Genomic DNA, 57,671 nt, shown 5'->3' on the forward strand with positions numbered 1-57,671 from the left:
TGGCGCGTCGGCCGCCGCACCAACGCCTTCTCGCTGTTCGGCAACATCGAGATCGACCTCACCGAGGCGCTCTTCGGGCAGCGGCTGACCGTGATCAACGCGACCTCCATCTTCGGCAATGTCGAGGTCCGGGTCCCGGAGAACATCTCGCTGCGCGGCAGCGGCACCGGCTTCTTCGGCAACTTCGAGGTCCTCACGCTGGAGGCCGAGGACCCCGAGGCCCCGGTCGTCGTCGTGAACGGCTACTCGCTTTTCGGCAATGTCGAGGCCAAGCCCAAGCGCGGCCGCCGCATCTCCGACCTCCATGACCGCCTGCGCGAACACTTCGGCTGACGGCTCTACTCCGGAGCGTTTTCCGGCCGCGAGCGCCGGTGCGCAATTCCGTACGTCGGAACTGAGTGCCACTCAGTGAATAGGAGTGCGCACAGCGGGTAGGGACTGCTGCATCGTCTCTCGCTCGCGAAGCCGTCGTCAGGAGTAGACCGTGCTGCAACTGCCTCATCAGTCCTTGCAGGTCGCCGCCGTTCCGCCCCAGCGAATTCCCGCTCGGGAAGATCAGGCCGGACCCTGGCACGCGGAGGCGGTGTGCCGCCGGGACGAAGCCGGACTGTTCTTCGCCCCGTCCAAGGAGCCAACGGCCGCGCGGCTTTCGCGCGAGGAGGCCGCCAAGCGGGTCTGCGCCCGCTGCCCGGTGATGGTCGAGTGCCGGGAGCATGCCCTGCTCCAGCCCGAGCCGTACGGCGTGTGGGGCGGTCTCACCGCGGCCGAGCGCCGCGTGGTGCTCGCCCGGCGCAGGCGGCGCGAGGTCGAGCTCAAGAAGTCGGCGTCGGCGGCCTGACGCTCGACGAGGCGTCGGCCGCGCAGATACACGTATCACACGGGAAGGGGCGCCCCACCGCACATGGGGGCGCCCCTTCCCGTGCCTACGGCCGGTTCCTACTTCGCGCGGTCGAAGTCGACGGCGCTGTAAGCGCGCAGCTTCGACAGGCGATGGACCGAGTCGATCTTGCGGATTGTGCCGGACTTGGAGCGCATCACCAGCGACGAGGTGGTGGCGGTCTCGGCGCGGTAGTGGACACCGCGCAGCAGCTCGCCGTCCGTGATGCCGGTGGCGACGAAGAATACGTTGTCGCCACTTACCAGGTCGTTCGTGTGGAGCACCCGGTCCAGGTCGTGCCCGGCGTCGAGCGCGCGCTGCCGCTCGGCGTCGTCCTTGGGCCAGAGCTTGCCCTGGATCGTGCCGCCGAGACACTTTATGGCGCAGGCGGAGATGATGCCCTCCGGCGTACCTCCGATGCCCATCAGCATGTCGACGCCGGTGCCTTCGCGCACGGCCATGACCGAGCCCGCGACATCGCCGTCCGTGATGAACTTGATGCGCGCGCCGGTCTCGCGGATCTCCTTGACGATGCCCTCGTGGCGGGGGCGGTCCAGGATGACCACGGTGACGTCCTCGGGCGAGGAGTTCTTGGCCTTGGCGACCCGGCGGATGTTGACCGAGACGGGGGCGTTGATGTCGACGAAGTCGGCCGCCTCGGGGCCGGTGACCAGTTTGTCCATGTAGAAGACCGCGGACGGGTCGAACATGGTGCCGCGGTCGGCGGCGGCGAGCACGGCGATGGCGTTCGGCATGCCCTTGGCGTTGAGCGTGGTGCCGTCGATCGGGTCCACGGCGATGTCGACCTCGGGGCCGGTGCCGTCCCCGATCCGCTCGCCGTTGAACAGCATCGGGGCTTCGTCCTTCTCGCCCTCGCCGATGACGACGATGCCGTTCATCGAGACGGTGGAGACGAGGGTCCGCATGGCCTTGACGGCCGCACCGTCCGCGCCGATCTTGTCGCCGCGGCCGACCCACCGGCCCGCGGCCATGGCGGCGGCCTCGGTGACCCGGACGAGCTCCAGGGCCAGGTTGCGGTCGGGGGCCTCGGGGGAGACCTCCAGCTGGGACGGCAAATTGTGCTCGGTCATCGGAGCGCACCTTTCTGTACGGCGACGGCCGGAAAAGAGGGTGATCCGACTCTATCCGCACGCCGACAAAATGAGCAGAGGGGGCCACGTTTGAGCACGCCACCTTAATGCGAATATGGGGGGCGTGGCAGGTATGCGAGGCAGACAGACGGTGCGCGACATGTTGCTGTCGATGGCGGTCATTGGGGCCGTCGTCGCAGTGATCTATGTGTTCATTCCGCACGACGACAAGGCCGACCCGATCAAGGCGGTCGACTACCGGGTGGAGTTGGTGACGGCACGGCGGGCGGCGCCGTACCCGGTGGCGGCGCCGGAGGGTCTCGCGAAGGGGTGGAAGCCGACGTCCGTCTCGTACAAGGGAACGGACGGTCACGCCTGGCACCTCGGCTTCCTGGATCCGGACGGCGAGTACGTCGCCGTCGAGCAGTCCACGGCCCCGTCCCGCAAGTACATCCCGCAGGTCAGCCAGCAGGCGGCGAAGACGGACCGCACGCAGCAGGTCGCGGGCGCTGCCTGGGAGCGCTGGGAGGGGCCGAAGTACGACGCCCTGGTGCACCAGGACAAGGGCGTGACGACGGTCGTCACGGGTACGGCGTCGGCGCAGCGGCTCGCGGAGATGGCGGCCGCACTGCGTACGTCATGACGCATGGCGAAGGCCGCCGCACCCGGAGGGGTGCGGCGGCCTTCGTGTGATGGCGTGACGGCTCAGACGGTCGTGATGACCTCGTCGTACGCCAGGCGCGGGGAACGCGGGAACGCGGCGTCCTCGCCCGGCTTGCCGATGTTGACAACCATCAGCGGCGTGTGGTCGTCGTCCAGGAACTCCTTCTGGACGCCCGCGAAGTCGAAGCCGGACATCGGGCCCGCGGCCAGACCGGCGGCGCGGATACCGACGATGAAGTACGCGGCCTGCAGCGCGGCGTTGAGGCCGGCGGCCTGCTCGCGGGCCGGCCGCTCGGCGAAGAACATGTCCTTGGCCTGCGGGAAGTGCGGGAACAGGGCGGGAAGCTCCTCGTGGAACTCGTTGTCGGCGGCAAGGATCGCGACCAGCGGCGCGGACGCGGTCTTCGCCTGGTTGCCCTCCGCCATGTGGCCGACCAGGCGCTCGCGGGCCTCGGCGGAGCGGACGAGGACGACGCGCAGGGGGCTCTGGTTGAAGGCGGTGGGTCCGTACTTGACGAGGTCGTAGATCGCCTGGACCTGCTCATCGGTCACCGGCTCGTCGGTGAACGTGTTGGCGGTGCGGGCCTCGCGGAAGAGGAGGTCCTGGGCGGTGGGGTCAAGGGCGAGGGTCATTGCTGACATACCTTCCGGGCATGGGTGAATCCTTACGACGCGTCTAACCGCACCCCTGTAGATTAAATTTCAACTACATGCCCGGAGTGACCCGCCTCACAGCGGAAGAGCCCTCTGACCTGCTCAGTCCTCGGCAGTCCCGGCAGTCCCGGTCTCCCGATCGCCCTCGGACAGCGCCGCGTCCAGCCGGGCGCGGGCGCCCTCCAGCCAGCGGCGGCAGACCTTCGCCAGCTCCTCACCGCGCTCCCACAGGGCCAGCGACTCCTCGAGCGTCGTGCCCCCCGCCTCCAGGCGGCGTACGACCTCGATCAGCTCGTCCCGCGCCTGTTCGTAGCCGAGCGCGGCCTCGTCCGTGTTGGCAGCCATGCGATCCACCCTATGTGTGAGGTCCGACAACGACGTTCAGCTCGCCCTCAGAGACCCGCGCGCGCAGTTCGTCGCCCGCCGCGACCTCCTCCGGCGAGCGGACGACCGCCCCGTCCGCCCGCTGCAGCACCGCGTACCCCCGCTCCAGGGTCGCCGCCGGCGACAGCGAGACCACCCGGGCCCGGGTGTGCGCCAGCTCCGAGTCCGCGCGGTCGAGGTGATGGCCGAGCACCCGCCGGCTTCGGGCCACCAGTGCGTCCACCTCCGCCTCCCGCTCGTCCACCATCCGGTGCGGATGCTCCATCGACGGGCGGGCCAGCGCATGGGCAAGGCCCCGCTCCTCGCGGTCGAGCAGCCCCTGGACACTGCGCAGCGCACGGTCGCGCAACTGCCGCACCCGGTCCAGCTCCTCTCCGACGTCCGGCACGACCTTCTTCGCCGCGTCCGTCGGCGTCGACGCCCGCAGATCGGCCACCAGGTCGAGCAGCGGCGAGTCCGGCTCGTGCCCGATCGCCGACACCACGGGTGTACGGCACTCGGACACCGCGCGGACCAGCTGCTCGTCCGAGAACGGCAGCAGATCCTCCACGCTGCCGCCGCCGCGCGCCACGATGATCACGTCCACATCCGTGAGCTCGTCCAACTCCTTGACCGCCTGGACGACCTGGGTCACCGCGTGAACCCCCTGCACGGCCACATTGCGCACCTCGAAGCGGACGGCCGGCCACCGCCGCCGGGCGTTCTCCAGTACGTCGCGCTCGGCCGCCGATGCCCGCCCGCACACCAGCCCGACCCGGTGCGGCAGGAACGGCAGCGACTTCTTGCGCTCGACGGCGAACAGTCCCTCAGCGCCCAGGGTCCGCTTCAGCTGCTCCAGGCGCGCCAGCAGCTCGCCGATCCCCACCGGCCTTATCTCCACGGCCCGCAGCGACAGCTGCCCCCGCGGTGCGTACCACTCCGGCTTGGCGTACACCACCACGCGCGCGCCCTCCGCCACGATGTCCGCGACCGCGTCGAAGACCTGCCGGAAGCAGGTGACGCTCACGGAGATGTCGTACGAGGGATCGCGCAGGGTCATGAAGACCACCCCGGCGCCCGGCCGCCGCGAGAGCTGGGTGATCTGCCCCTCCACCCAGACGGCGCCGAGCCGGTCGATCCACCCTCCGATGAGCCGTGACACCTCGCCGACCGGCAGCGGGGCTTCCGCGGACGTATTGAGAGCCATACCGGCGAGCGTATCGGCCGGGTGCGACAACGCGGCCCGCGCAGGCGGCGGCCGGGACGGTGCCTGCCCTCCGCCCGTCGTGAGTCGCCGTCCGTCCGCACCCCGGAGGGCGATCTCTCGCCCCGTCCGGGCGGCCTTACGATGGGGGGCATGACTGCTACGACTCCTGCCCGACGCGTCCTGCTCGCCGCTCCCCGTGGCTACTGCGCGGGCGTGGACCGTGCCGTTATCGCCGTGGAGAAGGCCCTGGAGCAGTACGGGTCGCCGATCTATGTGCGCCACGAGATCGTCCACAACAAGTACGTGGTGCAGACCCTGGAGAAGAAGGGCGCGATCTTCGTCGACGAGACGGCGGAGGTTCCCGAGGGGTCGATCGTCATGTTCTCCGCCCACGGCGTGGCGCCGGTCGTCCACGAGGAGGCGGCGCAGCGCAAGCTGGCGACGATCGACGCGACGTGCCCGCTGGTCACCAAGGTCCACAAGGAAGCCGTCCGGTTCGCGGACGAGGACTACGACATCCTGCTGATCGGCCACGACGGCCACGAGGAAGTCATCGGCACGTCCGGCGAGGCCCCCGACCACATCACGCTCGTGGACGGCCCCGAGGACGTCGCGAATGTGTCCGTACGGGACGAGTCGAAGGTCGTCTGGCTCTCGCAGACCACGCTGTCGGTCGACGAGACGATGGAGACGGTGGACAAGCTGAAGGAGAAGTTCCCGCAGCTGATCTCGCCGCCGAGCGACGACATCTGCTACGCCACGCAGAACCGCCAGATCGCGGTGAAGCAGATGGGCGCGGACGCGGACCTGGTCATCGTGGTCGGCTCCAAGAACTCCTCGAACTCGGTGCGGCTGGTCGAGGTGGCGCTGGGCGCGGGAGCGGGCGACGCCCATCTGGTGGACTCCGCCGACGAGATCGACGAGGCGTGGCTCGACGGCGTTTCGACGGTCGGCGTCACATCGGGCGCGTCCGTGCCCGAGGTGCTGGTCGAGGGCGTACTGGAGTGGCTTTCACAGCGCGGCTTCGAGGACGTCGAGATCGTGAAGGCGGCGGAGGAGTCGATCACCTTCTCGCTGCCCAAGGAGCTCCGGCGCGACCTGCGCGCGGAGGCCGCGGACCTGTCGGGGAAGTAACTGTCAGGGGCTGCCCGTAACGTTGTGTCCATGAACGTGTTCGGAGTGGACATCGGCGGATCCGGCATCAAGGGCGCACCTGTGGACCTTGAGCCCGGCCAACTGACGCATGAGCGCTACAAAGTCCTGACCCCGCACCCTGCGACGCCCGAAGCGGTGGCGGACGGGGTGGCCGAGGTGGTCGGCAATTTCGACTGGTCGGGCCCGGTCGGCATCACCTTTCCCGGCGTCGTCACGGGCGGCGTTACGCGCACGGCGGCGAATGTGGACAAGCGCTGGGTGGGCATGGACGCAGCGAAACTGCTGGGTGACCGCCTCGGGGGCCTGCCGGTGACGGTCCTGAACGACGCGGACGCGGCGGGTGTCGCGGAGATGACGTTCGGCGCGGGCCGCGGCCGTGAGGGCACGGTGATACTGCTGACGTTCGGCACGGGCATCGGCAGCGCGGTCTTCAGCGACGGCCGCCTGGTGCCGAACACCGAGCTCGGCCACCTCGAGCTGCATGGCCACGAGGCGGAGAAGCGTGCGTCGACGAAGGTCAAGGATGACCATGACATGAGCTGGGAGCAGTGGGCGCACCGGGTGCAGAAGTATCTGGCGCACGTGGAGATGCTGTTCTCGCCGGAGCTCTTCATCATCGGCGGCGGGGTGAGCCGCAAGGCGGACAGGTTCGTGCCGCTGATCGAGGGGATCAGGGCGGAGATCATCCCGGCGGAGCTCCGGAACAACGCGGGAATTGTGGGCGCCGCGATGGCGGCGGCGGGGAAGTAGGAGGGCGGCGGCGGGCGTGGGGCGCTGAGCGCGCGGTACGTGTGTGGGGGGGGGCAGCTACGTACGGGGGACGGCGTCGCGGGACTGGAGAAGCACGCCCTCAGCCGCGGCGCGCCGGGGGGCCTGGGCGGGCGCGGCGTTGGCGGCGCGTCATCATGCGGATCTTTCGGACGCAGGTGATGAGCCCCGCGATCAGCGTGCCGCCGTACAGCCAGCCGGCGTGCACCGCGAGTGCGGTGATCACCGCCATCGTCTGGCCGCCGAAGCCACCCGTGCCGCCGGAGATCGGCACGATCCCGACCGCGAACGCGATCGGGACGCTGATCGGCGCGGTGACCAGATCCGCCCCCCGCACCCACAGCGCCGTCAGTGCGCTCACAGGCAGGAACAGCAGCCCGTACACCACCGGGGAGCCGTCGAACAGCAGCCAGTCCAGGCAGCCGAGCGCGAACATGGTCGCGGCTCCGAACAGTCCGCCGCCGAGGCCGGTCAGCCGGGGGTTGGGGAGTCTGCGCAGCGCGAGCACCACCGGCGGCACGGCGCGGGCGGGCCGGGCCGCGACCCGGTACACCGGGGTGCCTTCCGCCAGCGTGCCTTCGACGAGCGCGCTCTGCGGGGAAAGGGGGACCTGGGGGGAGAGAGGGGGCTGCGGCCGCTGCCGGCGCTGAGATTGACTTGTCCTGGGCTGCTCCACCCGAACAAAGTAGGTCGCGGGTGGGGAGGAATCCGGCATGGGACACGCCCTTTGGCTGACCTTGGCGTTGAGTTCGACTCACGGCTGCCGTCGATGCCCGGCTCGGCCCGCCCGTAAACTGGGGGATCGGCCCACCTCCGGGCCGTACGGCCATCAGCCAGACCTCACTCCAGGAAGTCGCCAACGTGTCGCTCACGATCGGAATCGTCGGCCTGCCGAATGTCGGCAAGTCGACCCTGTTCAACGCCCTGACCAAGAACGACGTGCTGGCGGCCAACTACCCGTTCGCCACCATCGAGCCGAACGTCGGCGTGGTCGGCGTCCCCGACACCCGCCTCGCCACGCTCGCCGAGATCTTCGGCTCGCAGCGGATCCTCCCGGCGACGGTCGACTTCGTCGACATCGCGGGCATCGTGCGCGGCGCGAGCGAGGGCGAGGGCCTGGGCAACAAGTTCCTGGCGAACATCCGTGAGTCCGACGCGATCTGCCAGGTCATTCGCGCCTTCAAGGACGAGAACGTCGTCCATGTCGACGGCAAGGTCTCGCCGAAGGACGACATCGAGACGATCAACACCGAGCTGATCCTCGCCGACCTGCAGTCCATCGAGAAGGCGGTCCCGCGCCTGACGAAGGAGTCCCGCCTCCAGAAGGCCAAGGTCGCGGTCCTGGCGGCGGTCGAGGAGGCGCAGAAGATCCTCGAGGCCGGCACGACGCTCTTCGCCGCGGGCATCACCGCCGGTACGGAGAAGGGCCGTCTCCTGCACGAGCTGCACCTGCTCACCACCAAGCCCTTCCTCTACGTCTTCAACGTGGACGAGGACGAACTGGTCGACGAGGACTTCAAGAACGAGCAGCGCGCCCTGGTCGCCCCGGCCGAGGCGATCTTCCTGAACGCGAAGATCGAGTCCGAGCTGATCGAGCTCGACGACGACGAGGCGCTGGAGCTCCTGCAGTCGATGGGCCAGGAGGAGCCGGGCCTGGCGACGCTGGGCCGCGTCGGCTTCGACACGCTCGGCCTGCAGACCTACCTGACGGCGGGCCCGAAGGAAACCCGCGCCTGGACCATCAAGAAGGGCGCGACGGCCCCCGAGGCGGCCGGTGTGATCCACACCGACTTCCAGAAGGGCTTCATCAAGGCCGAGGTCATCTCCTTCGCCGAGCTGGTGGAGACGGGCTCGGTCGCGGAGGCCCGCGCGAAGGGCAAGGCGCGCATGGAGGGCAAGGACTACGTTATGCAGGACGGCGACGTGGTCGAGTTCAGGTTCAACGTCTGATCCGTCCCCTGGAAGGCCCGCTGCCCCCTGGAAAGCACCGAGAGGTCAGCGGGCCTTTGCTGTGCGCGGCTCGGCCGCGTCCGCCAGTTCCGCGAGTACCTGCGCGTGGCAGAGTTCCGGGACGCACCAGCAGCCGAGCCGGCGGCCGCGCAGGGACGGGAGCTGGGCGAGGAGGTCGGGGCGGGCCAGTAGGTACGCGCGGTACTTTTCGATGACCTCTTCGCGGGTGCCGTCGCGGCCCGGGCGAAATGGGCTGGCCAGGGGAGAGGCGTCGAGGTGCCAGCCGCCGCGGTGCATGGCGCGGCCCACGTAGACGACGTCCGCGTACTCGGGATCGTCGCGATGGCCCTTGAGGTTGACGACTGTCGTCCTGTCCATGTACTGGATCCTCCGGCCTCAGGCCGCGCCCGGCAACGTGAAGACCGCGCAGGTCGTCGTGGCGTGCGCGTACAGCTTGCCGTCGATCGCGCCGACCACGCGCGCCTCGGCGGTCGCGGTCGTACGGCCCGCGTGTATGACGGTGCCTTCGCTGCGCAGCGACTGAGTGTCGGCGTATACGGGGCGGACCAGGTTCACCCCCAGCTGGATCGTGGCGTATGCGTGGCCCGGCGGGAGGGTCGTCATCACCGCGCTGCCGAGCGCGGAGTCGAGCAGCGTGGCCAGGAAGCCGCCGTGGACGGTGCCCATCGGGTTGAGCAGGTGTTCCCCGGGCTCGCCCTCGAAGACCGCCCGGCCCTTGTCGGCCTCCACGAGCCGGAAGCCGAGCGTGCCGCAGATCGGCGCCTGCGGGAAATGGCCTTCCAGGCCGAGACGGAGCAGTTCCAGACCGGATCGGCTGCCGGCGTCGGCGTAGCTCGTCGGCAACTCCCAGGTGTGGGTGCGCGAGCGGGTCGATGTGGTGTCGCCTGCGGCGGGCGGGCTCGTGGGCAGCGTCATTGAGTCGTCTCCATGGGTGGTTCCTGCTGATGTGTGGTTGCGAGGGGCACTCTCGCCCCCGGGGGCCGGCGGGCCGCACGTCGCTGCCGGGGTCTTCGCGGGCGACGAAACTGGACCCCGGGTTTTCTGGACCCCGGGTTTTCGCGGGCCGCGTCTCGCCCGCCGTGTTTCGTGGGCTGCACCTCGCTTCCGGCCCGGCGGACTGCGTCGCTCCCCGGACCCGGCGGGCTGCGCCTCGCACCCGGCCCGGCGGGCTGCGCCTCGCTCCCCTTCTTCGCGGGCCGTGCTCGTTCCCCGTTCCGCGGGCCGCAACTCGCGGCCCGCGGGACCCGTCCCCGAGCGGTCAGGGAAGCTTGGCCGCCAGGAGATCCACGGGGCGGATGTCCGGCGCCGAGCTCAACATCGTCTCCGCCGCCTCCATCAGCGCCGCGGCGATCCGGCCCTGCAGATGAGCGGACCGCCCCTCCTCGTCCTCGAACGTGTCGAAGACGCCGAAGGTGGTGGCGCTCTCGCGGAACGCGAACCAGGTGACCGTGTGCTCCTCCTCGCGGGCCAGCTGCAGTGCGTCGCGCAGCATGGCCTCCACCCTGTCGGCGTACTCGGGCTTGGCCTCGATGCGGGCCAGCAGACCGATGTTCATGGTCAGTCACTCCGTAGGTCGGCGTTCGTGTTCCCCCGTCCCCGTCGTTGGGGACATCAGCAAACCTAGAGTGGTGATCAGCACCTTCCCAGTGTCGGAAACGACGCGTCGAATATGGTTTCCGACATGGACGTGGCGGTGCTGGTCTACGACGGAGTGTTCGACTCCGGACTCTCGGCGATCCTCGACGTGCTGGACGCGGCGAACGCCATGCGCGGTGAGATTCCGCAGGCGCCGCCCGCCTGGCAGGTCACCACCGTCGGTTTCCGCCGCCGCGTCCGCACCGGCGCGGGACACGTCGTTACCACCCAGCCGGCCACCGAGGCCCGGCGAGCCGACCTGCTGCTGGTGCCGGCGCTCGCCGAGCGGCGGCCCGACGCGTTGCTCGGCCATGTCTCCGGTCCCGCGTCGGCGTCGGTACGGACGCTGGTGGCCGACACCCGTGAGCAGGGCATACCCGTGGCCTCGGCCTGTACGGGAACCTTCCTGCTCGCCGAGTCGGGTGTGCTCGACGGACGGAAGGCGACGACGAGCTGGTGGCTGGCGCCCGTCTTCCGTCAGCGCTACCCGGCCGTCACCATCGACGAGACCAGGATGGTCACCACATCGGACGGTGTGACGACGGCCGGAGCGGCCTTCGGACACGTCGATCTGGCGCTCGCCATCGTCCGTATGAGCAGTCCGGCCGTGGCCGACCTCGTCGCCCGCTACCTGGTCGTCGACGAGCGCCCTTCGCAGTCCTCGTACACCATTCCGAGCGCGCTGGCGCAGAGCGATCCGGTCGTGGCCGCCTTCGAACGCTGGGCCCGGCTGCATCTGGATGAGCCGATCAGCGTCGTCGAAGCCGCGCGCTCGCTGGGCGTCAGCGAACGCACCCTTCAGCGGACCGTACGCCGCGTGCTCGGCACGTCCCCGGTGCGATTCGTCCAGGACCTGCGGGTCGAGCAGGCCTCTCACCTGCTGCGGACCACCGACCTCTCGCTGGACTCCATCGCCCGCAAGGTCGGCTACGAGCACGCGAACACTCTGCGGGTCCTGCTGCGCGAGCGCACCGGCAATACGACGGGCGCACTGCGAGGCCGCTGACAACCCGAGCCGGCCCCGGTCGCGCTTTCCCAGACCGTTTGGATCCGCAGCCGACGAACGTTTGGATCCGCAACCGACCCCGCATGTTCCGGAACCGGCCCAGCCGCCTGTTCGTCCGGGGCGGGTATGGGAATGGGCATTGAACGTGCGCGTGGGTGGGCCGTATGTCTGGCTGTGGTGGCCGGGTTCTGCACCGGGCTCTTCGTCTGGCAGTCGGGCGCCGGGCCCGGGCTGCGCGGCGGTTTCGAAGGGGAGCGGGACTGGAGCCTGCTCTTTGTCGAGGGGCCGCTGATGGTGTTCGGGATCCCCGCCCTGGCGCTCGCGGCCTGGGCGCTGGTGGGCGGGGCGCTGCGGGCGCCGGACTGGGTGGCCGCGGTCGTGGTTGTGCTCCTGCTGGCCGGGGTGGGGTGGGGGAGCATGGAGTGGCTGGAGGTACGGACCGAGCCGTTCACCAAGCGGTACGGGTGGTGAAGGCCCCGGGAGGCGGAGGGTTGGGGACGGCTGCCGCGCAGGGCGCCGGGCGAGATGTGGTGAGAGGAGAGCCCTCTCCGGGAGGCTTGCCCGAGAGGCTCAGGCCGGTATTGATCAGGCCCGTATTGATCAGGCCCGGCCTGGTGGCGCGGGACGCGCGTGGTGAAGCCTGACGGCGAATGCAGAGGAGTGGGACATGTCGTACCCGGACCCGAAGTACGTCGAGGGCAGGGGCGAGATCACCGCGGAGTTCCGGCCGGCGGACACGCCCGCCGATCTGCGGTCGGGGACCGGGAGCCGTACGCACTATCTGGCCACCGATGCGTCCACGCGCGGGGAGTTCGGGCTCTACCGGATGGACATGGCCCCGAAGGCCGGCGGCCCAAGGACGCACTTCCACAAGTCGATCTCGGAGTCCTTCTTCATCATCGAGGGAACGGTGCGGCTCTACAACGGCGAGAGCTGGATCGACGGGACGGCGGGCGACTTCCTGTATGTGCCGCAGGGCGGGCTGCACGCCTTCCGCAATGACTCGGACGACCCGGCGTCGATGCTGCTGCTCTTCACGCCGGGAGCGCCGCGCGAGGAGTACTTCGAGAAAGTCGCGGAGGTCGCCACCGAGTGGTCGCCCGAGGAACAGGCGGAGTTCTTCATCAAGCACGACACCTACTGGACCGAGTGAGGCTACGGCCCGGGCGCCACACCTGTCTTCAGGCCCGCCCCGCAGAGCGGGACCACGGCCGCGCGGTCGGTCCAGCCGCCCGCCGCCGCCCAGCACGCGACGCCTGTGGACTCGACGAACAGTCCACGGGCCGCCAGATCCATCTGAGCGGCCCGGATCTGATCTTCCGTCACCGTAAGGAAGGTGCCGCCGGATTCGCGTACGGCCCGCAGGATCTGCCGTGCGCGCGCAGGACGCGGGATCGCGATCCCTTCGGCGAGCGTCGGCCGCGGCGGCGCGTTGTCGTCGAGCAAATCCTCGGCGCCGGCGTGGAAAGCCGCCGCGAGCGGCGAGACAGTTTCGGCCTGGACCGCGATCAGCGCGGGACGCTCCGCGATCAGGCCGTGGGCGTGGAGCTCGCCGATGCCGATGGCGGCGCCGAGGAGCAGGGTTCCGTTGCCGACGGGGACGACGATCGCCTCGGGGAGCGTGCCGCCCAGGTCCTCCCACAGTTCGTAGACGTACGTTTTCGTGCCGTGCAGGAAGTACGGGTTGTAGACATGGCTCGCATAGAAGGTGCCGGGGACGGCGGCGGCAGCGCGGGCCGCCTCAGCGGTGGCCTCGCGGTCGCCGGGGACGAGTTCCAGGTGCGCGCCGTGCGCCCGGATCTGTTCCACCTTCTTGGCGGAGGTCGCCTCGGGGACGTACACCGTGCAGTCGAGACCCGCGCGTGCGCAGTACGCGGCGATCGCCGTGCCCGCGTTGCCACTGCTGTCGGCGATCACCCGCCGCGGCGCGAGCCGCCGGGCCAGCTCCGCGAGCAGCACCGCGCCGCGGTCCTTGAAGGAGAGCGTCGGCATCAGGAAGTCGAGCTTGACGGAGACAGTTTCGGTGAGCGGTACGAGCGGGGTGCGGCCCTCGCCGAGCGAGACGGCGGGTGCGCGGAGCGGAAGCGCCTCTTCGTAACGCCACATTGAATTGACCCTGCCGGACAGGGACTTGAGGTCGACGGGAGCGGCGGCGAACTCCAGATCCCAGGGGCCGCGGCAGTCAGGACAGCACCAGGATGCCGACTCGACGGGGGTGCGGGTGGCGCAGTCCAGGCAGTAGTACGAGCTCATGGGTCGTCAGCATGGCAGTTGCGTGGCGCATGTGTTACACCACTCTCCGGACTCTTGTGTGATTCCTGTGGATCCGCCAATCTTTCGCTCGGCAGGCAGGACGAGGGCACGACGGATTCAACTGTCGGACATTGTCATGGGCCTGCCGGTTTCCCCCACAGCAGCGCACCACCTATGAGGAGGACCCCTCACATGTCAGTGATGCGTAATTCGCGTCGAAGACTTGCCGCGGCCAGCGCGATAGCCGCCACCGCGCTCTCGCTCGGCGCGGTTTCCGCCCTCACGGCCAACGCGGCCGAGACGGCTCCTGAAGGCGTTATCCAGAACGCCGGAGCACCCGGAGTCATCAAGGGCAGCTACATCGTCACCCTCGACGAGTCGGCGCCCGAAGCGGACTCCAAGGCAGGCAAGGCGCTCGCGGCCGAGTACGGTGCGAAGATCAAGACGACGTACGAAGCCGCGCTGAACGGCTACGCCGTGGAGCTCTCCGAGAAGCAGGCGAAGAAGTTCGCCGCGGACCCGGACGTCGCTTCCGTCGTGCAGAACCGTGTCTTCAAGGCGACGGCCACCCAGCCGAACCCGCCGTCCTGGGGCCTGGACCGGATCGACCAGAGGACCCTCCCGCTGAACCAGAGTTACACCTACCCGGACACCGCCGGCGAGGGTGTGACCGCGTACATCATCGACACCGGTGTACGGATCACCCACACCAACTTCGGCGGCCGGGCGTCGTACGGCTATGACGCCATCGACAACGACAACACCGCGCAGGACGGCAACGGCCACGGCACGCATGTGGCCGGCACCGTCGCCGGATCGTCCTACGGCGTGGCCAAGAAGGCCAAGATCGTCGGCGTTCGCGTGCTCAACAACCAGGGCTCGGGCACGACCGCGCAGGTCGTCGCCGGCATCGACTGGGTGACGCAGAACGCCGTCAAGCCGGCCGTCGCCAACATGAGCCTGGGCGGCGGCATCGACACCGCCCTCGACACGGCGGTGCGCAACTCCATCGCCTCCGGCATCACCTACGCGGTCGCGGCGGGCAACGACGGCGCCAACGCCTCCAACTACTCGCCCGCGCGCGTCGCGGAGGCCATCACCGTGGGCTCCACGACCAGCACCGACGCCCGCTCCAGCTTCTCCAACTTCGGCAGCGCGCTGGACATCTTCGCCCCGGGCTCGTCGATCACCTCGTCCTGGAACACCAGCGACTCGGCGACGAACACGATCTCCGGCACGTCGATGGCGACCCCGCACGTCGCGGGCGCCGCGGCCCTCTACCTCGCGGCCAACAAGACCGCGACTCCGGCCCAGGTCGCCACGGCCCTGACCACCGCCGCCACGAGCGGCGCGGTCGGCAACCCGGGCACCGGCTCGCCGAACCGCCTGCTGTTCGTCGGCAGCGGTGACACCCCGCCGCCCGGTCCGAGGTTCGAGAACACCGCGGACTTCACGATCAGCGACTTCGCCACCGCCGAGTCTCCGATCACCGTCAGCGGAGTCACCGGGAACGCTCCGGCCGCCCTGCAGGTGCCCGTCGCCATCCAGCACACGTACATCGGTGACCTCCAGGTCCAGTTGATCGCTCCGGACGGCACCGCGTACACGCTGAAGGCGTACGGCGCCGGCGGCAGCTTGGACAACATCAACACCACGTACACGGTCAACGCCTCGTCCGAGGTCGCGAACGGCACGTGGAAGCTGCGGGTCAGCGACAACGCGGCGCAGGACGTCGGCAAGATCGACTCCTGGGCGCTTCAGTTCTGAGCTGTGCTGCGGTACTGAGTTCTGAGTGAGAGGGAGGGGGCGGTCGCTACGGCGGCCGCCCCCTTCGGCGTATGATCCGCGCGCCTGTTCGTGTGATCAGGATCCGTCCCCGACGAGGAGTGCCGTAGCTGTGGACCCATCCACCCAGGGCTGGCAGCCATATCCGCAGTACGCCCCCAGGCCGTCCGTGAACGGCCTGTCCATCGCCTCCCTCGTCGTCGGGATCGTCTGCTGCGTGCCGCCGCTCGGCCTCGTTCTCGGGCTGATATCCCTCTCGCAGATCAAGAAGAGGGGTGAGCGCGGGAAGGGCATGGCGATCGCGGGCGTCGTTCTCTCCTCGATCAGTACGGCGCTGGTGCTCGTCGCGCTTGCCGGCGGCGGGTTCGGCGAGGCCTGGGACGGGTTCCGCAAGGGCATGGACGAGGCGTCCCGTTCGCGCAGCGCGCTGGATCTGCGCAAGGGCGACTGCTTCAACCTCCCCGGCAGCGGCGTCCAGGATCAGGAGACCACGGACGTCGGCGTGGTGGACTGCGAGGGCGAGCACGAGGCGGAGGTCACCGGCGGATTCAAGGTCAGCGGCTACGACTCCTATCCGGGCGAGGGCCGCCTCGACGACCTCGCCGACAGGCGGTGCCAGGAGATCAACGACGCGTACGCACTGGACCCGTGGGCGCTGCCGAAGGGGACCGAGATGTACTACTACCTGCCGACGAAGCGGAGCTGGCGGCTCGGTGACGATGCCGTGACCTGTGCCTTCGCCACGGATGGCGCAAAGATCCGCGGCTCGGTACGGCGCGACGCGACCACGCTCGGCCCGCACCAACTCGCCTATCTCAAGGCGGAGTCGGCCGTCCATGAGGCAGACCCGGCCGGGGGATTTACCGACGACCCCGAGGGGTACCGGGCCTGGGCCCACGAGACCTCCCTCGCACTCGCCGTACAGGCGAAGAACCTGCGCGAGCACCCCTGGCCGGCGGCCGCGGCGGAAGGGGCGAAGGCGCGGGCGAAGGAGTACGACCGGGCACGCGCCTACTGGGACAAGGCCGCCCTCGCGCAGGACGAGGACGCCTTCTGGGACCACGGCTACGAGGGTGAGGACGCGCTCGCGCAGAGCACCGAGATCGCGGTCCGCCGCGCGCTCGGCCTGGAAACCGCCCCGCCCGCCGACGAGTCCACGCCGTAGGAGTCCGCCGCCGAGGCCTCGTTCACGGATGTACGAGGCGTGGGCGCGCGGCACCCGCGGATCTTTGGCTCGGATCGATGGCCGTACCTGCGGTAAGTGCCTGCGTAAACGCAAGTCATCACTTCGAGTGAAACTTTGGCCCACGCTTGCGGCCAACAACCCACGGTTGCCAGTCTGTTGCTGTCTGTCAACCTGTTGGGGAGTGGCCCGTGACATTCGGTGAGCAGCCCGCCTATCTGCGCGTTGCGAGCGATCTCCGGCAGCAGATCGTCAATGGCTCGCTGCCGCCGCACACCCGACTTCCCTCGCAGGCCCGCATCCGCGAGGAGTACGGAGTCTCGGACACCGTCGCCCTGGAAGCCCGCAAGGTACTGATGGCAGAGGGCTTGGTCGAGGGCCGCTCCGGCTCTGGTACGTACGTCCGCGAGCGGCCGGTCCCGCGCCGCATCTCCCGCTCCGGTTACCGGCCGCCGGCCGGCGCCAACCCCTTTCGTCAGGAGCAGGCCGAGGACGGGGCCCGGGGCACCTGGGAGTCGAGCAGCGAGCAGGAGGGCGCGAGCCCGGAGATCGCGGCCCGGCTCGGCATCCAGCTCGGCGACCGGGTGATGCGTACGCGCTATGTGTACCGCGACGCCGGCGAGCCGATGATGCTCTCCACCTCCTGGGAGCCGATCGAAGTCACCGGGCGCACCCCCGTGATGCTGCCGGAGGAGGGCCCGCTGGGCGGCTGCGGCGTCGTCGAGCGGATGGCGGCCATCGACGTCGTCGTGGACAACGTCGCGGAGGAGGTCGGCGCCCGGCCAGGACTTGCGGAGGAGCTCTTGGCACTCGGCGGCGTACCGGGCCATGTGGTGATGGTCGTCGAGCGGACCTACTACGCGTCGGGGCGCCCGGTCGAGACGGCGGACGTCGTCGTCCCGGCGGACCGCTTCCGGATCGCATACCACCTGCCGGTGAAGTGACCGGTACGCGAACAGCGCGTCCGGCCCCCGTGATCACGAGTTAACGCCCGCTCGCGTCCCGTAACGCCCGGGCAATCGCCCGCTGCGACGCGCTGTCATGTCCGGCTCCTACCTTCCCGTCCGTACGCGCCCCGCCCCGCGCACGGACCGACGAACGGGAAGTCACCGATGACGGACACCGCCACTTCTGTCGCCACGACGCCGGCCAACACCCCGGACATCGAGCGGCAGTCGCCGCCACCCAAGCGAAGTTACGCCAAGCTCGCCGCCGACGAGAGCCGCGAGGACTACTCGCTGCGCTATGCGCCGCAGTCCTTCCGGCGCTGGTCGCCCTCGATGGTCGCCGGCACCGCGCTCGGCGGCATCGCCTATCTCGCGGACTTCGCCATCGGCGCCTCGATCGTCTTCACCTACGGCTTCACCAGCGGGCTCGCCTCGATCCTCACCGCCGCGGTGATCATCTTCCTCACCGGGATACCGATCGCCCGGGCCTGCGCAAAATACGGCCTGGACATGGACCTGGTCACTCGCGGCGCCGGCTTCGGCTACTTCGGCTCCACGCTCACCTCCCTCATCTACGCGTCGTTCACCTTCATCTTCTTCGCGCTCGAAGGCTCGATCATGGCGCAGGCCATGCACCAGGCCGTCGGACTGCCCGTCGAGATCGGCTACTTGCTCACCACGCTGGTCGTCATCCCGATCGTCTTCAAGGGCATGGGCGCGCTGGCGAAGGTGCAGGCATGGACGCAGCCGGTCTGGATCATCGGCATGGTGCTGCCCTTCGTGGTGCTGGCCTTCGAAGCCCCGGACGCCTGGGGGGCGTTCGGCTCCTTCGGCGGTACAGAGGGGGCTGGCGCGGGCTTCTCTTGGATCGGCTTCGGGCTGGGCACCGGCATTGCGCTCTCCCTCATCGCGCAGATCGGCGAACAGGCCGACTATCTGCGCTTCATGCCTGCCAAGACGGAGGAGAACAGGCGCCGCTGGAACCTTGCTGTGCTCGCCGCGGGACCGGGCTGGGTCATCATCGGCGCGGCCAAGCAGCTCGGGGGCGCGTTCCTCGCCTTCGTCGCGCTGGAGGCCGTCGGCAAGACGCACGCCCTGGAGCCGATCGCCCCGCAGATCGAGGCGCTCAAGCCGTGGCTCGGCTCGGTCGCCCTGCCCGCCGCCGCGCTGTTCGTGATCGTCTCGCAGGTCAAGATCAATGTGACCAACGCCTACAGCGGCTCGCTGTCCTGGTCGAACTTCTTCTCCCGGATCACCCACAGGCACCCGGGACGGGTCTGGTACATCTTCCTCAACCTCGCCATCGCGCTGACGCTGATGGAGATGAACATGTTCGCGGCCCTGGGCAAGCTGCTGGGCTTCTACTCGAACGTGGGCATCGCCTGGATCGCGGCGGTCGCCGCCGACCTGGTCATCAACAAGCGGATCGGGCTCAGCCCGAAGTACATCGAGTTCAAACGGGCGTATCTGTACGCCGTGAACCCGGCCGGCTTCGGTGCGATGGTGATCGCGTCGACGGTCTCGATCCTCGCCTTCTTCGGTCTCTTCGGCCGGTACGCGGAAGCCTTCTCGACCTTCATCGCGGCCGGACTGGCCCTGGTGCTCTGCCCGTTGATCGCCTGGGCGACGAAGGGCAAGTACTACCTGGCCAGGCCGAACCCGGTATGGGGATACTCCCGGGCCGACGGCTTTGAAGGAGGCCCGGACGCCGGGATCGAGGACATCGCCGCCACCCATGAGTGCGCGGTGTGCGAGACGGCGTACGAGCTTCCCGACATCGCGGACTGTCCGGTCCAGTCGGGCCCGATCTGCTCGCTGTGCTGCTCGCTCGACTCCGAGTGCGGAGACGTCTGCCGCAAGGACCCGGCGGCGGGCCCGGTGCTGATGCCGGTGCCGACGATGCCGAAGGCCGTGGCGGTGGCGGTGCCGAAGGCCGGGCCGGTGGTCGAGGCGAAGGCCGGGCCGGTGGTGGTGCTGGAAGCCGCACCGAAGGTCGAACCGGAGGCGCCGTCGCCCGGCGCCTAGGGGCCGGAACCAGCCAGAAGGGGTGCATCCAGACGGGTGCGCCCCTCTTTCTTATCTCTTTGTGAAAACCCGTATCCGCTGAGTAAAGGTCAGGCGTAGGCTCGGGCATATGCGTAGTGCGGTTTCCTGGCGATCGTTACAGACCTGCAGGCCGGCCGAGGGAGGGGCGCGATGAACGACGGTGGCGCTGTGCTGCCCTGGATCGTCGTACGGCAGGACGACAACGGCAACCGCTATCGCGTCGGCAGATACGCCACCAGGGACGAGGCGCAGCAGATCGCGGACACGCTCGACGGCCGCGGACACAAGCAGCTGTACTCGGTCGAGCGCATCGGGCAGACGACACACTAGCCGCCCGGCGCCGGGCGGGCGGCAGGCAGCCGACCCGCATCGGCCGGCCCGTGAGCCGGCGCGGATTGCGCTCCGAAGTACGCTCCGGCGCATGAACGAGCGTCGCGTAGTGGTGGTGGCCGGGGCCGTGTTCGACCGGGGGCGGCTGCTTGCCGCTCGCCGCAGCGCTCCCGAGGACCTCGCCGGCCGCTGGGAGCTGCCGGGCGGCAAGCTGGAGCCGGGGGAGAGCCCCGAGCAGGCGCTCGTGCGCGAGCTGCGCGAGGAGCTGGGCGTCGAGACGGAGCCGCTGGCGCGGATCCCCGGCGAGTGGGTGCTCAAACCCGGCTATGTACTCCAGGTGTGGACTGCCCGGCTGCTCTCCGGGGAGCCGCAGCCGCTCGAGGACCACGACGCGCTGCGCTGGCTGGCGCCGCACGAGACCGATGCCGTCGACTGGCTGGATCAGGACCGGCCCGCCGTGGCCGAGGCCGCGCGACTGCTGCGGGAAAGCGAGCGGGACGGCGCGCGCGACTGACGCATACGCCGTTCGTGCCACGGTGCGCCCATTGCCGCCCTCGCCGCGATACCTCGCCCCAAATATCGGGTATGTGCTGATTAAACGTCCTAAATGGGGCGTGGATCTCCTGCCCGTCTGGGAAGTGAGCGGTGTGATCGACACCGAAGGCGAGGTCGCCGAGTGGACCTTCCCTGCCGAGCCCGACGCCGTGCGCACCGCCCGGCATGTCGTGCGCGACACCCTGCGCGCCTGGGGGCTGAACCAGGTCATAGGTGATGTCACTGTGCTCCTGGTCAGCGAGCTGGTGACCAATTCTCTACGGTACGCATCGGGTCCGATCGGGGTCCGGCTGGTCCGCCCCGAGCCCGGCGAGAGTGCCCCCAGCCTGCTTGTCGAAGTCTCCGACCCGCTCCCGGTTCCGCCCGTCGAACGCCCCGCGAAGCCCGATGACGAGAGTGGACGCGGGCTGCAACTGGTGGCTTGTACTGCCAGTCGGTGGGGTACCCGGCGCGGCAGAACCGGCAAGACCGTGTGGTTCGAGCTGCCCCTCACTGGTTAGAAGTGTGAAGGGACAATGATCACTGTTAGGCCCGGCTCAAAATGAACGAGACCGTGCTGTGATCGTGAACGCCGTGTTGGTCAGGGCCGTAGTGCTGAATACTGCGGTCATGGCCGGTCCGGTGCGGTGAGCTGGAGGGGACGGTCGCGTGAGCGAAATACCTGAGACGGCGAGCGGTGTCATATGGCAGAGCAGCCCGCCTGGCTCGATCTATGACTACATCAAAGTCGCCTCTTTCTCGATCGGCCCGGACGGGCTGGTCGACCAGTGGAGTCGGCGTGCCGTAGATCTCTTCGGTATCACTGCAGACGAGGTCAGGGGCAAGGACCCGGTCGAGGTCTTCATGCCCGCCGAGCTGCGCCCGCGCGGCCGCCGCCAGGTGGCCGAGATCCTGGACGGCAAGGAGTGGACCGGCCTGGTCCCCTTCCGCATGCCCAGGCAGCGCGGCGCGCACGGCGTCGCCGAGGTCTATGTGATGCCGAGTGAGACGGAGAGCGGCGACAAGGCTGCGCTCTGTATCGTCGTTGATGTCCGCGCACTGCGCCGGATCGAGAGTGATCTCGCCGCTTCGGAGGCTATTTTCGGCCAATCTCCTTTCGGCTTCCTCCTGTTCGGCACGGACCTCACCGTGCAGCGCGCCAACCAGCGCTTCGCCACCGTCTTCGGGGGCGCCGCCGAGGACCACCGAGGACGCACCGTCCACGACTATCTCTCCCGCCCCGAGGCCGAGCGGATGAACGCGTCGCTGCGCCGGGTCCTGGAGACCGGCGAATCCGCCATCGACCTCCAGATCGTCGGGGCGGTGCCGGGCAGCACGGAACGCAGGCACTGGTCGATCAACCTCTACCGGGTGCACAGCGGATCCGGCCACCCCATCGGCGTGGCCGGAATCGGCACCGATGTGACCCGCCGCAACAACGCGGCCCGCGAGGCCGCCAGCGCCCGACGCAACCTCGCTCTCCTCAATGAGGCGAGCGCCCGCATCGGCAACTCCCTCGATCTGGAGACCACCGCCCGCGAACTCCTCGACGTCGCGGTCCCCGGCTTCTGCGACCTGGCATCGGTCGACCTCTATCAAGGACTCCTCACCGGTGACGAGGCTCCCCCCGGTAGCGCGGACGGCAGCGCCGAGCTGCGCCGGGTCGCCTTCGCCAGCGCCGTCTCCGACGCGCCGCTGGTCGCCACCCCCGGCTGCGGCCAGGACGAACGCACCCCCACCGCGGTCGGCGAGGTGCACCACTATCCGTTCAACTCGCCGTGCGCCAGCGCCCTGCGCACCGCCCGGGTCCAGTCGATCCCGGGCGAGGAAGGCACCCTCGTCCAGTCCACGTTCGCGGTGCCGATGGTCGCGCACGACACCGTCGTCGGCCTGGTGCAGTTCTCCCGTACGAAGGGCAGCGAGCCCTTCGGGGAACGGGACCGGGCGCTCGCCGTCGAGCTCGCCGCCCGCGCGGCCGTCTGCATCGACAACGCCCGGCTCTACCGCAGGGAACACGAGCGGGCGCTGATCCTTCAGCGCAGCCTGCTCCCGCCCGGAGACCCCGAGGCAGCCGGCCTGGACATCGCCTGTCGCTATCTCCCGGGCAACACGGCCACCGAAGTGGGCGGAGACTGGTTCGACGTCATCGAACTGCCGGGCCACCGCACCGCGCTGGTGGTGGGCGATGTGATGGGGCGGGGGCTGCGTGCCGCGGTCGCCATGGGTGAACTGCGCACGGCCGTACGGACATTGGCGCTGCTGGACCTGGAACCGGCCGAAGTGCTCTCGGCGCTCGACGAGATCGCCCGCGGCCTCGGCACCCCCAGCGGCGCCCAGCAGGCCTCGCGCGTCGCCCACAAATCCCGCGAGGCCGACCTCTCCGAGGTCTATCTCGCCACCTGTGTCTACGCCGTCTACGACCCGGTCACCCGGCGCTGCACCTTCGCCAACGCCGGCCATCTGCCGCCTGTGCTCGTCGAACCGGGCGAGGAGGCGCTGCTGCTCGACGTGCCGCCGGGGATGCCGCTCGGAGTGGGCGGCGAGCCCTTCGAGGAGGTCGAGGTCGAGCTCCCGGAAGGCGCGCTGCTCGCGCTCTACACCGACGGGCTCGTCGAATCCCGTGACCACCCCCTCGACGAGGGGCTGCGCGCCTTCCGCACGGCGCTCACCGATCCCGTACATCCCCTCGAAGACGTCTGTGACCATGTGCTGAACACTCTCGACACCCGGCACGGCGAGGACGACATCGCGCTCCTGATGGCCCGCATCCAGGGGCTGCCCGTCGATGCCGTCGGCGACTGGCGGCTGCCGCGCGAGCCGCGCTCGGTCGGCCGCGCTCGCGAACTGGCCCGCGCCCAGCTGGTCGCCTGGGACCTCGAGGCCCTCGTCGACACGGTCGAGCTGCTTGTCAGCGAGCTGGTCACCAACGCGTTGCGGTACGGCGAGGGCGAGATCCGGCTGCGCCTGCTGCGCGACCGCACCCTGGTCTGCGAGGTGTGGGACGCGGGCCTGGTCCAGCCAAGACGACGACGGGCGCGCGACACCGACGAGGGCGGCCGCGGACTGCAACTGGTCGGCCTGCTGAGCGCGGCCTGGGGCTCGCGCCGGACCCCGCGCGGCAAGACGGTCTGGTTCGAACTCCCCCTGCCCGACGGTGACTCGACGTCCGAGCCCACCGTCGAGCAACTGCTCAGCATGTTCTGACGCCCCCAGGAAGGCCGACGGCCCGGGCCGGAAGGCCCGGGCCGACCGGCGCGACCACGCCGCGCTGGGGACCGCATCTCGGCTCAGCGGCCCCCGGCGGTCCCTCCGGAGCCCCTAGTCCTCCGCGCCCCGCCGCCTGATCTTGTTGCCCAGCCACACCAGCGGGTCGTACTTCCGGTCCACCGCGCGCTCCTTCAGCGGGATCAGCGCATTGTCGGTGATCTTGATGCCCTCGGGGCACACCTCCGTGCAGCACTTCGTGATGTTGCAATAGCCCAGACCGTGCTCGTCATGGGCGGCCTTCTTGCGGTCCAGGCCCGCCTCGCCGGCCGCGTCCAGCGGGTGCATGTCCAGCTCCGCCACCCGCATCAGGAAGCGCGGACCGGCGAACGCGGCCTTGTTCTCCTCGTGGTCGCGCACCACATGGCAGGTGTCCTGGCACAAGAAGCACTCGATGCACTTGCGGAACTCCTGCGAGCGTTCCACATCCATCTGCTGCATCCGGTACTCACCCGCCCGCACCCCCGGCGGCGGCACGAACGAGGGCACCTCGCGCGCCTTCGCGTAGTTGAAGGACACATCCGTCACCAGGTCCCGCACCACCGGGAACGCCCGCAGCGGCGTCACCGTGATCGTCTCCTCGCGCGAGAAGACCGACATCCGGGTCATGCACAACAGCCGCGGCCGGCCGTTGATCTCCGCGCTGCACGAACCGCACTTGCCCGCCTTGCAGTTCCAGCGGACCGCCAGATCGGAGGCCTGGGTGGCCTGGAGGCGGTGGATGATGTCGAGGACGACCTCCCCGTCGTTGACCTCGACGGCGAAGTCCCTGAGCTCCCCGCCGTCCGCATCACCGCGCCAGACCTTGAAGGCCGCTGTGTAGCTGCTCACTCGTAGAGCTCCTCTTCGGCGAGGTACTTGACCAGCTCCTCCTTGTCGAAGAGAGCGAGCAGGTCGGGACGGATGGGTTCGGTCGTCTTCCGTACGAGCGCGATCTGGCCGCGCACCGGATCGGTGGCCGCCAAACCGCCGGTGGGGTCGACGAGTTGGCACAGCAGATTGGCCCGCCGCCACTCGCGCTCCATGGCCGGGCAGTCCTCGCGGGTGTGCCCGCCCCGGCTCTCCGTGCGCTCCAGCGCGGCCCGCGCGATGCACTCGCTGACCAGCAGCATGTTCCGCAGGTCCAGCGCGAGGTGCCAGCCGGGGTTGAACTGCCGGTGCCCCTCGACCCCGGCGCGCCGCGCCCGTACCCGCAGGCCCGCCAGCCTGTCCAGCGCCTGCTCCATCTCCGCTCCGCGCCGGATGATGCCGACCAGGTCGTTCATCGTCTGCTGGAGCTCCTGATGGAGGGTGTACGGATTCTCCGGAGGCTTTCCGTTCTCCTCGCCCGGCTGTGGCCCCTCGGCGCTGAACGGACGCAGCGCCTCCGCCGCGGCCTCGTCGATCTGCCCGTCCTGCACCGTGGGGCGCTCGCGGACCCCTTCCGCGTACTCGGCCGCGTGCAGACCCGCCCGCCGGCCGAAGACCAGCAGGTCGGACAGCGAATTCCCGCCGAGCCGGTTGGAGCCGTGCATCCCGCCCGCGACCTCGCCCGCCGCGAACAGGCCGGGAACCCCGACCGCGGCCGCGGTGTCGGACTCGACGGCGATACCCCCCATCACGTAGTGACAGGTCGGTCCGACCTCCATCGGCTCCGCCGTGATGTCGACATCCGCCAGCTCCTTGAACTGGTGGTACATCGACGGCAGCCGGCGCCGGATCACCTCCGCCGGCATCCGGGTGGAGACATCCAGGAAGACGCCGCCGTGCGGGGAGCCGCGACCGGCCTTGACCTCGGAGTTGATGGCGCGGGCCACCTCGTCGCGCGGCAGCAGCTCAGGAGGACGCCGGTTGTTGTCCGGGTCCTCGTACCAGCGGTCGCCCTCCTCCTCCGACTGCGCGTACTTCTCCTTGAAGACATCCGGGATGTAGTCGAACATGAACCGCTTGCCCTCGGAGTTGCGCAGCACTCCGCCGTCGCCGCGCACCGACTCGGTGACGAGGATCCCCTTCACCGACGGCGGCCAGACCATCCCGGTCGGATGGAACTGCACGAACTCCATATTGAGCAGCGGAGCCCCCGCGAGCAGCGCCAGAGCGTGCCCGTCGCCGGTGTACTCCCAGGAGTTCGACGTCACCTTGAAGGACTTGCCGATACCGCCGGTGGCCAGCACCACGGACGGGGCCTCCAGCACGAAGAAGCGCCCGGACTCCCGCTCGTAACAGAAGGCCCCGGCAACCCTTTCGCCGTCCTTGAGACTGTGCTCTTTCAGGACGCGAGTGACCGTGCACTCCTGGAAGATCTTCAACCGGGCTTCGTAGTCGCCGAACTCTTCCTTGTCCTCCTGCTGCAGCGAGACGATCTTCTGCTGGAGCGTACGGATCAGCTCCAGGCCGGTCCGGTCGCCGACGTGCGCGAGCCGTGGGTACTCGTGTCCGCCGAAGTTCCGCTGGGAGATCTTCCCGTCGGCCGTCCGGTCGAAGAGCGCGCCCCAGGTCTCCAGCTCCCAGACCCGGTCGGGCGCCTCACGCGCGTGCAGTTCCGCCATCCGCCACTGGTTGAGGAACTTTCCGCCGCGCATGGTGTCGCGGAAGTGCACCTGCCAGTTGTCCCCGGCGTTCACATTGCCCATGGAGGCGGCGATGCCGCCCTCGGCCATCACGGTGTGGGCCTTGCCGAAGAGGGACTTGCAGATGACCGCCGTACGAGCGCCCCGCTCGCGCGCTTCGATGGCGGCCCGCAGGCCCGCGCCGCCCGCGCCCACCACCACGACGTCCCACTGCTGTCGTTCGAGTTGCGTCATGTCAGAACAACCTCGGATCGTCGAAGGCACCGGACGCGACGAGATAGACGTAGAAGTCGGCGAGCGCGACGCTGATCAGCGAGGCCCATGCGAGCACCGTGTGACGCTCATTCAGCTTGCCGACCCAGCTCCACAGGCGGTAGCGCACCGGGTGTTTGGAGAAGTGCTTCAGCCGGCCGCCGATGATGTGCCGGCAGGAGTGGCAGGAGACGGTGTACGCCCAGATCAGCACGATGTTGACCAGGAGAACGAGGGTGCCGAGGCCCATATGGCCCCACTCGTAGTGCTCGTCGCGGAAGGCGAGCACGGTGTCGTACGTGAGGATTCCGGCGACCGGGATCGCCGTGTAGAAGAAGTACCGGTGGATGTTCTGCAGGATCAGCGGGAAGCGGGTCTCGCCGGAGTACTTCTTGTGCGGCTCGGCGACCGCGCAGGCCGGGGGCGAGGCCCAGAAGCCCCGGTAGTAGGCCTTGCGGTAGTAGTAGCAGGTCAGCCGGAAGCCGAGCGGGAAGATCAGGATCAGCAGGGCGGGGGACAGGCCCCACCAGCTGCCGAAGATCTCCCAGTTGGGGCCGCCCCGCATCGGCTCGCAGTTCTCCGCGAGGCAGGGCGAGTAGAACGGCGAGACATACGGCGCCGCGTAGTAGTCGGCGTTGGCGAATGCCCGCCAGGTCGAGTAGACGACGAAGGCGAGCAACCCGCCGGCGGTCAGGGCGGGCGCCAGCCACCAGCGGTCGGTGCGCAGATGCCGCGGGCCGATGGCGGCGCGCGCGGCACCGTGCACGCCTGTATTGACTTGTGGTGGTTCAGTACCTGTGGCCAACGAGGTCTCCTAGGGAGCGTGCCGGTCTCGGACGCCCAGGCCCTCGTCGTCCGAATCCGTCCACAGCGCGTTGTTGTACGGGACGTCGGGAATGGTGACCAGTTCGGGGCGGCTCGGTGTCTTCGTGCCCGGTGTGATCGGCTCGGCAGTCGTGGCCGGGCCGGCGCCACGCAGCTGATCGACGGTCCGCTCCAGCTCTCCGACACGCTGGACCAGTTCGTCGAGGCGCCGCTGGATCGCCATCAGATCTTCCTGCTGGGACATGACTTGCCCTCACTTCCGCAGGGTGCGGTGGCATGGCTCATGCGCCTGCGAGTGTCGCGCGTCACGTCCCCCCTTGTGAAGGGACGTGCAGGGATTCCCGGCGCATGCGCTTTCAGCGCGCCCCTCGTGGTTCGGATATCACGACCCTCATTTTCTACCTTTCTGGCACGGTATGCCCGGTTCTACGTTGGGCTACACGGGTGACCTTGGGCGCCGGCCACGCCGTGTCGCCGCCACCTGTCGCGCCCCTTCGCCTTCAGTGGACAGCAATCGGTGTGATCATCTCCAAATTCCGCAAAAGTGGACGAAGAGGTACAAGCCATGTCCAAAGTCGACGCGCCACGCGGGAGGACATGCTCCCGTACGCTCCGCTCTGTCGCGCTGCTCACCAGCGGGGTACTCGCTCTGCCCGCACTGGCGGGCTGCAGCTCGGACGAGGCCGACACCGGCAAGGCCCCGGCCCAGGACATCGCGCCCGCCGGGCGCGACTCGGTCGCCGACGGAGGAACCCTGCGCTGGGCGATCGACGCCTTGCCCACCACGCTCAACGCCTTCCAGGCCGACGCGGACGCCGCCACGACGCGTATCGCCGGGGCCGTGCTCCCCTCCCTCTTCACTCTCGACCCGAGCGGCCGTCCGCAGCGCAACCCCGACTACGTCGAGTCCGCCGAGATCGTCAAACGCGAGCCCAAGCAGGTCGTCCTCTACAAGCTCAACCAGGAAGCGGTGTGGAGCGACGGCCGGGAGATCGGTGCGGCCGACTTCGTCTCCCAGTGGCGCGCGCTGAGCGGCAAGGACTCCGCGTACTGGACCGCGAGGAACGCCGGCTACGAGCGGATCGAGAAGATCGAGCGCGGTGCCAACGACCTCGAGGTCAAGATCACCTTCAAGAAGCCGTACGCGGACTGGCAGTCCCTCTTCACCCCGCTCTACCCGAGGGACATCACCGGCACCCCGTCCTCCTTCAACGACGGGGCCCGCACCACGCTCAAGGCGATGGCCGGCCCCTTCCAGCTGAAGTCCGTCGACCACGCGACGGGCACGACCACTCTCGTACGCAATCCCCGCTGGTGGGGGGAGCGGGCCAAGCTGGAGCGGCTGGTGCTGACCGCCGTGCCGCGCGACGAGCGCTCCGCCGCTGTCGCCGCGGGCAGCGTCGACCTCGCCGAGGTCGACTGGCGGACCGCGGACCGGATCGCCCTCGCGCCGCGGGAGAAGAAGGGCGCCGGCGGCCAGCCGCTCGCCGACGGCCCGGAAGGCGCGGACGACAAAGGGGAGGCGATTTCGCAGCAGGTCGGTGAACAGCCCTTCGAGGCGATCAGGCAGTACGCCAGCGAACAGACCGCACTGCGCGGCTATGTGATCCGCAAGTCGCTGGAGCCCGTGTACACCCAGCTCGCGCTGAACGGCGAGAAGGGACCGCTGGCCGACGACCGGGTGCGCCGTGCTGTGGCCCGCGCGCTGAACCGCAAGGAGCTGGCGGAGACCGTACTGGCCCCGCTCGGCCTGCCGGCCGCCCCGCCCGGAAGCCATCTGGCACTGGCCGGCCAGCGGGCGTACGCCGACAACAGCGCAGCGCTCGGCGAGCAGAGCACCAAGGAGGCAAAGGCACTGCTGGCCGACGCCGGCTGGACGCCGGCCGGAGCGCGCAGGAAGACCGCCCCGGCCAAGGCGGGCGGCGAGGCCAAGGGCGATGAGAAGCCGTCGCCCAGCACGACCGAGCCGGTGAAGCAGGACGACAAGCCTTCCTCCGACGGGCTCTACATCGTCGGTGACGACAAGCCCGCCGGCCAGGCCCACGGCCCCGACACCGGCAGCAGCGGTACCCATGTCCTCGCGCCCGCCCCCGCCGCGGCTGCCCAGGGCATGAGCCTGCAACGGCAGGCCGAGTCCCTCGACGACGACCCCGCGACCAGGCCCCGGACGAACGCCGCGGAGAAGCGGGGCGGGATGGCCGGAGCGTACGCCCCGCGCGGTACGGCCGCCCCCGTCCGGGCGGCCCGCACGATCGGCAAGGACGGCAAGCCGCTCACCCTGCGCTTCGTCCTCCCCTCGGGCCATGGCTCCGAGGGGCTGCGCAGTGTGGGCGACAAGATCGCGCGGATGCTGGGCCGCATCGGCGTGCGCACCGAGATCACCAAGGTCGCCGACGAGAGCTACTTCAAGGACCACATCGCATCGGGCGACTACGACCTGGCCCTGTACTCCTGGCCCGCCACCGCCTACCCGGCGACCGACGCCCGCCCGATCTTCGCGAAGCCCGTGCCCGCGAGCGACGGCTCGCTGCTGGTGGAGCAGAACTACACCCGCGTCGGCTCCGACCACATCGACCAGCTCTTCGACCAGGCGGCCGCCGAGCTGGACGAGGAGGCCGCCCGTGACCTGGTGCGCAAGGCCGACGCCCGGATCTGGGCCGCGGCCGGATCCATTCCGCTCTACCAGCGCCCCGAGCTGATCGCGGCCAGGCCCGCGGTGGTCAACGCCGGCGCCTTCGGCTTCGCCGCTCCCCGGTACCAGGACATCGGCTTCAAGAAGCCCAAAACTACCAAGAAGTAGCAGGTCAGAACCTCAGAACTGGCTCAAGTCCCTTGCCCGCCGGCCACACCGGCGGGCAAGATCGTGACGACCCTTGACCCGGGCTGTTGACCCCGCTCCACCGCACGTTTCAGCACACCCCCAGCGCTCCACCAAGTGCTCCACGATCTATCACCCGATCGGGCCGGGAAGCCCCGGACGCGGCGGCCCCGTACCATAGGACTAGCCGTGGCGTGTCCGCCCGGCGGGCGGACGAGGCTACGACCGTCAGACGCCTGATCCCACGATCGAGAGAAGCGCTAGTCAGCATGCCCACGCGCCACGACATCCGTAACGTTGCCATCGTCGCCCACGTCGACCATGGCAAGACCACCCTGGTCGACGCCATGCTGAAGCAGGCTGGCGCCTTCGCCGCACATGCCGCCGAGCACCTCGACGACCGCATGATGGACTCGAACGACCTGGAGCGTGAGAAGGGCATCACGATCCTGGCGAAGAACACCGCCGTGAAGTACCACCCCAAGGCCGGCGGGGATCCGATCACCATCAACATCATCGACACCCCCGGCCACGCCGACTTCGGCGGCGAGGTGGAGCGCGGTCTGTCCATGGTGGACGCGGTCGTTCTGCTCGTGGACGCCTCCGAGGGCCCGCTCCCGCAGACCCGCTTCGTGCTCCGCAAGGCCCTCCAGGCCCGGATGCCCGTCATTCTCTGCATCAACAAGACGGACCGCCCGGACTCCCGGATCGACGAGGTCGTCAATGAGACCTACGACCTGTTCCTGGACCTGGACGCGGACGAGGAGCAGATCGAGTTCCCGATCGTCTACGCCTGCGCCCGTGACGGCGTTGCCTCGCTGACCAAGCCGGAGGACGGCACCGTCCCGCCCGACAGCGAGAACCTGGAGCCGTTCTTCAACACGATCCTCGAGCACGTCCCGGCCCCGGAGTACGACGAGGCCGCGCCGCTCCAGGCCCATGTCACCAACCTGGACGCCGACAACTTCCTCGGCCGTATCGCGCTCTGCCGCGTCGAGCAGGGTGAGCTGAAGAAGGGCCAGACCGTCACCTGGATCAAGCGTGACGGCTCGATGTCCAACGTCCGCATCACCGAGCTGCTGATGACCGAGGCGCTCACCCGCAAGGCCGCCGAGAAGGCGGGCCCGGGCGACATCTGCGCGGTCGCCGGATTCCCGGACATCATGATCGGCGAGACGCTGGCCGACCCCGAGAACCCGATCGCGCTCCCGCTGATCACGGTCGACGAGCCCGCGATCTCGATGACCATCGGTACGAACACCTCGCCGCTGGTCGGCAAGGGCGGCAAGGGCCACAAGGTCACGGCCCGCCAGGTGAAGGACCGCCTGGACAGGGAGCTGGTCGGCAACGTCTCGCTCCGCGTCCTGGAGACCGAGCGCCCCGACACCTGGGAGGTCCAGGGCCGTGGTGAGCTCGCGCTGGCCATCCTGGTCGAGCAGATGCGCCGTGAGGGCTTCGAGCTGACCGTCGGCAAGCCCGAGGTCGTCACCAAGCAGGTCGACGGCAAGACGTACGAGCCGATCGAGCGCATGACGATCGACTCTCCCGAGGAGCACCTCGGCGCCATCACGCAGCTGATGGCGACCCGCAAGGGCCGTATGGAGACGATGACCAACCATGGCTCGGGCTGGATCCGCATGGAGTGGATCGTGCCGTCCCGCGGCCTGATCGGCTTCCGTACGGAGTTCCTGACCCAGACCCGCGGCACGGGCATCGCGCACTCCATCTTCGAGGGCCACGAGCCCTGGTTCGGCGAGCTGCGCACCCGTAACAACGGCTCGCTGGTGGCGGACCGTTCGGGCTCGGTGACACCGTTCGCGATGATCAACCTCCAGGAGCGCGGTGTCATCTTCACCGAGCCCGGCACCGAGGTGTACGAGGGCATGATCATCGGCGAGAACTCGCGCTCCGACGACATGGACGTGAACATCACCAAGGAGAAGAAGCTCACCAACATGCGTGCGGCTTCCGCGGACACGACGGAGAACGTCGTCCCGCCGCGCAAGCTCTCCCTGGAGCAGTCGCTGGAGTTCTGCCGCGACGACGAGTGCATCGAGGTGACCCCGGAGACGGTTCGTATCCGCAAGGTCGTCCTGGACCAGAAGGAGCGCGGCCGCACGGCCTCCCGCGCCAAGCGCAACTGACGCCCCGCGGGCGCCCGCCCGTCTGGCCGGAAGCCGGCCCAGCGGCCGATGGCGACCCGGTGACCGGAAGCGGCCCGGACGCCCCCACCAGTGGGGGCGTCCGGGCCGTTTGCGTCTGTCGACGTCCTGCGAAACCGCCGGAACGGAGCACGGCCCGGAGGTCCTCCGTCAACAGGATTTCCTACCCCGCACGATCGACTATCGGACGTTGCTCACCGGAAACCTGTATTAACAGTCCGTTTCGCGGGTGTCTGTCTGCGATCCCTTTGTCCGAATTCTGAGCCTCTGGCGTGGGGTGATGTTGCCAAAACGAGATGCTTTAGGTGTGGTTTACCGCCTGAACTTACCCAATAGTTGGCTTCATTGAGCTCGGGTCAACGGGTCACGCGCTGTGGGGAGCGCCGACTCACGAGCACACGGGGTACTGCTCTTCGCCGTCAGGGGTGTCGGCGGGTGTCATGTGCCCAGTCTCGCAGTGAACACGTGGACTCCTGAGGAGGAACCCATGCGCGGTGCCATGAGCGCCAGTGGGGTCGGGTCGTCGCAGACGGCTCGTACGGCCGGTCTTTTCCAGCGCAAATCATCCGGCCAGGTCGCTGGCAGCGGCCGGCGATTCTGAGACCCGGTCAACCGCTCGGCTCGCGCTCCTGGGGGTGGAACCCACCCCGATCGACGCTCCTTCCAACCTTCTTGCCTGCGGGTGCTCCCCTGGGCAAGGGGTGACGCGGCCGCACCCGTACAGGGTGACGGATGGCAACTCAGGGATCGTCATGCAGCGCTCACGCCGGTTCGAGTGCAAATCGCTCGGCCGCCGCAGCGCGCAGGAAACGCGGGTCACCCGACACCCGTGAATGGACACATCATGACCAGTCCAATTGAGACCGAGGACACCGACTCCTCTGTCACCTTGGACAAAGAGACCGCGACCAAGACCGATGCCGCGGAGAGCAAGACCCTTGCCGGCCGCTCACCCGGCCAGCTGATGTGGACGCGCTTCAAGCGCGACCGCACGGGCGTGATCTCCGCCTTGGTGGTGCTCTTCTTCTTCGCCATCGCGGCGCTGGCCCCGGTGATCTCCGCCTTGTACGGCAAGAATCCCTACACGCTCTACGCCCAGGAACCGGACTATCCGTTCCTGCTCGACGACTTCGCGATGCCCACCGGGAGCTTGGGTGGCATCTCCGGAGACTTCTGGTTCGGTGTCGAACCGAACCTGGGCCGCGACGTGTTCACCATGCTGCTCTACGGCATGCGCACCTCGCTGTTCATGGCACTCGTCCTGACGCTGCTCAGCGTGCTCACGGGCGTGATCATCGGCATGGTGGGTGGCTACTTCGGCGGCAGGGTCGACTACTGGCTGGGCCGGGTGACCGACTTCTTCCTGGCCTTCCCGAACCAGCTGTTCTTCATCGCCTTCATGCCCGTCGTGACCGCGCTGTTCGTGTCTCCGTCGGACGAGACCCCCACCTACCTGCGCGCAGTCGCGATCATCCTGGTGATGTGGTTCCTCGGTTGGATGGGCATGGCCCGTCTGGTCAGGAGCTCCGTCCTGTCTCTGCGTGAGCGGGAGTTCGTGGAGGCGGCCAAGGTCTCGGGCGCCTCGCGGTGGCGGATCGTGCGCAAGGAGATCCTGCCGAACATCGTCACCCCGATCCTGGTGCAGGGCACCTACACACTGCCCAGCTCCATCCTGAGCATCGCCTTCCTCTCGTTCGTCGGTGTCGGCTTCGTGGAGCCGACCCCTGACTGGGGCCGGATGTTCGCGATCGGCGCCAACATCTACGAGCAGGACCCGGCGTTCATGTTCTTCCCGGGCATCGCCATGGTGGTTTTCGTGCTCGCCTTCAACCTTCTTGGCGACTCGGTCCGGGACGCGTTCGACCCCAAGACCGGACGGTGACGTCCATGGGCGGGGGTGGCTGCCGCCCTCGCGCCGGGCAACCGGACGGCCAGGCAGCTCTTCTGGATAACAACGGACAGGTAGGTGCAACGAGCATCATGAAGCCCACTCAATCGCGCTCCGCCCGCGCCATAGTCGTCGCGGTCGCGGCCGGCTCGCTGGCGCTTACCGGCTGCTCCAAGGACAGCGGTAAGAACGCCAAGGACGAGTCCAAGTCCAAGCAGGACGCCTCGTCGCAGTCGAAGCCTGTCGTCTACGGCGACACCGCCGCTTCGAACGGCCCCGCGGCAGCGGTTCCGGGCGCCAAGCCCGGCGGCAGCATCAACGTCTACATGCAGTCGGACCTGTCCCACATGGACCCGGGCCAGATCTACGTCAGTGACGCGGGCCAGTTCGCCAACCTGGTCCACCGTGGTCTGACCAACTTCCAGGAGGACGACAAGGGCAACCTGACCGTCGTCGGTGACGTTGCCACCGACTCCGGCAAGTCGTCCAACGGCGGCAAGACCTGGACGTACACGCTCAAGGACGGCATCAAGGACCAGGACGGCAACGTCATCACGTCCGCCGATGTCCGTCACACCATCGAGCGCATGTACTCGAAGGTCATCTTCGACGGTCCGACCTACGTCCAGGACTGGCTCTCCGGCGGCAAGTACCGCGAGGCGCTGCCGGACGGTCCGTACAAGGGCAAGCACCTGCCGGACAGCGTCCTTGCGACCCCGGACGCGAAGACGGTCGTCTTCAACTTCAAGGCCCCGCAGCCCGACCTCCCGCAGGCGCTGGCCATGGCGGGTTACGCCATCGTTCCCCAGAAGGCGGACACGAAGGAGAAGTACGACAAGGCCCCGAAGTCGCTGGGCCCGTACAAGGTCGCCGAGTACAAGACCGGCAAGTCCCTGAAGCTGGTGAAGAACACGAACTGGGACCCGAAGACGGACTCGGTGCGCCACCAGTACGTCGACGGCTACAACTTCACCACGACCATCGACCAGGCCAGCCAGACCAAGCGTCTGATTGCCGACCAGGGCGAAGCCAAGAACGCCATCCAGTTCACGGACTCGGTCGACCCGGCCCAGATGCAGTCCGTGGTGGGCAACGCGGCGGTCAACAAGCGCGCCATCAAGGGCTACCAGCCCTACGTCTGGCAGATGTCCTTCAACCTGGACCGTCTGAAGGACAAGAAGATCCGCGACGCGATCACCCACGCGATCCCGAGCCAGTCCATGATCCAGGCTGACGGCGGTAAGTACGGCGGCGAGCTCGCCGGCGGTCTGTTCGCGCCGACCCTGCCGGGCTTCGACGCGAAGTACGACCCGTTCGGCAAGCTGAAGAAGCCCAACGGCGACCCGGCCAAGGCCAAGGAGCTGCTGAAGGAAGCGGGCGTCAAGCAGGGCACGAAGCTCTCCTACGCCTACTCCAACACGCCGCGTGGCCAGAAGCAGATGGTCATCATCAAGGACGCGCTCAACAAGATCGGCTTCGACGTCCAGGCCAAGGAGATCGAGCGCGCCACCTTCTACGAGCAGGTCGGCAAGCTCAACAACCCGTTCGACCTGTACATGACCGGCTGGGGCCAGGACTGGCCGTCCCCGGGCACGGTTGTCACCCCGGTCTACGACGGTGACCTGGTCGCCGACGGCGCCCCGAACTACTCGCACATCAAGGACGAGAAGGTCACCCAGGGCATCAACGAGGCACTGACGCTGGAGCCCGCGGCTGCCGCCAAGAAGTGGGAGGAGATCCACCACCGCATCGTGGAGGAGATCAACCCGGCTGCCCCGGTCTACTACTCCAAGCAGATCCAGCTGTCCGGCTCGAACGTCGGCGGCGTCAAGTACAGCACCGAGTCGAGCTACATCGACATCAACGACCTGTACCTGATCCAGCCGTAACACCGAAGCACGGCTGATCCGTGGGGGTGTGCGCCAGGCGGAGCGCACCCCCACGGACCCTCACCCCTCACAACCCCGCCGCTTCCGAAGAGAGCAGCCTTCCGCGATGCTTCAGTTCCTCATCCGCAGGTTGACCGGCGCCGTCGTCATCATGTTCCTGATCGGCGCCTTCACGTTCTTCCTGTTCTATACGATCCCCCAGGACTTCGCCGAGCTCTCCTGCGGCAAGAACTGCACGCCGGAGAACATCGCGGTCATCCGCGAGAACCTTGGCCTCGACAAGCCCATCACGGCTCAGTTCTGGGACTTCATGGTCGGCATCGTGGCCGGCCGCGACTTCGCTGTCGGACACTGCGCAGCGCCGTGTCTGGGGCTCTCCTTCGACTCCGGCAACTTCGTCTGGGACTCGATCATGGACCGCTTCCCGCTGACGCTGTCGCTGACCGTCGGCGGTCTGGTCATCTTCCTGGTGCTGGGACTCGGCTCGGGCATGCTCGCCGCCTGGAAGCGCGGCACTGTGGTCGACAAGGTCGTCAGTGGCGCCTCGATGGTGCTCAGCTCGTTCCAGATCTACTTCCTGGGGCCGATCGTTCTTGGCATCTTCGTCTACAGCACCGGCTGGATGGAGAACCCCAAGTACGTTCCGTTCACGGACGATCCGGTCGGCTGGGCCGTCGGCATGCTGATCCCCTGGGCCGTCATGGCGACCATCTTCACCGCCCAGTACACACGTATGGCCCGCTCCACCATGATCGAGCAGCTTCAGGAAGAGCATGTCCGGACCGCGCGGGCCAAGGGCATGCGACAGCGGTACGTCTTCTTCCGCTACGCCTGGCGCGGCTCTCTCACCCCCATCGTCACCATCCTCGGCATGGACCTCAGCGGACTCCTCGCGGGCGCGGTGGTCACCGAGTTCACCTTCGACCTGGCGGGCATCGGCCGCCTGGCGGTGGAGTCGTCACTGACCAAGGACCTGCCGCTGACGATGGGCGTGATGCTGTTCGGGGCCTTCTTCATCCTGATCCTGAACATCATCGTGGACCTCGCCTACGCCTACATCGACCCGCGCGTGCGCCTCGCCTAGGAGAACGACCGTGACCACAATGACCAAGACCGAAGACACACCGGCCCCGACCGGGCCGGAGGCCTTCCTCTCGGTCCGCGACCTGCGGGTGCGGTTCTCCACCGAGGACGGCATCGTCAACGCGGTCGACGGCCTCTCCTTCGACGTCGAGCGTGGCAAGACGCTGGGCATCGTGGGCGAATCGGGCTCCGGCAAGTCCGTGACCAACCTGACCGTCCTCGGTCTGCACAACCCCAAGACCAGCGCTGTCGACGGATCGATCCGCCTCGACGGCCAGGAGCTGACCGACGCGCCCGAGAAGGAGCTGGAGAAGCTCCGCGGCAACAAGGTCGCGATGATCTTCCAGGACCCGCTGACGGCGCTCTCGCCGTACTACACGGTGGGCCGGCAGATCGCCGAGCCGTTCATGAAGCACACCGGCGCCTCCAAGAAGCAGGCGAAGGCACGGGCCATCGAGATGCTGGACAAGGTCGGCATTCCGCAGCCCGCGCTGCGCTTCAACGACTATCCGCACCAGTTCTCCGGCGGTATGCGCCAGCGCGCGATGATCGCCATGGCGCTGATCTGCAACCCCGACCTGCTGATTGCCGACGAGCCGACAACCGCGCTCGACGTGACCGTCCAGGCGCAGATCCTCGACCTGCTCAAGGACCTCCAGCAGGAGTTCGGGTCGGCGATCATCTTCATCACCCACGACCTCGGTGTCATCGCCAACATGGCCGATGACCTGCTCGTGATGTACGCGGGGCGGGCGGTGGAGCGCGGCAGCGTCCGCGAGGTGCTCACGGCACCCCAGCACCCGTACACGTGGGGGCTGTTGAGCTCGATGCCGCGCCTCGGGGGCGACATCGACGAGGCGCTCACGCCGATCCCCGGCTCCCCGCCGAGCCTGCTCAACCCGCCCTCCGGCTGCCCCTTCCACCCGCGTTGCACCTTCACCGGCAAGGTGGAGGACTCGCGGTGCTCCGGTGAGCGGCCGCAGCTGGCTGAGGGGCGGGCCGCTGCCTGCCATCTCACGTCGCAGCAGAAGCAGACCATCTTCATTGATCAGATCAAGCCCCGGCTTGGCTAGGGAGACGCAGAGACATGAGCGAGAACGTCACTCTGCCTAAGCAGCAGGGAACATCCGATGGGGCAACCGACCGGGGCGAGCCACTGCTCACCGTCGAGGGCCTGACCAAGCATTTCCCGATCTACGGCGGCTTCCCCTTCAAGCGCCAGGTCGGTGCCGTCAAGGCGGTGGACGGGATCGACCTGTCCGTGCACGCCGGTGAGAGCCTCGGCCTCGTCGGCGAGTCCGGCTGCGGCAAGTCCACCACCGGCCGGCTGATCACGCGGCTGATGGAACCGACCGGCGGCAAGATCACCTACGCCGGGCAGGACATCACCCGCGCCGGCCGCAAGCAGTTGGCGCCGGTCAGGTCCGAGATCCAGATGATCTTCCAGGACCCGTACTCGTCGCTGAACCCGCGGCAGACCGTCGGCACCATCATCAAGAGCCCGATGGAGGTCAACGGCATCAACCCGGCCGGCGGGCGCGAGAAGCGGGTGCAAGAGCTCCTGGAGACCGTGGGTCTCAACCCGGAGCACTACAACCGCTTCCCGCACGAGTTCTCCGGCGGCCAGCGCCAGCGCATCGGTGTGGCGCGGGCCCTCGCGCTCCAGCCGAAGCTGATCGTCGCCGACGAGCCGGTCTCCGCGCTGGACGTGTCGATCCAGGCACAGGTCGTCAACCTGCTGCAGAAGGTCCAGGACGAGCTGGGTATCGCTTTCCTGTTCATCGCCCACGACCTGGCGATCGTGCGGCACTTCTCGCACCGCGTGGCCGTGATGTACCTGGGCAAGGTGGTAGAGGTCGCCGACCGCGACTCCCTCTACAACAGGCCTCGTCACCCGTACACGCACGCCCTGCTCTCGGCCGTGCCCGAGGCGGACGTCGACGCCGCGAAGAAGGAGCGGATCCGCCTCTCCGGCGACGTTCCCTCCCCGATCATGCCGCCGTCCGGCTGCCGCTTCCGCACCCGCTGCTGGAAGGCGCAGGACAAGTGCGCGACCGAGGAGCCGCCACTGGTGCAGATCTCCGGGAACCGTGAGGGTCACCTGACGGCCTGCCACTTCCCGGAGGAGCCGACGACCGAGCGAGCCGAGGACGTGATCCTGGACCCGGCGCTCGCCGCGCTCGAGGAGGGGAAGAACGGCTCCGACGACTGACGCGAGAGCACGGGGAATGCCCCGGCCGCCATTGTGGCGGCCGGGGCATTCTCATTTCCGGCCCCTCAAGGCCCGGGCCCGTGGAATCGGCAGCGACTTGCTGCGCCACGCCTGCTGCGCCACGCCTGCGGCGTATACGCCGCCCGCGGCCGGGACACCATCGGACCGGCTGTGGACGGCGGGAACGAGACGGGCGCGTTGCGGTTGTACGAGGCGCACGGCATGGCCTTCCACTTCGCCGTGGACACGTGGGTGGTTACTGTCCCGACCGGCACGGCCGCTGGGCCGGACGGGCGATGAGAATATGCGCGCCATGGCGCAGGAGGTGATATTTGGGCCTAAGTCGGACTCATGACTCGGGAGGCACCTCATGCGTGGAGCCGCGCACGCCAGATGGGCGGCATGCGCCGTGGCTGTCGCTCTCACCGCCACGGCCTGCGGCGGCGGTGGCAGCGGTGGCGGTGGTGCCGACGGGATCGTGAGCTCGTCGTGGGGCGACCCGCAGAACCCGCTGGAGCCCGCGAACACCAACGAGGTGCAGGGCGGCAAAGTCCTCGACATGCTCTTTCGTGGTCTCAAGCAGTACGACCCGAAGACCGGCGAGGCGAAGGACATGCTCGCCGAGGAGATCGACACGACGGATTCCACGAACTTCACGGTCACCGTCAAGGACGGCTGGACCTTCAGCGACGGCGAGAAGGTCACGGCCAAGTCCTTCGTGGACGCCTGGAACTACGGCGCCAACCTCAAGAACAACCAGAAGAACGCTTACTTCTTCGGCTACATCGAGGGCTACGACCAGGTCCACCCGGAGCAGGGCCGGCCCACCGCCGAGACCCTCTCCGGGCTCAAGGTCGTCGATGCGAAGACCTTCACGGTCAAGCTCTCCCAGAAGTTCTCCACCTGGCCCGACACCCTCGGCTACGCCGCCTTCTCCCCACTGCCCAGCGCGTTCTTCTCCAACCACGCGGCCTGGCTGTCCAAGCCCGTCGGCAACGGCCCGTATGTCGTCGAGTCGTACGCCAAGGGCTCGAAGATGTCGATGCGCAAGTGGGACGGCTACCCGGGCAGCGACAAGGCGCAGAACGGCGGCGTCGACCTGAATGTGTACACGGACAACAACACCGCCTACACCGATCTGACGGCGGGCAACCTCGACCTCGTCGACGATGTGCCGGCCTCGCAGCTGAAGAATGTGCAGGCGGACCTCGCCGGCCGGTACATCAACACCCCCGCCGGCATCATCCAGACCATCGCCTTCCCGTTCTACGACAAGGCCTGGAACACCCCAGGGGGCGCGAAGGTCCGCACGGGGCTGTCCATGGCGATCAACCGACAGCAGATCACCGACACGATCTTCCACAAGACGCGTACGCCCGCAAAGGACTGGACCTCGCCCGTGCTCGGCGTGGACGGTGGCTTCGACGACTCGCTGTGCGGTGACTCCTGCGAGTACAACGCCGCCGAGGCGAAGAAACTGATCACAGAGGGCGGCGGCATCCCCGGCGGCCGGCTGAAACTCTCGTACAACGCGGACAGCGGCTCGCACAAGGAGTGGGTCGACGCCGTCTGCAACAGCATCAACAATGTGCTGGGCAACGACAGGGCGTGCGTCGGCAACCCGGTCGGCACCTTCGCGGACTTCCGCAACCAGATCGGGCAGCACAAGATGCCCGGCCCCTTCCGGGCCGGCTGGCAGATGGACTACCCGCTCATCCAGAACTTCCTGCAGCCGCTCTACTACACCAACGCCTCGTCCAACGACGGCAAGTGGAGCAACCCGGAGTTCGACAAGCTCGTCGACGATGCCAACGCCGAGAGCGACAACAAGAAAGCCGTCGAGACCTTCCAGAAGGCCGAAGGGGTCGTACGCGACCAGATGGCCGCCATCCCGCTCTGGTACCAGAACGGCAGCGCCGGCTACTCGGACCGGGTCTCCAATGTCTCGCTGAACCCCTTCAGCGTCCCCGTCTACAACGAGATCAAGGTCAACTGACGGCGGGAGGCGACCGGCCCGGCGTTCCCTGCGCGCCGGGCCGTCGTCCTTCCCACGACCCCCGGAGCCCTCATGGGACGTTATGTGATCCGGCGTCTGCTGCAGATGATCCCGGTCTTCTTCGGCGCCACGCTGCTGATCTTCCTCATGGTGAATGTGATGGGCGACCCCATCGCGGGCCTGTGCGGCGAGCGGCAGTGCGATCCGGCGACTGCCGCCCAGCTGCGCAAGGAGTTCGGACTCGACAAGCCGGTGTGGCAGCAATACCTGACGTACATGGGGAACGTCTTCACCGGCGACTTCGGCACCGCCTTCAACGGGCAGGAGGTCACCGAGCTGATGGCCGAGGCCTTCCCGGTCACCATCCGGCTCACCATCGTCGCGATCGTCTTCGAGATCGTCATCGGCATCACGCTCGGTGTGATCACGGGCCTGCGGCGCGGCCGTCCCGTCGACACCGGCGTGCTGCTGCTCACACTGGTCGTCATCTCGGTCCCGACCTTCGTCACCGGTCTCATCCTCCAGCTGCTGCTGGGCGTCGACTGGGGCGTCATCAAGCCCGCGGTCTCGCCCGAGGCACCCTTCAACGAGCTGCTCATCCCCGGACTTGTGCTCGCCTCGGTCTCTCTCGCGTACGTCACCCGGCTCACCCGGACCTCGATCGCCGAGAACGCCCGCTCCGACTACGTCCGCACCGCGAAGGCGAAGGGGCTCCCCAGAAGGCGGGTGATCAGCCGTCATCTGCTGCGGAACTCGCTGATCCCGGTGGTCACCTTCATCGGCACCGACATCGGCGCCCTGATGGGCGGCGCGATCGTCACCGAGCGCATCTTCAACATCCACGGCGTCGGATACCAGCTCTACCAGGGGATTCTGCGCCAGAACACCCAGACGGTCGTCGGCTTCGTGACCGTGCTCGTCATCGTCTTCCTGGTGGCGAACCTCCTGGTCGACCTTCTGTACGCCGTTCTCGACCCGAGGATCCGGTATGCCTGAGCGATACGATCCGGACGAAGCCGTCGCTCCGACGGGAGCGGGCGGCGTGATGGACCTCGCGACCAGCGAGGGGGAGACACTCGAGAAGCTCCCCGGTGGCCCCAAGGGCACCGGGCCCGCCGAGCTGGATCCATCAGCCCCCTCCGGCGAACGGGCCCGCAGTCTGTGGTCCGACGCCTGGCGCGATCTGCGGCGCAACCCGATCTTCATCGTCTCCGGCCTGGTCATCCTCTTCCTGGTCGTCATCTCCATCTGGCCCTCGCTGATCGCCTCCGGCAATCCGCTCCAGTGCGATCTCGCCAAGGCCCAGGAGGGCTCGCAGCCCGGCTACCCCTTCGGCTTCAACGGGCAGGGCTGCGACGTGTACACGCGTACGGTCTACGGCGCCCGCACCTCGGTCACCGTCGGCGTCTGTGCCACGCTCGGAGTCGCCCTGATCGGTTCCGTCTTCGGCGGTCTCGCCGGCTTCTTCGGCGGTGCGTCGGACGCGATCCTGTCCCGCGTCACGGACATCTTCTTCGGCATCCCGGTCGTCCTCGGCGGTCTGGTCCTGCTGTCCGTCGTCACCAGTTCCACCGTCTGGCCGGTCATCGGCTTCATGGTGCTGCTCGGCTGGCCCCAGCTCTCCCGTATCGCGCGCGGCTCGGTCATCACCGCGAAGCAGAACGACTACGTCCAGGCGGCTCGGGCGCTCGGCGCGTCCAACTCCCGGATTCTGCTGCGGCACATCACCCCCAACGCCGTCGCTCCCGTGATCGTCGTGGCGACCATCGCGCTCGGCACCTACATCTCCCTGGAGGCGACCCTCTCGTTCCTCGGTGTCGGCCTCAAGCCACCGACCGTGTCGTGGGGCATCGACATCTCCTCAGCCTCGCCGTACATCCGCAACGCCCCGCACATGCTGCTCTGGCCGGCCGGCGCGCTGGCGATCACCGTGCTCGCGTTCATCATGCTCGGCGACGCGGTGCGCGACGCCCTCGACCCCAAGCTGCGCTGAGGAGCCCGCCATGTTGCTCGAAGTGCGTGATCTGCACGTGGAGTTCCGTACGAGGGACGGGGTGGCCAAGGCCGTCAACGGTGTCAACTACACGGTGGACGAGGGCGAGACGCTCGCGGTGCTGGGCGAGTCCGGCTCCGGCAAGTCCGTCACGGCGCAGGCGGTCATGGGCATTCTGGATGTGCCCCCGGGGAAGATCGCCGGCGGCGAGGTCCTCTTCCAGGGGCAGGATCTGCTGAAGCTCAAGGAGGAGGAGCGGCGGAAGATCCGCGGAGCGGGGATGGCCATGATCTTCCAGGACGCGCTCTCGTCCCTGAACCCGGTGCTGAGCGTGGGCGACCAGCTCGGCGAGATGTTCGTCGTCCACCGCAAGATGTCGCGGAGGGACGCGCGTGCCAAGGCCGTCGAGCTGATGGAGCGGGTGGGCATTCCGGCGGCGAAGGAGCGGGTCGGGCAGTATCCGCACCAGTTCAGCGGGGGTATGCGCCAGCGCATCATGATCGCCATGGCGATGGCCCTTGAGCCTTCGCTGATCATCGCGGACGAGCCGACAACCGCGCTGGACGTCACCGTCCAGGCCCAGGTGATGGATCTGCTGGCCAAGCTCCAGAGCGAGCTGAACATGGGGCTGATCCTGATCACCCATGACCTCGGTGTGGTCGCCGACGTCGCGGACAAGATCGCGGTGATGTATGCGGGGCGGATCGTGGAGACGGCCCCGGTGCACGACATCTACAAGGCCCCCGCGCATCCGTACACCAAGGGGCTGCTCGAATCGATCCCGCGCCTGGACCAGAAGGGCCAGGAGCTGTACGCGATCAAGGGTCTGCCGCCGAACCTGATGAACATTCCGCCCGGCTGCGCCTTCAACCCGCGCTGCCCATTGGCCCAGGACGTGTGCCGGACCGATGTGCCGCCGCTGTACGAGGTGTCGGGGGAGCGCGGGAGCGCGTGCCACTTCTGGCCGGAGGCACTCAATGGCTGAGCGGGCCGGACGGGATGAGCGGGCCGGACGGGATGAGCGGGCCGGACACGCTGGGCAGGCCGGACGGGCAGGGCAGGCCGGGCGCGCTGGGCAGGCCGGGCGGGCAGGGCAGGCCGGGCGCGCTGGGCAGGCCGGGCGAGACTGGCCCGCAGAGGCGATTTTGGAAGTGCGTGACCTGTACAAGCACTATCCGCTCACCCGCGGCATTCTCTTCAAGAAGCAGGTCGGCTCGGTGAAGGCGGTCGACGGCGTCGACCTGGACCTGGCGCCGGGCGAGACGCTCGGCATCGTGGGGGAGTCGGGCTGCGGCAAGTCCACCCTGGCCAAGATGCTGGTCCATCTGGAGCGGCCGACGGCCGGGGTGATCCGCTACAAGGGCGACGACATCACCAAGTTGTCGGGGCGTGCGCTCAAAGCCGTGCGCCGGAACATCCAGATGGTGTTCCAGGACCCGTACACCTCCTTGAACCCACGGATGACGGTCGGCGACATCGTCGGTGAGCCGTACGAGATCCACCCCGAGGTTGCCCCGAAGGGCTCGCGCCGCAAGAAGGTCCAGGACCTGCTGGACGTGGTCGGGCTCAACCCGGAGTACATCAACCGCTATCCGCACCAGTTCAGCGGCGGCCAGCGGCAGCGCATCGGCATCGCGCGCGGGCTCGCCCTCCGGCCCGAGGTGATCGTGGCGGACGAGCCGGTTTCGGCGCTCGACGTCTCCGTCCAGGCGCAGGTGATCAATCTGCTGGACAAGCTCCAGAGCGAGTTCAACCTGAGCTATGTGTTCATCGCGCACGATCTGTCGATCGTGCGGCACATCTCCGACCGGGTGGGCGTCATGTACCTGGGCCGGATCGTGGAGATCGGCAGGGACGAGGAGATCTACGACCACCCGACGCATCCGTACACCCAGGCGCTGCTGTCGGCCGTCCCGGTGCCGGACCCGGAGGCCCGTGAGCGCCGCGAACGGATCATCCTGCGCGGGGATGTCCCGTCGCCCGCGAACATCCCCTCGGGCTGCCGGTTCCGCACGCGCTGCTGGAAGGCGCAGGAGCGCTGCGCGCTGGAGGTGCCGCTGCTGGCGGTTCCGGCGGAGTTCCGGCTGCAGGAAGGGCCGGCGCAGCATCCGTCGGCGTGCCACTTCGCGGAAGAGAAACGCGTGGTCCCGCCCGGACCCGAGGCGGAGTGATGCCTCTCCCGGTCTCCCGGCAGTCCGTATTCGCGGCTTGCTCGCGGCGGACAAAGTAAACAAATAGCCATCAATTTCGTTAACACGCAGGCAACTTGACCGTCGCAACACCGATATACGAACGCGCCACGCTGAACAACGTACGGCCGTGCGGGTGCCGTAGGCCGGCTGGGGCTCGCCATGTGGCCCCGGCCGGTCGCCCACCGCGCATGGGCCCTTGTTCAACGCTGTACAGCGATGCAACATCGCACATGTGACTCTTACCCGGGGGCTCGGATCACGGGCGCGGTGCTCTGCGCCGCGCTTGCCCTCATCGTGGGCGGCTGGATCGGCCGGGATCTCACCACCGTGGACGCTCCGCCGGACCTCTGGAGGTACTGGACCGGGAACGGCAGCGCGGGAGCTCCGGCCCCGCTGACGACGTCCCTGGAAGACCTGCTGCTCTTCGTGGTCTACGTCAACGTGGCCGTCGCGGCCCTGCGTTCGGCCGTCGCGGCCACCGCGCTGGTGGCCGCCGCAGTGATCACCCTCGCCCTGCGATTGCCGGGCCTGTGGGTCCTCAGCACCTCCTGGATGGGTCTGCGGGCCACCGACGAACTGCGCACCCGGGCGCTGTACTGCGCCTTCGCGGCCCTCGGGCTCGGCCTCGGCCTGATCATCACGGCGGTCGCGGGCCGCCGCACGCCCGGCGGCCACGACCCGTACCTCAGGCACGAGGCCTACGCCGCCCACGAGTTGACGCCGACCCGGCCCGGCCAGGGCGTGTCCATGCTCGCCTTTCTGCTGCTCGGCGCGGCGGCGGGGGTCCTGGCGGCCTGGGAGGTCTACACGGCGACGGAGATATGCGGCTCGCGCTATCTCGACCGCTTCACCGGCGGCGATACGGTCCTGCTGCCGCTGCTCGGCACCCCGCCCGGCTGGCTGGCCGCGGTGATCGTGGTGCTCGCGCTGGTGGCGGCGTTCGGCGCGCTCTTCCATGCGGTGTTCTCGCGGCCGCTGGGGTTGGTGGTGGCGGTGTTCCTGCTGGGCACGGGCGGGCGGGGCGTCGACATCGCGGTCCGGAACGAATTCGTCTCGCGGCTCGGTGATCTGCCGGTCCGGGATCAACTGCTCGTCCTGTCCTGGCTGTTCGAGCTGGCGGCTGGGGTGGTGCTGCTGATGGCACTGGCCCGGCGGGGCGAGAGCGACGCGGAGGCGTGGCGGGGGCGGCGGCCGGCCTACGACTATCCGCAGGGCGGGGGGCCGCCTCCGCCGATGTCACCGCCGCCGGGCTGGTGACGGGGCTTTCCCCCACCCCGTACACCGGTGCTCCGCCCCGGAGTCCCGTACGCCCTTCGGACGTGTCCTGATCGCCGGACATGCTGAAAAGTTCTGCCCGTCCGGCGGAAACTCAAGCCCCGTGGGGGTCCCCCGGACGAAGTCCCCTCCAGCTTCCGGCGATTGGGGAGCGGGGCGGAGCCACGGTCAGGGCCGAATGTTGAAACCAGCGGGTTCGCGAATCTGAACGCTGGTGTGTGCCGAACCTGCGGGTGGCGGTGGCTCCGCGAGGGAATGGTGCTCGGGTTCAGCCCGATGAGGGAGGCCTGAGTGCCTGTTTTTCGAAGCCCTGGCAGGTCTAAGCTCGGCGGATGACCTTGGAATGGGAACAGGTAATTGTTCACTCGGTAGATCCGGTGGCCTTGGGGCAGTGGTGGGCCACGGCTCTTGGTTGGGTTGTGGTCCACTCCTCCGATGAGGAGTTCGAGATCCGCCCGGAGCCGGATCGCCTGCCGGGGTTGGACTTCGTCCGGCTTGATGAGAGCAAGAAGGTCAAGAGCCGGCTGCATCTCGACTTCAGGCCTGATGACCAGGACGCCGAGGTGGCTCGTCTGGTGGCTCACGGCGCACAGCGTGTTGATATCGGCCAGGGTGATCAATCGTGGGTTGTATTGGCAGACCCCGAAGGCAACGAGTTCTGTGTCCTTGGCCAGCGGCGTCAGTGAGGCTCAGGCCTCGCCGGAGCCGCGTGCATCGCCGTCCCCCGACTGACCGGTGAGCAACGTCACCGCCTGAACTCCATTTCAGCCCCGTGGGGGCCCGGGATGACGTCCGGGGAGAGTGAGGCGCGGAGGGGCCGGGGCGGAGCCCCGAACCCAGCCTCGCCGACGGCCGGGCAGGGGGCAGTCAAGCCCGTTGGGGGTCCCCCCGGACGAAGTCTGGGGGGAGTCGCGATGGTGCGTGGCCGCTGGGTATGCCGTCCTGGCGGATCGGGCGCGATCGCGCCCGCGCCGCGGCGCGGGCGCTCTTGAGGTCCGTCTCCTGGTGCGCGATATTCCAGTCGCCGCAGCCGGGCAGCGAGAAGTCGTCGGAGTATTCACCGCCGTACGCGTGATGGAGGATCTGAAGTCCGGCGATTGAGAACGAACCGGCTGCCGGGCGGGCCGGTCATCCAACCCCCGACCCCCCTACCGCCTCGGCAACGACCGCTTCAGGAAGTCCACCTGAAGCAGCAGCAGATTCTCCGCGATCTGCTCCTGCGGCGTCATATGCGTCACCCCGCTCAGCGGCAGCACCTCATGCGCCCGCCCTGCCGCCAGCAACGCTGACGAGAGCCGCAGCGTATGTGCCGCCACCACATTGTCGTCCGCCAGACCATGGATGATCATCAGCGGCCTGGCCGGATTCTCCAGCGCGGTCAACCCGTCTTCCGTGACAAGCGAGTTGGCCGCGTACGCCTCGGGCCGCTCAGCCGGATCGCCCAGGTACCGCTCCGTGTAGTGCGTGTCGTACATCCGGAGATCCGAGACCGGCGCGCCCGCGACCGCCGCGTGGAAGACGTCCGGGCGGCGCAGCACCGCCATCGCCGCCAGGTAACCGCCGTACGACCAGCCGCGGATCCCCACCCGGCCGAGGTCCAGCGGGAACGCTCCGGCCAGCGCGTGCAGTGCCTCGATCTGGTCGTCGAGGGTGAGCGGGAAGTTGTCCTTGATCGCCTTCTCCCAGCCGGGGGAGCGGCCGGGCGTGCCCCGGCCGTCCGCCACGATCACCGCGAAGCCCTGGTCGGCGAACCACTGCGAGGTGAGGTATGGATTCTGCGCGGCGAACACACGCTGGCCGTGCGGACCCCCGTAGGGATCCATCAGCACCGGCAGCGGTCCGTCGGACTCCTGGTAGCCCTCGGGAAGCAGCACGCCGCACGGAATCCGCAGAGCGCCCGCCTCGCAGAGCCGCACCCGGGCAGTCAGCACCGGCCGCTCCGCGTACGAGGCGACGGTCGCGACCGGCTTGCCTTCCCGCAGCACCTGCACGGACGCGCCGCTGACCTCCGTGCGCGACGAGGCCAGCACCGTGACCCGGCCGGAGCGCACGGCCGAGTGCACCCCGGGGCCCTCCGAGACGCGCTCGATCCCCAGCTCGTTGACCCGGTACACATGGATTTCGCCGATCTCCGGATCCGTCGCCTCCTCGCCCGCCGCCGCGGACACCAGCACATCGCTCTCGCCGATGTCCAGCACCGCCCGCAGCTGCAACTGGCCCCCGGTCAGCGCCCGGTCGCCCACCGCGAGCACCCGCGCGCCGCCCTCGTCCGCGATCCGTACAAGCCGCCCGTCCGGCGCCCAGGCCGGCACCCCGGGGAAAAGATCGAGCCATACCCGATCCTCGTCGACATGCACCGTCCGGGTCACGCCCGTCTCTGTGTCCACCGCGAGATAGAGCTGCGTGCGCTGGTCACGAGACTGTACGAGCAGCAGCGGGGCGCCCGCCGCCGACCAGTGCACCCGGGCCAGATACGGGTACCGGGACCGGTCCCAGCCCACTTCCCTGCGCTCCCCGTCCAGGGTGACCAGATACAGCCGCACCTGCGCGTTGGGTGTCCCGGCCGCCGGATAGGCGACCTGCTCCGGCTCCCGGTCCGGATGCGCGGGATCGGAGATCCACCAGCGCCGCACCTCCCGCTCGTCGACCCGGGCGACCAGCAGGCGGTCCGACTCCGGCGACCACCAAAAGCCCCGCGAGCGGTCCATCTCCTCGGCCGCGATGAACTCCGCGAGCCCGTACGTGGTGTGCTCGTCGTCCGGCTCGGCCAGCGCCCGGTCCTCCTCGCCCTCCGCACCGGTCACCCGCAGCGCGCCCCGCGCCACATACGCGATGTGCCGGCCGTCGGGGGAGGGCCGCGGGTCGATCACCGGGCCGGGCACGGGCAGTTCGCGCGCGGTCCCGGCCCGCAGCTCCGCCGCGAAAAGCCGCCCGGAGAGCGTGAACGCCGCCAACTCGACGGCCTGGTCCACCGCATAGCCGACGATGCCCGCAGACCCCTCACGGCTGCGCTCCCGCCGGGCCCGCTCCTGCGCGGACAGCGTCTCCTCCGCCCCGCCCGTCAGCGCGCCCGGATCCGCGGCCAGCCGCTCCTGCGGCCGGCGTGCCTCGCTGTCGAGATCGAGCACCCAGAGCCGTCCCGCCCGGTCGGTCCCGGAGGCCGACCTGAGGAACACCACCCGGGATCCGTCCGGCGACACAGTGAAGGCGCGTGGGGCGCCGAGCGTGAAGCGCTGGGTCCTGGCGAACTGACGCGGGAAGGAGAGCTGCAGCCTCATGGTCATGCGACCGAACCTAGCGCTCGTGCGCCCCCATGTGCTGCTGTGCACCGATCGATGCGTTGGTACGGATAGTTATGATCCGTAGCGCAAGGTGGGTATGACCACCCTGGCACATGCAACCTGCCCGTCCCGACCGAATATCTGTGGAGGTGAACCGCCGTGGCACTCTCGATTTCGGCGGTGGTGCTGCTGGCGATCGTCGTCTTCCTGCTGGTCCGGAAATCCGGGCTGAAAGGTGGGCATGCGGCGGTCTGCGTGTTGCTCGGGTTCTATCTCGCAAGCTCGTCCATCGCCCCCACGATCAACGAACTGACCACCAACGTGGCCGGGATGATCGGGGGCATCAAGTTCTAGCGCCGCGGGCCCGGACTCGTAGGGTGTCCGCATGAAGGATCTCCCCGCCCGTCGTCTGCTCCTGGTGCATGCGCACCCGGACGACGAGTCGATCAACAACGGCGCGACGATGGCCCTGTACGCGGCCTCCGGCGCCCAGGTCACCCTGGTGACCTGCACCCTCGGGGAGGAGGGCGAGGTCATTCCGCCGGACCTCGCCCACCTCGCGCCCGACCGAGAGGACCGTCTGGGGCCCCATCGGGTCGGCGAACTGGCCGCCGCGATGAAGGAGCTGGGCGTCACCGATCACCGCTTCCTGGGCGGCCCGGGCCGGTTCAGGGACTCCGGGATGATGGGCGTCCCGCAGAACCGCCGCCGGCGCGCGTTCTGGAACACCGACGTGGACGACGCCGTCCCCTACCTTGTCGAGATCATCCGTTCCGTGTGTCCCCAGGTGCTCGTGACGTACGACCCGGGTGGCGGTTACGGACATCCCGACCACATCCAGGCCCATCGGGTCGCTATGCGCGCCGCCGAGCTGGCCGCCGAGCGCGCCTTCCGGCGCGACCTGGGCGCTCCGCACGCCATCGCCAAGATCTACTGGAACCGGATGCCGCGCTCCGTGGCCGAGGAGGGCTTCGCCCGGCTGCGCGCTGCGGGCGGAGCGGACTTCCCGGGCATCGCCGAGATCGACGACATCCCGGGTGTAGTGGACGCTTCCGAGATCACTACGGAGATCGACGGCACGGCGTACGCGCAGCGGAAGACGGCGGCGATGCGCGCCCATGCGACCCAAATCGACGTGGACGGCCCCTTCTTCGCACTCTCCAACCATCTGGGGCAGCCGATCTTCGCGACGGAGTACTACCAGTTGGTGCGGGGCGAGCCGGGCGCGCCGCCCGGAGAGCGTGAACACGATCTCTTCGCGGGAGTTGCGGCGTGAGCGGCAGTCGCGGCATGAGCGGGAGTTGCGGGATGTCAGGAGTTGCGGCATGAGTGGACACGACGTACCCGGCTACTGGCTCACCCAGTCGCCGAAGCCCGGCAGGATCGCCGCCTACCTCGGTCTCGCCGTGCTCGGCGCGCTCGTCGGCTTCGCGGGCTCCCTGGTCCAAGGTGCCTGGTTCCCGGGCGGGTTGGTGCTCGCGCTGCTCGCCGCGGCGGGGCTGTTCTACGGCTCCCTGCGGGCGACCGGGACACAGCTCGGCGTCGTCGCGCCCGCCGTGGGCTGGCTGGCCGCGATCGTGCTGCTGAGCATCGGACGCCCCGAGGGCGACGGGGCGTTCTCCGCCGGGATCGGACCCCTTGTCTACATGCTCGGCGGGATGGCGGTGGCTGTGATGTGCGCCACCATGACGCGGCCGCCGCAACCGGGCGGTGGGCCCGGCCGACTTGGCAAGTAGGGCCGTGGGGGACCCCCCGGTAGGCAGCAGGCAGGACGGGCCCTATGGTGGGTCGCCCCTAGGGGGTGGGAAGCAACTGAACTGACCATGCCCGTACGGTCGGCGGAATGTCGCTTTCCACAGTCCCGGGGCGTCTGTCTTCGGCGGCCAGTATGGTGGTGCGCGCCGCCGAGCCGCCCGCAGCAGTTGCTATCCAGTAAGAAACGGGCGGCGAAGCCAACCGGGAGAACCTGCTTTGAGTCGTGAAACTGACAGTTCGTCCTCCGGCCCCCAGGCGGGCGGTGGAGCCGCGTACCCCTCGGGAACACCGCCGTACGGATCCCGCCAGTATCCGTCGCTGCATCCGACGCAGGACGCTCCGGACGAGACCGGCGCGGCTCCCGAGCCGCAGCCGGACGAGCCCAGGACCGAGACCACGTTGACCACCCGCATCCGGATCAACATCCCGGGTTCGCGGCCGATTCCGCCGGTCGTCATGCGTACGCCGATGAGTGAGGTGGACGCGGCTTCGTCCGGCGGCTCCACGGGCGCGTCTTCGAGCGGCTCCACGGGCGGGCCCTCGGGCGGGCGGGACAGCGAGCGTACGGGCAGCACACCGCGGCCCGACATGGCACAGGACGCCGCGGCGGCGGAGCCGCAGGCCGAGGAGAAGCCGCCGACGAGCGACTGGTTCGCGCCGCGCAAGTCGTCCGGCACGAACGGGGCGGGTCTGTCGGCTTCGGCCGGCCCCGCGGGTCCCTCCGCGCCTGCCGGTCCTTCTGCGCCGCCGACGGCTTCGGGCCCGCGTCCGGGGGCCGCGAGCGGCGGCGGTCCCGGGTCCGGTCTCCCGTACCTCTCGGACAGCCCGCAGCAGTCCGGCCCCGCCCAGGGCGGACCGGGTGCGCCCCGTCCCACCAGCTCGCTGAGCGACCTCGCGGCGGACATCGGCGGCACGGCATCCGGTACGAGCGGATTCGCTCCCGGCAACGAAACCCCTCCGCTGGGCGTACGGCCGCCCGGCGGGCCGACGGCGGGACCGGTGACCGGCAGCATGCCGTTCCGCCCGCGTCCGGGAGGATCCGGTCCGGGTGGTCCCGGCGCGCCAGGGCGCGGCCAGGGCGGCCCCGCCGGTCCCGGACAGGCACCCGCGCGTCCGGGCCTCGGCGCTGCCGGTTTCCCTGGTCAGGGACCTGGCTCCGGCGGACCCCGGATGTCCGACGACACCGCCGTGCTGACTCCGCAGCAGCCCGCCGGTCCCGCGCCCGATCCCGCGGTCGGCCATGTCTCCGGTGACACGCTCACCAGCGGCATCCCCGTCGTGCCCCCGGAGCACCGCGCGCCCTCGCCGTTCCCGCCGCTCGGCGCCCCGCAGCACGGCCCCGGCACCGGACCGAACCCCCTCCTGCAGTTCCCCGGCCCGCAGGACGAGGGCGACTTCTCCGCACCGGAGTTCCCCGGCGGCCCGGGCGGCGGTCCCGGCGGCCCCGTGGTGCCCGCCCCTCGCCCCGCCGCGGCCAGGCCGGCCCCGGCCCCCGCGCCCCGCTCCGCGCCCGCCAAGAAGGGCCGCTCCAAGCTGGTGCTCGCCGGCGCCGGAGTGGTCGCCCTGCTCGGCATCGCGTACGGCGCGGGACTGCTGATGAACCACTCCGACGTACCGAAGAGCACCACCGTCCTCGGCGTCGACATCGGCGGCGGCACCAAGGAGGACGCGGTCAGCAAGCTCGACGGCGCCCTCGGCAAGCGCGCCGCCACTCCTCTCCAGCTCACGGTCGGCGGCAAGAAGGAGCAGCTCGCCCCGGACAAGGCCGGACTCTCCCTGGACAGTCAGGAGACCGTCCGCAAGGCCTCGGGCAGCGACTACAACCCCGTTTCGGTGATCGGCTCCCTCTTCGGTGCCGAACGCGTCTCCGAACCGGTGATCCTGGTCGACGAGGAGAAGCTGGGCGTCGCGCTCACCGACCTCGCCGGCGTCTCGGGTTCGGCCACCGAGGGCACGATCAAGTTCGAGCCGGGCAAGCCCGTCGCCGTACCGGGCAAGGCGGGCCTGGCGCTGGACGTCGGCCGCTCCATGATCTCGGTGAAGGACGCCTACCGTGCCCAGGTCGAGACGGGCAGGCCGAACATCGTCGAGCTGCCCGTCGCCACCCGCGGGCCGACCATCAGCCAGAGCGAGCTCGATCGCGCGATGAAGGAGTTCGCCGAGCCCGCGATGTCCGACCTGGTCACGATCAAGGCGGGCGGCAAGCAGATCCAGTTCGGCCCTGCCAGGTCGCTGCCGAAGATCCTTTCCATGAAGGCGATCGACGGCAAGCTTGTCGAGGTCTACGACAAGAAGGCGATCGAAGAGCTGCTGGACGGTGTCTTCGAGGGCGTCCTGATCACCAAGGGCGACGGCAAGCAGCACCAGCTCACCGCGGACGACGTCGCCCAGGCCATGGGCACGGCGCTGCGCGGCAAGACAGCGGCTGAGCGCACCGCCACGATCGAGCTCAACCCGAGCTAGCGGCACGGCCGACCGCCGTCGTCTCTGACAGAGCCCCTGCCCGGGACCGGGCAGGGGCTCTGTCACGCCGGGGGCTGCGAAGCGGGTCTGCCCACCGGTCTGTCCACCGGTCCGCCCACTGGCCTGTCCACCGGTCTGTCCATCGGTCTGACCTCGCCTCGTCAGCCTCATACAATCGCCGGATGAGCGCTCCCGACCTCGACACCCCGCCCGAGGCGAGTGACGCGCTGCGGGTGCTGCATCGCGTCTTCGGCTATGACTCCTTCCGGGGAAGTCAGCAGGAGATCATCGAGCATGTCGTCGCAGGTGGCGACGGGCTCGTGCTGATGCCGACCGGTGGCGGCAAGTCGCTCTGCTACCAGATCCCCGCGCTTGTGCGAAAGGGCGTCGGAGTCGTCGTTTCGCCGCTCATCGCGCTCATGCAGGACCAGGTCGACGCGCTGAGGGCGCTCGGCGTGCGGGCGGGATTTCTCAATTCCACGCAGGATTTCGACGAGCGCCGGCTCGTGGAGGCCGAGTTTCTGGCCGGGGAGCTGGATCTGCTCTATCTCGCGCCGGAGCGGCTGCGCGTCGAGTCGACCGTGCGGTTGTTGGAGCGCGGCACCATCTCGCTGTTCGCCATCGACGAGGCGCACTGTGTGGCCCAGTGGGGGCACGACTTCCGGCCCGACTACCTTGCTCTGTCCGCGCTGCACGAGCGCTGGCCGGATGTGCCGCGGATCGCGCTGACCGCTACCGCCACAGAGGCCACCCACGCCGAGATCGCGTCCCGGCTGAAGCTGCAGGATGCCCGGCACTTCGTGGCCAGCTTCGACCGGCCGAATATTCAGTACCGGATCGTGTCGAAGGACGACCCCAAGCGGCAGTTGCTCACGCTCCTGCGTGCCGAGCACGGCGGCGACGCGGGGATTGTCTACTGCCTGTCCCGCGCTTCCGTGGAGAAGACCGCCGAGTTCCTGGTGAAGAACGGGATCGAGGCGCTGCCGTACCACGCCGGGCTCGACAGCCGTGTGAGAGCCGAGAACCAGGCGCGCTTTCTCCGGGAGGACGGGCTGGTGATGGTGGCGACCATCGCCTTCGGGATGGGGATCGACAAGCCCGATGTGCGCTTCGTCTGCCATCTCGACCTGCCCAAGTCCCTGGAGGGGTACTACCAGGAAACCGGGCGGGCCGGGCGCGACGGGATGCCGTCCACGGCCTGGCTGGCGTACGGGCTGCAGGACGTGGTGCAGCAGCGGAAGATGATCGAGGGCTCCGAGGGGGACGAGGCGCATCGGCGACGGCTCTCCGCGCACGTAGACGCCATGCTCGCGCTGTGCGAGACGGTCGAATGCCGGCGCGTACAACTCCTCGCCTACTTCGGGGAGGAGAGCACCAAGTGCGGCAACTGCGATACGTGCCTGACGCCCCCGGAGTCCTGGGACGGCACCGTCGTCGCGCAGAAGCTCCTGTCGACGGTCGTCCGGCTCAAGCGCGAACGCGGCCAGAAGTTCGGCGCGGGTCAGGTCACGGACATTCTGCTGGGCCGTAAGACGGCCAAGGTCATCCAGTTCGATCACGACGCGCTGAGTGTCTTCGGTATCGGTGCGGAGCTACGCGAGGCCGAATGGCGCGGTGTCGTACGGCAGTTGCTGGCGCAGGGTCTCATCGCGGTCGAGGGCGACTACGGGACGCTCGTACTCACCGAGACGAGTGGTGAGGTGTTGGGCGGGCAGCGCGCCGTCTCGCTGCGGCGCGAGCCCGAGAAGAAGCCGGCGGCGCGGACCGAGAAGACGCCCAGGCAGCGAGCCGCCGTCGATCTGCCCGAAGGGACCCTGCCCGTCTTCGAGGCGCTCCGCGCCTGGCGGGCCGCAACTGCGAAAGAGCAGGGCGTGCCCGCCTACGTCGTCTTCCACGACGCGACGCTCCGCGAGATCGCGGTCACCTCTCCATCGACCCTCGCGGAGCTCGGCACGGTGAACGGGGTCGGCGAGAACAAGCTGGCGAAGTACGGGCAGCCGATCCTGGACACCCTCGCTGAGGTGACGAACGACCTGTCCGACTAGCGGCCCCTCCTCATGGCCCTGAACTCTGCACAGGCGGTAGGCAGCGGGAGCGCCGCATGGCGGGAAGTGGACCGTTGAACTGGCTGCGGCACGGGGCCGCGGCCGGGCATGCAGGTGGCTTGGGGCCCCGGAGCGTCCGCTGTCGCGGGCTCCGTCCGCGACACCGAGAACCCCCATTGCCGCCGTGGTCTTCGCCCCCGCCGCCTGGACAATCCTTCGTCACGGCGGTCGAGGCCGGCGCCCTCGACCGTAGCTCGTGCGGCGTGAAGTCGTGTCGGCGCGCGAGTGTGACACGGGGACTCAGTTCAGCATCGCCCGCGCCGCCCGCGCTTTCCCCTTGATCGCCTCCGCCGCGCCCTGATCCACCGCCGCCACCACATCCGCGTACGCGTCCAGCTCCGCCGCCCCCGTCGCGAACTCCCCGCGCTGTACGAGCAGCTGGGCCCGTTCGTAGCGCAGGCGTGCCGGGTGGGAGGGCACCAGCAGGGACAGGTCGAGCGCCCACAGCGCGACATCCGACTGTTCCGGGCGGGTCGACGCCCAGGCGCGGATGTTGTTCAGGATGCGCACCACCACTTCGAGCGGGTCCGCCGGGGCCAGCATCGACGGATCGAGCGGCGCTCCCGTCGCGCCCGCGACCATCAGCTCCGCGTCCGGACCCGTCAGCAGGCGGCCGCCCGCGAAGGGGTCCACCAGGACCTGCTCGTGGGGGTCGCCGAAACCCACCACGAAGTGGCCGGGCAGGGCGACCCCGTACACCGGCGCTCCCGCGCGGCGGGCCACCTCGATCCAGACGACAGAGAGGAGGATCGGCAGGCCCCGGCGGCGCCGCAGGACCTTGTGCAGCAGGGAGGACTCCAGGCGCTGGTAGTCACCGGGGGTGCCTCTGAAGTCGCAGCGGCCGCCGAGGAGGTCGGCCAGGGCACATGCCCATGCGTGGGGGCCGGTCGGACCGAAGGGGAGCAGGCCGGCGAGGCGGTCCAGTTCGATCTGGGCCGCGTCCAGGGCCGCCTCGTCAACGGCGGGGTCCGCCTCCGCGCCCACGAGCAGGCACAGCATCGCGAGGTCGGGCCGCTCGGAGCGGGCCTCCTCGGCGAACAGCCGCCGCCGGTCGGCGGGCCCGTCGGCGGACAGGTCGGGAAATTCGCCGTGCATATGCGATTCGTACCCACTTATGCAGATCGGAAGTGGTGGTAGTGGTGATGGGTCGCGAAGCCCATCCCGTCGTAGAGCGCACGCGCCCCGTCGTTCTCGGACTCCA

The 57,671-nt window shown here is 69.0% G+C and carries 52 protein-coding genes (2 of these 52 only partly in view); 36 read left to right on the top strand and 16 right to left on the bottom strand.

Translation table 11 applies throughout. The annotated features are described in order from the left end of the window. Together J7E87_RS16295 and J7E87_RS16300 are read left to right on the top strand one after the other, a co-directional pair. Positions 1–333, top strand: partial view of a DUF1707 domain-containing protein gene (locus J7E87_RS16295; protein WP_215094502.1) — the 3' portion only. Its footprint begins 327 nt before the window's first position; the window shows 333 of its 660 coding nt (coding positions 328–660); its start codon lies off the left edge, out of view; it ends in the stop codon at positions 331–333. A gap of 151 nt (positions 334–484) precedes the next feature. Continuing rightward, on the top strand, positions 485–838 hold the full coding sequence (locus tag J7E87_RS16300) for a WhiB family transcriptional regulator (RefSeq protein WP_215094504.1): 354 nt from the start codon (positions 485–487) through the stop codon (positions 836–838). Between the two features lie 98 nt (positions 839–936). Here the strand turns inward: J7E87_RS16300 and glpX are convergent, their stop codons facing one another. Continuing rightward, positions 937–1,968: a class II fructose-bisphosphatase gene (gene glpX, locus J7E87_RS16305; protein ID WP_215094506.1), complete on the bottom strand. Its 1,032-nt coding sequence runs from the start codon at positions 1,966–1,968 to the stop codon at positions 937–939. A 115-nt stretch (positions 1,969–2,083) separates the two neighbouring features. On the opposite strand from glpX, the gene J7E87_RS16310 reads away from it, so the two are divergent. Beyond that, entirely contained in the window at positions 2,084–2,611 is a 528-nt protein-coding gene (locus tag J7E87_RS16310) for a DUF4245 domain-containing protein (RefSeq protein WP_285427342.1), read from the top strand. A gap of 62 nt (positions 2,612–2,673) precedes the next feature. On the opposite strand, the gene J7E87_RS16315 is transcribed toward J7E87_RS16310, so the two are convergent. The 3 genes from J7E87_RS16315 to xseA form a co-directional block, all read right to left on the bottom strand. After that, positions 2,674–3,264, bottom strand: coding sequence for a malonic semialdehyde reductase (locus J7E87_RS16315; protein WP_215094508.1), 591 nt, complete (start codon positions 3,262–3,264; stop codon positions 2,674–2,676). A 123-nt stretch (positions 3,265–3,387) separates the two neighbouring features. Continuing rightward, entirely contained in the window at positions 3,388–3,630 is a 243-nt protein-coding gene (locus J7E87_RS16320) for an exodeoxyribonuclease VII small subunit (RefSeq protein WP_215094510.1), read from the bottom strand. 10 nt (positions 3,631–3,640) lie between these two features. Then, positions 3,641–4,855, bottom strand: coding sequence for an exodeoxyribonuclease VII large subunit (gene xseA / locus J7E87_RS16325; RefSeq protein WP_215094512.1), 1,215 nt, complete (start codon positions 4,853–4,855; stop codon positions 3,641–3,643). Positions 4,856–4,996: 141 nt separating this feature from the next. Between xseA and J7E87_RS16330 the strand changes: the two genes are divergently transcribed. Both J7E87_RS16330 and ppgK read left to right on the top strand, forming a co-directional pair. Then, complete coding sequence (locus J7E87_RS16330) at positions 4,997–5,989, top strand: 4-hydroxy-3-methylbut-2-enyl diphosphate reductase (protein WP_215094514.1); 993 nt, start codon at positions 4,997–4,999, stop codon at positions 5,987–5,989. 30 nt (positions 5,990–6,019) lie between these two features. Beyond that, entirely contained in the window at positions 6,020–6,760 is a 741-nt protein-coding gene (ppgK, locus tag J7E87_RS16335; protein WP_215094516.1) for a polyphosphate--glucose phosphotransferase, read from the top strand. A 100-nt stretch (positions 6,761–6,860) separates the two neighbouring features. Here the strand turns inward: ppgK and J7E87_RS16340 are convergent, their stop codons facing one another. Then, positions 6,861–7,454: a DUF6542 domain-containing protein gene (locus tag J7E87_RS16340; RefSeq protein WP_215094518.1), complete on the bottom strand. Its 594-nt coding sequence runs from the start codon at positions 7,452–7,454 to the stop codon at positions 6,861–6,863. Between the two features lie 185 nt (positions 7,455–7,639). Here J7E87_RS16340 and ychF point away from each other — a divergent pair, with 185 nt between their 5' ends. Continuing rightward, positions 7,640–8,728, top strand: a complete 1,089-nt coding sequence (gene ychF, locus J7E87_RS16345) for a redox-regulated ATPase YchF (protein WP_215094527.1) — start codon at positions 7,640–7,642, stop codon at positions 8,726–8,728. A gap of 45 nt (positions 8,729–8,773) precedes the next feature. Here ychF and J7E87_RS16350 read toward each other — a convergent pair whose 3' ends face one another. The 3 genes from J7E87_RS16350 to J7E87_RS16360 form a co-directional block, all read right to left on the bottom strand. Beyond that, positions 8,774–9,106 carry a DUF4326 domain-containing protein gene (locus J7E87_RS16350; protein WP_215094528.1) on the bottom strand — a complete coding sequence of 111 codons (333 nt, stop codon included), beginning with the start codon at positions 9,104–9,106 and terminating at the stop codon, positions 8,774–8,776. A gap of 18 nt (positions 9,107–9,124) precedes the next feature. Beyond that, positions 9,125–9,664: a PaaI family thioesterase gene (locus tag J7E87_RS16355; RefSeq protein ID WP_215094530.1), complete on the bottom strand. Its 540-nt coding sequence runs from the start codon at positions 9,662–9,664 to the stop codon at positions 9,125–9,127. 343 nt (positions 9,665–10,007) lie between these two features. Then, complete coding sequence (locus tag J7E87_RS16360; RefSeq protein ID WP_215094532.1) at positions 10,008–10,304, bottom strand: putative quinol monooxygenase; 297 nt, start codon at positions 10,302–10,304, stop codon at positions 10,008–10,010. Positions 10,305–10,430: 126 nt separating this feature from the next. On the opposite strand from J7E87_RS16360, the gene J7E87_RS16365 reads away from it, so the two are divergent. The 3 genes from J7E87_RS16365 (at position 10,431) to J7E87_RS16375 (ending at position 12,543) form a co-directional block, all read left to right on the top strand. After that, positions 10,431–11,390, top strand: coding sequence for a GlxA family transcriptional regulator (locus J7E87_RS16365; protein ID WP_215094534.1), 960 nt, complete (start codon positions 10,431–10,433; stop codon positions 11,388–11,390). 132 nt (positions 11,391–11,522) lie between these two features. Further along, positions 11,523–11,861 (top strand): hypothetical protein, encoded by a 339-nt coding sequence (locus J7E87_RS16370; protein ID WP_215094536.1) that lies wholly within the window; start codon positions 11,523–11,525, stop codon positions 11,859–11,861. Positions 11,862–12,057: 196 nt separating this feature from the next. Beyond that, the gene (locus J7E87_RS16375) at positions 12,058–12,543 is read left to right on the top strand and encodes a cupin domain-containing protein (protein WP_215094538.1); all 486 of its coding nucleotides are present in this window, start codon (positions 12,058–12,060) and stop codon (positions 12,541–12,543) included. Positions 12,544–12,545: 2 nt separating this feature from the next. Here J7E87_RS16375 and J7E87_RS16380 read toward each other — a convergent pair whose 3' ends face one another. After that, a complete protein-coding gene (locus J7E87_RS16380; protein WP_215094540.1) occupies positions 12,546–13,643 on the bottom strand; it encodes a pyridoxal-phosphate dependent enzyme in 1,098 nt (365 codons plus the stop codon). Positions 13,644–13,835: 192 nt separating this feature from the next. On the opposite strand from J7E87_RS16380, the gene J7E87_RS16385 reads away from it, so the two are divergent. From J7E87_RS16385 to J7E87_RS16420, 8 genes are all read left to right on the top strand, one after another. After that, positions 13,836–15,410, top strand: a complete 1,575-nt coding sequence (locus J7E87_RS16385; RefSeq protein WP_215094541.1) for a S8 family peptidase — start codon at positions 13,836–13,838, stop codon at positions 15,408–15,410. A gap of 130 nt (positions 15,411–15,540) precedes the next feature. After that, the gene (locus J7E87_RS16390) at positions 15,541–16,593 is read left to right on the top strand and encodes a DUF4190 domain-containing protein (protein WP_215094543.1); all 1,053 of its coding nucleotides are present in this window, start codon (positions 15,541–15,543) and stop codon (positions 16,591–16,593) included. Between the two features lie 209 nt (positions 16,594–16,802). After that, positions 16,803–17,555 (top strand): GntR family transcriptional regulator, encoded by a 753-nt coding sequence (locus J7E87_RS16395; RefSeq protein ID WP_215094545.1) that lies wholly within the window; start codon positions 16,803–16,805, stop codon positions 17,553–17,555. Between the two features lie 168 nt (positions 17,556–17,723). Next, a complete protein-coding gene (locus J7E87_RS16400; RefSeq protein WP_251017541.1) occupies positions 17,724–19,583 on the top strand; it encodes a cytosine permease in 1,860 nt (619 codons plus the stop codon). Between the two features lie 171 nt (positions 19,584–19,754). Next, positions 19,755–19,934, top strand: coding sequence for an SPOR domain-containing protein (locus tag J7E87_RS16405; protein ID WP_215094547.1), 180 nt, complete (start codon positions 19,755–19,757; stop codon positions 19,932–19,934). A 91-nt stretch (positions 19,935–20,025) separates the two neighbouring features. Beyond that, complete coding sequence (locus J7E87_RS16410) at positions 20,026–20,448, top strand: (deoxy)nucleoside triphosphate pyrophosphohydrolase (protein ID WP_215094549.1); 423 nt, start codon at positions 20,026–20,028, stop codon at positions 20,446–20,448. Positions 20,449–20,572: 124 nt separating this feature from the next. After that, positions 20,573–20,989: an ATP-binding protein gene (locus J7E87_RS16415; protein WP_215094659.1), complete on the top strand. Its 417-nt coding sequence runs from the start codon at positions 20,573–20,575 to the stop codon at positions 20,987–20,989. A gap of 148 nt (positions 20,990–21,137) precedes the next feature. After that, complete coding sequence (locus J7E87_RS16420; RefSeq protein ID WP_215094551.1) at positions 21,138–23,672, top strand: SpoIIE family protein phosphatase; 2,535 nt, start codon at positions 21,138–21,140, stop codon at positions 23,670–23,672. A gap of 114 nt (positions 23,673–23,786) precedes the next feature. Here the strand turns inward: J7E87_RS16420 and J7E87_RS16425 are convergent, their stop codons facing one another. From J7E87_RS16425 to J7E87_RS16440, 4 genes are read right to left on the bottom strand one after another with little or no spacing between them, the layout of a single operon-like run. Further along, a complete protein-coding gene (locus J7E87_RS16425) occupies positions 23,787–24,563 on the bottom strand; it encodes a succinate dehydrogenase/fumarate reductase iron-sulfur subunit (RefSeq protein ID WP_215094553.1) in 777 nt (258 codons plus the stop codon). Continuing rightward, positions 24,560–26,515, bottom strand: a complete 1,956-nt coding sequence (locus tag J7E87_RS16430; RefSeq protein WP_215094555.1) for a fumarate reductase/succinate dehydrogenase flavoprotein subunit — start codon at positions 26,513–26,515, stop codon at positions 24,560–24,562. Before J7E87_RS16430 ends, J7E87_RS16425 begins: the two co-directional genes overlap by 4 nt. 1 nt (position 26,516) lies before the next feature. After that, positions 26,517–27,338 carry a hypothetical protein gene (locus J7E87_RS16435; protein ID WP_215094557.1) on the bottom strand — a complete coding sequence of 274 codons (822 nt, stop codon included), beginning with the start codon at positions 27,336–27,338 and terminating at the stop codon, positions 26,517–26,519. 9 nt (positions 27,339–27,347) lie between these two features. After that, entirely contained in the window at positions 27,348–27,602 is a 255-nt protein-coding gene (locus J7E87_RS16440; RefSeq protein WP_215094559.1) for a hypothetical protein, read from the bottom strand. Between the two features lie 321 nt (positions 27,603–27,923). On the opposite strand from J7E87_RS16440, the gene J7E87_RS16445 reads away from it, so the two are divergent. The 14 genes from J7E87_RS16445 to J7E87_RS16510 all read left to right on the top strand — a co-directional run bounded on the left by J7E87_RS16445 (position 27,924) and on the right by J7E87_RS16510 (position 47,552). Beyond that, positions 27,924–30,158, top strand: coding sequence for an ABC transporter family substrate-binding protein (locus J7E87_RS16445; RefSeq protein WP_215094561.1), 2,235 nt, complete (start codon positions 27,924–27,926; stop codon positions 30,156–30,158). Between the two features lie 287 nt (positions 30,159–30,445). Then, a complete protein-coding gene (gene typA / locus J7E87_RS16450) occupies positions 30,446–32,320 on the top strand; it encodes a translational GTPase TypA (protein ID WP_215094563.1) in 1,875 nt (624 codons plus the stop codon). An 862-nt stretch (positions 32,321–33,182) separates the two neighbouring features. Further along, positions 33,183–34,220 (top strand): ABC transporter permease, encoded by a 1,038-nt coding sequence (locus tag J7E87_RS16455; protein ID WP_215094565.1) that lies wholly within the window; start codon positions 33,183–33,185, stop codon positions 34,218–34,220. A 98-nt stretch (positions 34,221–34,318) separates the two neighbouring features. Next, the gene (locus J7E87_RS16460) at positions 34,319–36,115 is read left to right on the top strand and encodes an ABC transporter substrate-binding protein (RefSeq protein WP_215094567.1); all 1,797 of its coding nucleotides are present in this window, start codon (positions 34,319–34,321) and stop codon (positions 36,113–36,115) included. A 106-nt stretch (positions 36,116–36,221) separates the two neighbouring features. Continuing rightward, a complete protein-coding gene (locus J7E87_RS16465) occupies positions 36,222–37,199 on the top strand; it encodes an ABC transporter permease (protein WP_215094569.1) in 978 nt (325 codons plus the stop codon). Positions 37,200–37,209: 10 nt separating this feature from the next. After that, positions 37,210–38,271, top strand: coding sequence for an ABC transporter ATP-binding protein (locus J7E87_RS16470; protein ID WP_215094571.1), 1,062 nt, complete (start codon positions 37,210–37,212; stop codon positions 38,269–38,271). A 14-nt stretch (positions 38,272–38,285) separates the two neighbouring features. After that, positions 38,286–39,410 carry an ABC transporter ATP-binding protein gene (locus tag J7E87_RS16475; protein ID WP_215094573.1) on the top strand — a complete coding sequence of 375 codons (1,125 nt, stop codon included), beginning with the start codon at positions 38,286–38,288 and terminating at the stop codon, positions 39,408–39,410. A 370-nt stretch (positions 39,411–39,780) separates the two neighbouring features. Continuing rightward, positions 39,781–41,406 (top strand): ABC transporter substrate-binding protein, encoded by a 1,626-nt coding sequence (locus tag J7E87_RS16480; protein ID WP_215094575.1) that lies wholly within the window; start codon positions 39,781–39,783, stop codon positions 41,404–41,406. 72 nt (positions 41,407–41,478) lie between these two features. Next, a complete protein-coding gene (locus tag J7E87_RS16485; RefSeq protein WP_215094577.1) occupies positions 41,479–42,402 on the top strand; it encodes an ABC transporter permease in 924 nt (307 codons plus the stop codon). Beyond that, positions 42,395–43,399, top strand: a complete 1,005-nt coding sequence (locus J7E87_RS16490) for an ABC transporter permease (RefSeq protein ID WP_215094579.1) — start codon at positions 42,395–42,397, stop codon at positions 43,397–43,399. The genes J7E87_RS16485 and J7E87_RS16490 overlap by 8 nt, the downstream gene beginning before the upstream one ends. Positions 43,400–43,409: 10 nt before the next feature. Further along, positions 43,410–44,384, top strand: a complete 975-nt coding sequence (locus J7E87_RS16495; RefSeq protein WP_215094581.1) for an ABC transporter ATP-binding protein — start codon at positions 43,410–43,412, stop codon at positions 44,382–44,384. Between the two features lie 157 nt (positions 44,385–44,541). Continuing rightward, the gene (locus J7E87_RS16500; protein ID WP_215094661.1) at positions 44,542–45,570 is read left to right on the top strand and encodes a dipeptide ABC transporter ATP-binding protein; all 1,029 of its coding nucleotides are present in this window, start codon (positions 44,542–44,544) and stop codon (positions 45,568–45,570) included. Between the two features lie 237 nt (positions 45,571–45,807). Then, positions 45,808–46,848, top strand: a complete 1,041-nt coding sequence (locus tag J7E87_RS16505) for a hypothetical protein (protein WP_215094583.1) — start codon at positions 45,808–45,810, stop codon at positions 46,846–46,848. Between the two features lie 350 nt (positions 46,849–47,198). Then, positions 47,199–47,552 carry a VOC family protein gene (locus J7E87_RS16510; RefSeq protein WP_215016539.1) on the top strand — a complete coding sequence of 118 codons (354 nt, stop codon included), beginning with the start codon at positions 47,199–47,201 and terminating at the stop codon, positions 47,550–47,552. 462 nt (positions 47,553–48,014) lie between these two features. Here the strand turns inward: J7E87_RS16510 and J7E87_RS16515 are convergent, their stop codons facing one another. Beyond that, entirely contained in the window at positions 48,015–50,150 is a 2,136-nt protein-coding gene (locus tag J7E87_RS16515) for a S9 family peptidase (RefSeq protein ID WP_215094585.1), read from the bottom strand. Positions 50,151–50,306: 156 nt separating this feature from the next. Between J7E87_RS16515 and J7E87_RS16520 the strand changes: the two genes are divergently transcribed. From J7E87_RS16520 to recQ, 5 genes are all read left to right on the top strand, one after another. After that, positions 50,307–50,501, top strand: coding sequence for a hypothetical protein (locus J7E87_RS16520; RefSeq protein ID WP_142213873.1), 195 nt, complete (start codon positions 50,307–50,309; stop codon positions 50,499–50,501). A 31-nt stretch (positions 50,502–50,532) separates the two neighbouring features. Then, complete coding sequence (gene mshB / locus J7E87_RS16525) at positions 50,533–51,423, top strand: N-acetyl-1-D-myo-inositol-2-amino-2-deoxy-alpha-D-glucopyranoside deacetylase (RefSeq protein WP_215094587.1); 891 nt, start codon at positions 50,533–50,535, stop codon at positions 51,421–51,423. Positions 51,424–51,472: 49 nt separating this feature from the next. Next, complete coding sequence (locus tag J7E87_RS16530; RefSeq protein WP_215094589.1) at positions 51,473–51,883, top strand: DUF6113 family protein; 411 nt, start codon at positions 51,473–51,475, stop codon at positions 51,881–51,883. 235 nt (positions 51,884–52,118) lie between these two features. After that, positions 52,119–54,365, top strand: a complete 2,247-nt coding sequence (locus J7E87_RS16535) for a hypothetical protein (RefSeq protein ID WP_215094591.1) — start codon at positions 52,119–52,121, stop codon at positions 54,363–54,365. Positions 54,366–54,547: 182 nt separating this feature from the next. Next, a complete protein-coding gene (gene recQ, locus J7E87_RS16540) occupies positions 54,548–56,410 on the top strand; it encodes a DNA helicase RecQ (RefSeq protein ID WP_215094593.1) in 1,863 nt (620 codons plus the stop codon). Positions 56,411–56,710: 300 nt separating this feature from the next. Here recQ and J7E87_RS16545 read toward each other — a convergent pair whose 3' ends face one another. Both J7E87_RS16545 and J7E87_RS16550 read right to left on the bottom strand, forming a co-directional pair. Beyond that, positions 56,711–57,565 (bottom strand): transglutaminase-like domain-containing protein, encoded by an 855-nt coding sequence (locus tag J7E87_RS16545; protein ID WP_215094595.1) that lies wholly within the window; start codon positions 57,563–57,565, stop codon positions 56,711–56,713. Positions 57,566–57,582: 17 nt separating this feature from the next. Further along, positions 57,583–57,671: the end of a GNAT family N-acetyltransferase gene (locus tag J7E87_RS16550; RefSeq protein ID WP_215094597.1), read on the bottom strand. It continues 910 nt past the right edge of the window; the window shows 89 of its 999 coding nt (coding positions 911–999); its start codon lies beyond the right edge, outside the window — the gene reads right to left on this strand; the stop codon is at positions 57,583–57,585.

The organism is Streptomyces sp. ISL-1, from assembly GCF_018614585.1.
GTDB lineage: Bacteria > Actinomycetota > Actinomycetes > Streptomycetales > Streptomycetaceae > Streptomyces > Streptomyces maoxianensis.

Excerpts from the sequence above, each read along its gene's own strand:
- glpX (WP_215094506.1), bottom strand. The coding sequence starts at position 1,968 with ATGACCGAGCACAATTTGCCGTCCCAGCTGGAGGTCTCCCCCGAGGCC.
- J7E87_RS16310 (WP_285427342.1), top strand. The coding sequence starts at position 2,084 with ATGGGGGGCGTGGCAGGTATGCGAGGCAGACAGACGGTGCGCGACATG.
- J7E87_RS16315 (WP_215094508.1), bottom strand. The coding sequence starts at position 3,264 with ATGACCCTCGCCCTTGACCCCACCGCCCAGGACCTCCTCTTCCGCGAG.
- J7E87_RS16320 (WP_215094510.1), bottom strand. The coding sequence starts at position 3,630 with ATGGCTGCCAACACGGACGAGGCCGCGCTCGGCTACGAACAGGCGCGG.
- xseA (WP_215094512.1), bottom strand. The coding sequence starts at position 4,855 with ATGGCTCTCAATACGTCCGCGGAAGCCCCGCTGCCGGTCGGCGAGGTG.
- J7E87_RS16330 (WP_215094514.1), top strand. The coding sequence starts at position 4,997 with ATGGGGGGCATGACTGCTACGACTCCTGCCCGACGCGTCCTGCTCGCC.
- ppgK (WP_215094516.1), top strand. The coding sequence starts at position 6,020 with ATGAACGTGTTCGGAGTGGACATCGGCGGATCCGGCATCAAGGGCGCA.
- J7E87_RS16350 (WP_215094528.1), bottom strand. The coding sequence starts at position 9,106 with ATGGACAGGACGACAGTCGTCAACCTCAAGGGCCATCGCGACGATCCC.
- J7E87_RS16355 (WP_215094530.1), bottom strand. The coding sequence starts at position 9,664 with ATGACGCTGCCCACGAGCCCGCCCGCCGCAGGCGACACCACATCGACC.
- J7E87_RS16360 (WP_215094532.1), bottom strand. The coding sequence starts at position 10,304 with ATGAACATCGGTCTGCTGGCCCGCATCGAGGCCAAGCCCGAGTACGCC.
- J7E87_RS16365 (WP_215094534.1), top strand. The coding sequence starts at position 10,431 with ATGGACGTGGCGGTGCTGGTCTACGACGGAGTGTTCGACTCCGGACTC.
- J7E87_RS16370 (WP_215094536.1), top strand. The coding sequence starts at position 11,523 with ATGGGCATTGAACGTGCGCGTGGGTGGGCCGTATGTCTGGCTGTGGTG.
- J7E87_RS16375 (WP_215094538.1), top strand. The coding sequence starts at position 12,058 with ATGTCGTACCCGGACCCGAAGTACGTCGAGGGCAGGGGCGAGATCACC.
- J7E87_RS16380 (WP_215094540.1), bottom strand. The coding sequence starts at position 13,643 with ATGAGCTCGTACTACTGCCTGGACTGCGCCACCCGCACCCCCGTCGAG.
- J7E87_RS16385 (WP_215094541.1), top strand. The coding sequence starts at position 13,836 with ATGTCAGTGATGCGTAATTCGCGTCGAAGACTTGCCGCGGCCAGCGCG.
- J7E87_RS16400 (WP_251017541.1), top strand. The coding sequence starts at position 17,724 with ATGACGGACACCGCCACTTCTGTCGCCACGACGCCGGCCAACACCCCG.
- J7E87_RS16405 (WP_215094547.1), top strand. The coding sequence starts at position 19,755 with ATGAACGACGGTGGCGCTGTGCTGCCCTGGATCGTCGTACGGCAGGAC.
- J7E87_RS16410 (WP_215094549.1), top strand. The coding sequence starts at position 20,026 with ATGAACGAGCGTCGCGTAGTGGTGGTGGCCGGGGCCGTGTTCGACCGG.
- J7E87_RS16430 (WP_215094555.1), bottom strand. The coding sequence starts at position 26,515 with ATGACGCAACTCGAACGACAGCAGTGGGACGTCGTGGTGGTGGGCGCG.
- J7E87_RS16440 (WP_215094559.1), bottom strand. The coding sequence starts at position 27,602 with ATGTCCCAGCAGGAAGATCTGATGGCGATCCAGCGGCGCCTCGACGAA.
- J7E87_RS16445 (WP_215094561.1), top strand. The coding sequence starts at position 27,924 with ATGTCCAAAGTCGACGCGCCACGCGGGAGGACATGCTCCCGTACGCTC.
- typA (WP_215094563.1), top strand. The coding sequence starts at position 30,446 with ATGCCCACGCGCCACGACATCCGTAACGTTGCCATCGTCGCCCACGTC.
- J7E87_RS16455 (WP_215094565.1), top strand. The coding sequence starts at position 33,183 with ATGACCAGTCCAATTGAGACCGAGGACACCGACTCCTCTGTCACCTTG.
- J7E87_RS16460 (WP_215094567.1), top strand. The coding sequence starts at position 34,319 with ATGAAGCCCACTCAATCGCGCTCCGCCCGCGCCATAGTCGTCGCGGTC.
- J7E87_RS16465 (WP_215094569.1), top strand. The coding sequence starts at position 36,222 with ATGCTTCAGTTCCTCATCCGCAGGTTGACCGGCGCCGTCGTCATCATG.
- J7E87_RS16475 (WP_215094573.1), top strand. The coding sequence starts at position 38,286 with ATGAGCGAGAACGTCACTCTGCCTAAGCAGCAGGGAACATCCGATGGG.
- J7E87_RS16480 (WP_215094575.1), top strand. The coding sequence starts at position 39,781 with ATGCGTGGAGCCGCGCACGCCAGATGGGCGGCATGCGCCGTGGCTGTC.
- J7E87_RS16485 (WP_215094577.1), top strand. The coding sequence starts at position 41,479 with ATGGGACGTTATGTGATCCGGCGTCTGCTGCAGATGATCCCGGTCTTC.
- J7E87_RS16490 (WP_215094579.1), top strand. The coding sequence starts at position 42,395 with ATGCCTGAGCGATACGATCCGGACGAAGCCGTCGCTCCGACGGGAGCG.
- J7E87_RS16495 (WP_215094581.1), top strand. The coding sequence starts at position 43,410 with ATGTTGCTCGAAGTGCGTGATCTGCACGTGGAGTTCCGTACGAGGGAC.
- J7E87_RS16505 (WP_215094583.1), top strand. The coding sequence starts at position 45,808 with ATGCAACATCGCACATGTGACTCTTACCCGGGGGCTCGGATCACGGGC.
- J7E87_RS16510 (WP_215016539.1), top strand. The coding sequence starts at position 47,199 with ATGACCTTGGAATGGGAACAGGTAATTGTTCACTCGGTAGATCCGGTG.
- J7E87_RS16515 (WP_215094585.1), bottom strand. The coding sequence starts at position 50,150 with ATGACCATGAGGCTGCAGCTCTCCTTCCCGCGTCAGTTCGCCAGGACC.
- mshB (WP_215094587.1), top strand. The coding sequence starts at position 50,533 with ATGAAGGATCTCCCCGCCCGTCGTCTGCTCCTGGTGCATGCGCACCCG.
- J7E87_RS16530 (WP_215094589.1), top strand. The coding sequence starts at position 51,473 with ATGAGTGGACACGACGTACCCGGCTACTGGCTCACCCAGTCGCCGAAG.
- recQ (WP_215094593.1), top strand. The coding sequence starts at position 54,548 with ATGAGCGCTCCCGACCTCGACACCCCGCCCGAGGCGAGTGACGCGCTG.
- J7E87_RS16545 (WP_215094595.1), bottom strand. The coding sequence starts at position 57,565 with ATGCACGGCGAATTTCCCGACCTGTCCGCCGACGGGCCCGCCGACCGG.